Annotated in this window: 37 protein-coding genes (1 of these 37 running past the window's edge); 19 read left to right on the forward strand and 18 right to left on the reverse strand. The window is 49.4% G+C overall.

Annotated features, from left to right (window positions below):
- Positions 1-395 (forward strand): transposase (locus KWJ01_RS04630; protein ID WP_224995255.1); only part of this gene is annotated, 395 nt, incomplete at its 5' end.
- A gap of 396 nt (positions 396-791) precedes the next feature.
- On the opposite strand, the gene KWJ01_RS04635 is transcribed toward KWJ01_RS04630, so the two are convergent.
- The 4 genes from KWJ01_RS04635 to KWJ01_RS04650 all read right to left on the reverse strand — a co-directional run bounded on the left by KWJ01_RS04635 (position 792) and on the right by KWJ01_RS04650 (position 15,117).
- On the reverse strand, positions 792-8,156 hold the full coding sequence (locus KWJ01_RS04635) for an MBG domain-containing protein (protein WP_224995256.1): 7,365 nt from the start codon (positions 8,154-8,156) through the stop codon (positions 792-794).
- Between the two features lie 604 nt (positions 8,157-8,760).
- A complete protein-coding gene (gene ggt, locus KWJ01_RS04640; RefSeq protein ID WP_224995257.1) occupies positions 8,761-10,452 on the reverse strand; it encodes a gamma-glutamyltransferase in 1,692 nt (563 codons plus the stop codon).
- A gap of 259 nt (positions 10,453-10,711) precedes the next feature.
- Positions 10,712-14,047 (reverse strand): UTP--glucose-1-phosphate uridylyltransferase, encoded by a 3,336-nt coding sequence (locus KWJ01_RS04645; RefSeq protein WP_224995258.1) that lies wholly within the window; start codon positions 14,045-14,047, stop codon positions 10,712-10,714.
- Positions 14,048-14,166: 119 nt separating this feature from the next.
- The gene (locus KWJ01_RS04650) at positions 14,167-15,117 is read right to left on the reverse strand and encodes a UTP--glucose-1-phosphate uridylyltransferase (RefSeq protein ID WP_224995259.1); all 951 of its coding nucleotides are present in this window, start codon (positions 15,115-15,117) and stop codon (positions 14,167-14,169) included.
- A gap of 371 nt (positions 15,118-15,488) precedes the next feature.
- On the opposite strand from KWJ01_RS04650, the gene KWJ01_RS04655 reads away from it, so the two are divergent.
- From KWJ01_RS04655 to KWJ01_RS04675, 5 genes are all read left to right on the forward strand, one after another.
- Positions 15,489-16,073 carry a TetR/AcrR family transcriptional regulator gene (locus KWJ01_RS04655; protein WP_224995260.1) on the forward strand — a complete coding sequence of 195 codons (585 nt, stop codon included), beginning with the start codon at positions 15,489-15,491 and terminating at the stop codon, positions 16,071-16,073.
- A gap of 119 nt (positions 16,074-16,192) precedes the next feature.
- Positions 16,193-17,530: a TolC family protein gene (locus tag KWJ01_RS04660; protein ID WP_224995261.1), complete on the forward strand. Its 1,338-nt coding sequence runs from the start codon at positions 16,193-16,195 to the stop codon at positions 17,528-17,530.
- 20 nt (positions 17,531-17,550) lie between these two features.
- A complete protein-coding gene (locus KWJ01_RS04665; protein WP_224995262.1) occupies positions 17,551-18,705 on the forward strand; it encodes an efflux RND transporter periplasmic adaptor subunit in 1,155 nt (384 codons plus the stop codon).
- 28 nt (positions 18,706-18,733) lie between these two features.
- A complete protein-coding gene (locus KWJ01_RS04670) occupies positions 18,734-21,937 on the forward strand; it encodes an efflux RND transporter permease subunit (RefSeq protein ID WP_224995263.1) in 3,204 nt (1,067 codons plus the stop codon).
- A gap of 108 nt (positions 21,938-22,045) precedes the next feature.
- A complete protein-coding gene (locus tag KWJ01_RS04675; RefSeq protein ID WP_224995264.1) occupies positions 22,046-22,507 on the forward strand; it encodes a hypothetical protein in 462 nt (153 codons plus the stop codon).
- A gap of 203 nt (positions 22,508-22,710) precedes the next feature.
- On the opposite strand, the gene KWJ01_RS04680 is transcribed toward KWJ01_RS04675, so the two are convergent.
- From KWJ01_RS04680 to KWJ01_RS04720, 9 genes are all read right to left on the reverse strand, one after another.
- The gene (locus tag KWJ01_RS04680; protein ID WP_224995265.1) at positions 22,711-23,277 is read right to left on the reverse strand and encodes a transposase; all 567 of its coding nucleotides are present in this window, start codon (positions 23,275-23,277) and stop codon (positions 22,711-22,713) included.
- Between the two features lie 215 nt (positions 23,278-23,492).
- A complete protein-coding gene (locus KWJ01_RS04685; RefSeq protein ID WP_224995266.1) occupies positions 23,493-26,579 on the reverse strand; it encodes an efflux RND transporter permease subunit in 3,087 nt (1,028 codons plus the stop codon).
- A gap of 8 nt (positions 26,580-26,587) precedes the next feature.
- Complete coding sequence (locus KWJ01_RS04690) at positions 26,588-27,646, reverse strand: efflux RND transporter periplasmic adaptor subunit (RefSeq protein WP_224995267.1); 1,059 nt, start codon at positions 27,644-27,646, stop codon at positions 26,588-26,590.
- Between the two features lie 11 nt (positions 27,647-27,657).
- A complete protein-coding gene (locus KWJ01_RS04695) occupies positions 27,658-29,052 on the reverse strand; it encodes a TolC family protein (protein ID WP_224995268.1) in 1,395 nt (464 codons plus the stop codon).
- A gap of 131 nt (positions 29,053-29,183) precedes the next feature.
- A complete protein-coding gene (locus KWJ01_RS04700; protein ID WP_224995269.1) occupies positions 29,184-29,795 on the reverse strand; it encodes a TetR/AcrR family transcriptional regulator in 612 nt (203 codons plus the stop codon).
- A 416-nt stretch (positions 29,796-30,211) separates the two neighbouring features.
- The gene (locus tag KWJ01_RS04705) at positions 30,212-30,841 is read right to left on the reverse strand and encodes a hypothetical protein (protein WP_224995270.1); all 630 of its coding nucleotides are present in this window, start codon (positions 30,839-30,841) and stop codon (positions 30,212-30,214) included.
- Between the two features lie 98 nt (positions 30,842-30,939).
- The gene (locus KWJ01_RS04710) at positions 30,940-31,728 is read right to left on the reverse strand and encodes an ABC transporter permease (protein WP_224995271.1); all 789 of its coding nucleotides are present in this window, start codon (positions 31,726-31,728) and stop codon (positions 30,940-30,942) included.
- A gap of 5 nt (positions 31,729-31,733) precedes the next feature.
- Complete coding sequence (locus KWJ01_RS04715) at positions 31,734-32,633, reverse strand: ABC transporter ATP-binding protein (protein ID WP_224995272.1); 900 nt, start codon at positions 32,631-32,633, stop codon at positions 31,734-31,736.
- A gap of 142 nt (positions 32,634-32,775) precedes the next feature.
- Positions 32,776-33,366: a TetR/AcrR family transcriptional regulator gene (locus KWJ01_RS04720; RefSeq protein WP_224995273.1), complete on the reverse strand. Its 591-nt coding sequence runs from the start codon at positions 33,364-33,366 to the stop codon at positions 32,776-32,778.
- Between the two features lie 380 nt (positions 33,367-33,746).
- On the opposite strand from KWJ01_RS04720, the gene KWJ01_RS04725 reads away from it, so the two are divergent.
- The 5 genes from KWJ01_RS04725 to treY all read left to right on the forward strand — a co-directional run bounded on the left by KWJ01_RS04725 (position 33,747) and on the right by treY (position 43,407).
- Positions 33,747-34,403 (forward strand): DUF2238 domain-containing protein, encoded by a 657-nt coding sequence (locus KWJ01_RS04725; protein ID WP_224995274.1) that lies wholly within the window; start codon positions 33,747-33,749, stop codon positions 34,401-34,403.
- A 51-nt stretch (positions 34,404-34,454) separates the two neighbouring features.
- A complete protein-coding gene (locus KWJ01_RS04730; protein WP_224995275.1) occupies positions 34,455-35,003 on the forward strand; it encodes an RNA 2'-phosphotransferase in 549 nt (182 codons plus the stop codon).
- A 148-nt stretch (positions 35,004-35,151) separates the two neighbouring features.
- The gene (gene glgX / locus KWJ01_RS04735; RefSeq protein ID WP_224995276.1) at positions 35,152-37,278 is read left to right on the forward strand and encodes a glycogen debranching protein GlgX; all 2,127 of its coding nucleotides are present in this window, start codon (positions 35,152-35,154) and stop codon (positions 37,276-37,278) included.
- Positions 37,279-37,292: 14 nt separating this feature from the next.
- On the forward strand, positions 37,293-39,182 hold the full coding sequence (gene treZ, locus KWJ01_RS04740; protein ID WP_224995277.1) for a malto-oligosyltrehalose trehalohydrolase: 1,890 nt from the start codon (positions 37,293-37,295) through the stop codon (positions 39,180-39,182).
- Positions 39,175-43,407, forward strand: coding sequence for a malto-oligosyltrehalose synthase (gene treY / locus KWJ01_RS04745; protein ID WP_224995278.1), 4,233 nt, complete (start codon positions 39,175-39,177; stop codon positions 43,405-43,407). The genes treZ and treY overlap by 8 nt, the downstream gene beginning before the upstream one ends.
- Before the next feature lie 123 nt (positions 43,408-43,530).
- Here treY and KWJ01_RS04750 read toward each other — a convergent pair whose 3' ends face one another.
- The 3 genes from KWJ01_RS04750 to KWJ01_RS04760 all read right to left on the reverse strand — a co-directional run bounded on the left by KWJ01_RS04750 (position 43,531) and on the right by KWJ01_RS04760 (position 46,477).
- Positions 43,531-44,199, reverse strand: a complete 669-nt coding sequence (locus KWJ01_RS04750) for a hypothetical protein (RefSeq protein WP_224995279.1) — start codon at positions 44,197-44,199, stop codon at positions 43,531-43,533.
- 231 nt (positions 44,200-44,430) lie between these two features.
- Positions 44,431-45,765, reverse strand: coding sequence for a beta-lactamase family protein (locus tag KWJ01_RS04755; RefSeq protein WP_224995280.1), 1,335 nt, complete (start codon positions 45,763-45,765; stop codon positions 44,431-44,433).
- Positions 45,766-45,871: 106 nt separating this feature from the next.
- Positions 45,872-46,477, reverse strand: a complete 606-nt coding sequence (locus tag KWJ01_RS04760; protein WP_224995281.1) for a helix-turn-helix domain-containing protein — start codon at positions 46,475-46,477, stop codon at positions 45,872-45,874.
- 268 nt (positions 46,478-46,745) lie between these two features.
- Between KWJ01_RS04760 and KWJ01_RS04765 the strand changes: the two genes are divergently transcribed.
- The 7 genes from KWJ01_RS04765 (at position 46,746) to KWJ01_RS04795 (ending at position 54,554) form a co-directional block, all read left to right on the forward strand.
- A complete protein-coding gene (locus tag KWJ01_RS04765) occupies positions 46,746-47,114 on the forward strand; it encodes a BlaI/MecI/CopY family transcriptional regulator (protein WP_224995282.1) in 369 nt (122 codons plus the stop codon).
- Positions 47,115-47,125: 11 nt separating this feature from the next.
- Positions 47,126-48,610: a M56 family metallopeptidase gene (locus KWJ01_RS04770; protein ID WP_224995283.1), complete on the forward strand. Its 1,485-nt coding sequence runs from the start codon at positions 47,126-47,128 to the stop codon at positions 48,608-48,610.
- Positions 48,611-49,208: 598 nt separating this feature from the next.
- On the forward strand, positions 49,209-49,574 hold the full coding sequence (locus KWJ01_RS04775; protein ID WP_224995284.1) for a hypothetical protein: 366 nt from the start codon (positions 49,209-49,211) through the stop codon (positions 49,572-49,574).
- 314 nt (positions 49,575-49,888) lie between these two features.
- On the forward strand, positions 49,889-52,294 hold the full coding sequence (locus KWJ01_RS04780) for a TonB-dependent receptor (RefSeq protein WP_224995285.1): 2,406 nt from the start codon (positions 49,889-49,891) through the stop codon (positions 52,292-52,294).
- Between the two features lie 4 nt (positions 52,295-52,298).
- Positions 52,299-53,258 carry a DUF4625 domain-containing protein gene (locus KWJ01_RS04785; protein ID WP_224995286.1) on the forward strand — a complete coding sequence of 320 codons (960 nt, stop codon included), beginning with the start codon at positions 52,299-52,301 and terminating at the stop codon, positions 53,256-53,258.
- Positions 53,259-53,308: 50 nt separating this feature from the next.
- A complete protein-coding gene (locus tag KWJ01_RS04790) occupies positions 53,309-53,782 on the forward strand; it encodes a DUF4625 domain-containing protein (RefSeq protein ID WP_224995287.1) in 474 nt (157 codons plus the stop codon).
- Positions 53,783-53,834: 52 nt separating this feature from the next.
- Positions 53,835-54,554 carry a DUF4625 domain-containing protein gene (locus KWJ01_RS04795; RefSeq protein ID WP_224995288.1) on the forward strand — a complete coding sequence of 240 codons (720 nt, stop codon included), beginning with the start codon at positions 53,835-53,837 and terminating at the stop codon, positions 54,552-54,554.
- A 129-nt stretch (positions 54,555-54,683) separates the two neighbouring features.
- Here the strand turns inward: KWJ01_RS04795 and KWJ01_RS04800 are convergent, their stop codons facing one another.
- Both KWJ01_RS04800 and KWJ01_RS04805 read right to left on the reverse strand, forming a co-directional pair.
- Complete coding sequence (locus KWJ01_RS04800; protein ID WP_224995289.1) at positions 54,684-54,953, reverse strand: hypothetical protein; 270 nt, start codon at positions 54,951-54,953, stop codon at positions 54,684-54,686.
- Positions 54,954-55,067: 114 nt separating this feature from the next.
- Entirely contained in the window at positions 55,068-56,750 is a 1,683-nt protein-coding gene (locus KWJ01_RS04805; protein ID WP_224995290.1) for a DUF2339 domain-containing protein, read from the reverse strand.
- 248 nt (positions 56,751-56,998) lie between these two features.
- On the opposite strand from KWJ01_RS04805, the gene KWJ01_RS04810 reads away from it, so the two are divergent.
- Positions 56,999-57,671, forward strand: the start of a protein-coding gene (locus KWJ01_RS04810; RefSeq protein ID WP_224995291.1) for a hypothetical protein. Its footprint extends 833 nt past the window's final position; 673 of the gene's 1,506 nt are visible here — the first part of the coding sequence; its start codon is at positions 56,999-57,001; its stop codon lies beyond the right edge, outside the window.

The raw sequence follows: 57,671 nt of genomic DNA on the forward strand, positions 1-57,671 counted from the left end.
AGCCTTTAGCAGGAGATCATTTCTTTGTCACTGCCCCCCAGGTAAACACTCTTTACTTCGAGTATATGCTTCAGGAGTTCAGCCAGCATGAGCCAGAGGTATTCAAGATCATCTTCTTAGACAAAGCAGGCTACCACAGAGCAAAAGAGCTAAAGGTGCCAGAGAACATCCGTCTTGTCTACTTACCTTCTTCTAACCCAGAACTGAATCCGGTGGAAAGGCTCTGGGGTGACATGAAATACAAAGTAGCTTTTCACAACTTCAAAGATGAACAAGACCTGGAAGAATGGATCAAAACCACTGCTAATAGTTATCAAAAGCAGCACATAGCGTCTCTTACCGGATTCCCCTATATCAAGCATGCTGTCAAAAAAGCTTTAGCTGCTATTGAATGAGCTTCATACTAATTGGTATAACATGAAAAACAATACTGCTATTGCTTGAGGATAAGCTCAAGCTTAGAAAAGATCTGTTGTTGAATCAGTCAATGATAGCTTAACATCTGTCTTTGATCGGAACACAACCGTCACAAAAGTGCAGTCAATGCCATGGCTCATATGCTTGCAGCTTTAACTGCTTATTGTTTCTATGACAGCAAACCTTCTTTTTTTACCTGTAAATCAGCGCTTAATGACTAAAAACAAGCTTTTACTCGCTGCATAATCCATAATTCACGTTAGTTTAAGCTACCAATAGATTTAAAAAGAATCCAGTTTTTCTTATGACACAACAAAAAGGCCCGGAATTACTAACCGGGCCTTTGAAGATAGCTTTCAAGGTAATCAATTTTCTTACAGCTTTTGAAGCTTAAGGGTAACTGCTGCTTTACCCTGCTGCTGTATTCTGATAAAATACAAGCCTGCTGGTTGCTCCTCAAGATTTACCTGATAGCTGTCCGCTGCCATGGCTTGTCTGATGATACGTCCAGTGAGATCCATGACTGTAATCTGGGCACTGGCACCTCTCTCCAGTTCAAGCATAGTGCTGTTTGTAGTTGGGTTTGGATACAGCAGGATGTTATGTGCTTCCGGGTCAGAAATACCCGTCACAGCACTGATGATAAGCATTGCACTGGTCTCTCCTGTATAGTTATCATCCACAATTACGGCCCTTACGGCATATTCTCCGACCGCGGCGGGGACTGTAACAACACCGTTATAACTAACGCTTATATCCAAACCAGCCGGGTTGGTAGATACTGACACAGGTCTCTGCTCTCCATTAAACTCCTGATTTAGTCCGGAGATGGTTACCGTGGCTGCCGCTTTATTGATGGTTAATTCCATTTCTGCAGACGCTGCAGCATAATACTCATCAGCTGCTACACTGGCTCTTAACCTTACCTTTCCTGACTTCAATACTGATACGACACTATTACCTGTTCCTGAAAGCGTTACATCACCCGGATAAGCTGCAGTCAGCTCTTCCGCAACCTGGTAGGTGATGGATCCTACAGTACTGCTGCTGGCATTCAGTGTAAAGTTTTCGGTGCTGTATGTTCTGTTTTCATTGTGGAAGCTAAGCTGTGGTGTTGCTTTGGTAGCCACAATACTAACAGAAACTGCGGGTCCTTCACCACAGGCACTGATGGCTTTTACCGTAATGTTGCCACTGGCGGAACCACTGGTAGCCTTCAGGCTGATCTGTGGCGTATTCTGTCCTGACACTATCTCAAAGCCCCCAGGAACTGTCCAGATATAGCCTGAAGCAGCGGGGATCTCATTGATAGCAAAACTGGCAATGGAGTTGTATGCGATGCTGCTGGTCCAGTTACCGGAAGCTACAGGAGTCAGCACATTCACTACGTTTACCGTAGCAGTAGCCGTTGAGCTGTTGCCAGAGGCATCTGTTACAGTTAGCGTAACAGGGTTAGCACCTATGTTCTGGCAGCTAAAGCTGGTTTTATCCAGGCGCATAGAAGCAATGCGGCAGTTATCGGCAGAGCCATTATTTACCGCTTCGGGTGTAAGCATGGCAAGACCAAAGACATCAAGGGCTAGCGTGATGTTTTTGGCGATGGCTACCGGGGCTACTTTTTCTTCTACGGTTACAGTGCCTGTTGCCGTGCTACTGTTGCCAGCGGCATCGGTCACCCTTAGGGTAACTACATTTGCTCCAACATCTGCACAACTAAAGCTGGTTTTATCCAGGCTATACAGTAGCGAAGCTGCCGGGGTACAGTTATCAGCCGATCCGCCGTTTAGCTGGGCTGCAGTAAGAGTGGTAAACTCGGCGGGGCCAAGAACAAGTACTATATTCTTTGCTACGGCTATAGGTGCCAGCTGGTCGGCAATGGTCACGCTTACATCCTGCGTCGTAACATTACCACTGGCATCGGTTGCCAGCAACTTTACTGTTGTGTCGCCCACATCGGCACAGCCAAAGCTGGTCTTGCTCAGGCTGACATTAACCGCTCCGCATTGGTCAGTCACTGATTCAACAGCATCTGCCTCTGTTAAAGTGGCTGTACCATTCGCATTCAGGAGCAAGGTCACCTTCTTTACACTGATTGCAGGTGCGATTTTATCCTCTACGGTAACAGTAGCCAAAGCGGTGGAGGTATTGCCGGCTTCATCGGTAACGGTGAGGGTAACAGTATTGGCTCCCAGGTCTGTACAGCCGAAGTTTGTGCGACTTAGAGAGAATACAAGACTGCCTGCTGCGGTTGTATTGTCACTGCTTCCATTTTCAATATCGGCCACTTTTAGCACAGCCATTCCCGAAGACTGCAGCCCGAGAGTGTAGTTCTTGGTTCTGGCTACAGGACTGGTAACGTCTTTAAGACGGATGCTGAAAGACTGTGGCTGGCTTGCATTGCCCTTCATGTCTGATGCAGTAAAGCTAAAGCTATCAAACCCCTGAACGTTGCTGGTGCTTACATAGCGAACCTCTCCCCTGATCAGCTGTTGCTGTGTAAAACTGGTGATGGCAGCACCTGCATTGCTAAGCAGCTCCAGTCGGCCGTAGGCAGGCGATTTGGTAATGCTGTACGATACATCCGGGCTGCACTGATCTGCGTAGGTAAGTATGTTTGCAGTAAGCAGGCTGCTATCCAACTGGTCAAGCTCCATGCCCCTATTGGAAACTGCCGTAGGAGCCAGTTCATCGACCACATATACGTATGTAAAACCTATGGATTTATTGCCTGCCTCATCTTCAACAGTAAAAGTAACTCTATTTGTTGGCGCAAACGCTTTGACGGTAGTTCTGTATTGTTTGACCGCCTCACTAAATGCTACATAAATCACTCCATCTTCGGAAATAGCCAGTTGGGCATTATCGGCATAATCATTCGAAACGTTCTCTCCACCAACCGTTTGCCAGCTGCTGCCATCCCATTGCTGCAGCTTTACCGCATAATTACTGGCGGCATCAGTATAGGCCACATAGATCACACCATCAGCAGAAAATGCAAGGTTAGGCGTAAAGGCAGCACCTTGAGAAACATTTTCACCGCCTACGGATTGCCAGCTGCTGCCGTTCCATCGCTTCACTTTCAGCTTAGTCCCATAAGCTTCATCCGTATAGGCCACATAAGGCACACCAGCGGGGGAAATTGCCAGGTTTATACCTTCTGCTGCACCATCGGAAAGGTTTTCTCCTCCAAGTGTTTGCCAGCTGCTGCCACTCCATTTTACCACTGTGGCCACACTGTTCCTTTCGGGATTGCTATAGATTATGTACGGCGTACCATCAGGAGCCACTTTCATGATATATGAGGAGACATATCCCGTAGGGATACCCTCCTGACCTAAAGACTGCCAACTGCTGCCATTCCATTTCTGCACCATCATAACTTCTCCATTGACCGACCAGGTAATAAAGGAGACGAACATGATACCATCTGCCGAAAACGTAAGGCCATGTCCAAAGCTACCTTCATCCGGTATGCCTTCTCCTCCAAAAAACTCCCAGTTGCTCCCATTCCATTGCAGCACCTTCAGCATAGATGCCTGTTCGTCCCGATACACAATATAAGGAGTACCATCAGGAGAAAGTGCTAGATGATGGATATTGGTCCACCCGACAGGAACACCGGCTCCTCCCAGTAATTCCCAGCTACTCCCGTTCCACTTCACTAACTTAGTAGTACCATCCAAATCATTGTAATAAAGATAGGGAGTGCCGTCCGGTGCAATACTCATGCCCTGATTAGTCGCATACGACTGAGAAACACCGGCTGGGCCCAGCCTCTTCCAGGTGTTGGTCACCTCGAGGTCAGCACAGTTAAAACTGGTTTTACTCAGGCTGTATTTCAGATTAGCGGTGCTGCTGTAGTTATCGCTGCTGCCATCATTTACGTCATCCGGACTAAGTGTGGCTGTACCACTGGCATCCAGCACAACTTCAACTGCCTGCATAAACCGGGCAGCTGGCGCTACACCCTCTACTACCATTACTTGGGCCGTGCCGCTGTTGATGTTGCCATACATATCTTCCACCCAAAGGGTAACTGTATGCTGTTGCCCCAAATCGGCCACGGTGTAGCTTGTTTTTCCCTCCAGGCTGTAGCGCAGGCCGTCCCCCAAATAGTAGCAGTTATCGTACGTACCAATATCGAGCATTTCAGGTGTCAGTGTTGCTTCTCCCCTGGCATTCAGGCGTACGACTACATCCTTTACCGCTACCACAGGTGCTTTGGTATCTCTAATGTAAACTAAGGTACTGGCAGTGGCTTTATTTCCAGCCTCATCCTCTACGGTAACTGTAATACGGTTGCTCTGGTAAACTTTTTGTACAGAAGCTCTGTAGTCAGAACTCCAGCCTGGAACAGCAATGTGCGGAATTCCATCCGGGGCTATTGCTAAACTTTGCGTGTATAGCTGTCCGCTATAAAGAGGACTCCCGCCACCAACTATCTGCCAGCCGCTACCGTTCCATTTTTGAATAAGAGCAGCAGATGCCAAGTGAGGTGTACCATCCGGAGACACGGCCAGGCTATGCCCCCACCCTCCTTCCAGAACTCCATCTCCCAGCATATTCCAGCTGCTACTATTCCATTTCACCACGGTAACATTGCCGTTTGTGTCCTCGAAAGAGAGGTAAAGGGTGCCATTTGAGGCAATAGCCAGGGCTGCATTTGACGACTCATGAGAGGAAGCTCCCGCTCCGCTTATAACTGCCCAACTGCTGCCATTCCATTTTAGTACCGATACTCTATTTCCATTGTTGTAATCTACAAATGCTAAATAAGGTATGCCATCAGGGGCCACCGCCAGAGACCTTAAGCCAAGGTTACCGGCATACGGGCTCATGTTACCCACCGCTACCCAATTGCTACCATTCCAACTCTTTACACTTATGCTACCATTATTATCTGATTGGGCTATATAGGGTGTGCCATCAGGTGCAAATGCTAAGCTGGTTATACTGCCTGAGCCTGCGTTATTTATTAAATATTGCCAGCTGCTGCCATTCCATCTGGCCACACCCCACTCAGCCGCATAATGAAGCGTACCATCAGGGGAAAATACAATGCTATGATTGTAACCTGATAACTCTGATCCTCCCAGGGGTTCCCAGCTGCTACCATTCCATTTCGCTATGGATGGCACATAATTATTCACCTCATCCAGATAAGCCAGGTAAGGAGTTCCTTCAGGAGAGATAGCCAAACTCAGGTTATGGGTATAACCTCCACTTGGAACACCTTCTTCGCCCACTTCTTGCCATCGTTCATATACATACGAATTGTAACATTCAAATCTTGACTGGCTGAGGGTTATGCGAAGGTTATTGCTGCCGGTTACATTATCTGTGCTACCATTATCAACCTGTTCAGGCCTTAACATTACCATTCCATCATCATCTAAATCCAGGGTGATGCTGGGCACTACCCTGGCTCCAGGAGCAATCTGGTCATAATCTAATGCCGTAGCACCTGTAACTTTTCTGATCCTGTGGTTAGAGGCATCGGCGATAAATATGTTATCCGATGCATCTGCCTCCACGCCAAAAGGAAGGTTTAGTAGGGCCTTAGTGGCAGTGCCACCATCGCCGCCAAAACCCTTTTCTCCTGTACCTGCCACGGTTGTAATCCTTCCGGAGACAGCTACCTTTCTGATTCTGTTATTGTAAGTGTCGGCCACGTAAAGAATCCCTGAAGCATTTACCGTCACTCCGCATGGCTCATTAAGTCTTGCATGTACTGCAGCACCACTATCGCCACCATAGCCCTTTTCTCCCGTACCAGCTACAGTTGTGATAGTACCTGCAGTACTGATCTTCCGGATCCGGTTGTTTAAACGGTCTGCCAGATAAATGTTGCCCGATGCATCGATGGCAATGTTATATGGATGATTTAACTGGGCATTTACAGCAGCCCCTCCATCGCCACTAAAACCTGCCATACCTGTACCGGCAATGGTAGTGATTGTTTCGTTAGTGGCTACTTTTCTGATTCTATGGTTAAGCCGATCCGCAATATATATGTTGCCGGCTGCATCGGCAGCTACACCGTAAGGCTGGTTTAAATGAGCCTGAACAGCAGCCACGCCGTCACCGCCAAATCCTGCTACCCCCGTACCCGCTATAGTGGTAATGGTACCTGCAGTATTGATTTTTCTGATCCGGTGATTTGAACGATCGGCAATGTAAATATTGCCCGCTCCATCGATCGTTACATCTACCGGGTAATTCAATTGTGCTCTGATAGCTGCACCACCGTCGCCGCTAAAGCCCGCTACTCCCGTACCTGCAATGGTAGTAATGGTACCATTAGGGCTAATTTTTCTAATCCTGTGGTTGGCAAAATCTGCCACATACATATTACCGTAAACATCTTTTGCAAGACTACCCGGATTGTACATCTGGGCGGTGATTGCCGGCCCATTATCTCCGCTGTACCCTCTGGCACTACTTCCGGCTACAGTAGTAATGATTCCGTCAGTATGTATCTTACGGATTCTGTCATTTTGAAAATCTGCTACATAGATACTACCAGCCGCATCAACTGAAACACTAGCTGTATAGCCAACGGTAGCATTTGTAGCCAGTCCGCCATCGCCACTAAAACCTGCTACGCCAGTACCGGCAATGGTGGTAATGATGCCGGCTTTATTTAACTTCCTTATCCTGTAGTTACTTCTGTCACTTATATAAAGGTTGCCTGCAGCATCTGTTGCAAGGTCATCAGCATAGTTTAGCTGTGCCTTGGTAGCGGCACCCCCATCGCCGCTAAAGCCTGCTACGCCAGTACCGGCAATGGTAGTAATGGTACCGTTGGTGCTTATTTTTCTGATACGGTGATTCCCATAATCTGCTACATAAAGGTTTCCTGTAGCATCCAATGCCAGGCCACCGGGATAGTAGAATTCCGCCTCTAGCGCAGCACCACCATCTCCAGAAAAACCAATATCTCCTGTGCCGGCAATGGTAGTAATCCTGCCACTGGTATCTACTTTCCTGATTCGGTGGTTGCCTTCATCAGAGACATATAGGTTACCAGATCCATCCACTGCTATGCTGTAGGGGGTATTTAACTGTGCATCAACAGCGGCACCGCCATCACCACTAAAACCGGCCACTCCCTTGCCCGCAACTGTAGTGATTGTCCCATCGGTGCTTAGCTTCCGGATACGGTGGTTGCGATATTCAGCAATGTACAGGTTACCGGTACCATCAAGTGTAAGACTGATTGGTCCATTTAACATGGCATCGCTCCCCCGACCTCCGTCTCCGGAATAACCTGCTTCACCTGTACCTGCTATGGTGGTGATCTTACCGGCCACGTCGACCTTCCTGATCCTGTGGTTGTAATAATCTGCAATGTACAGGTTACCAGAAGCATCAGTTGCAATCCCATAGGGATTATATAATTGCGCATTCACGGCTGCACCTCCATCGCCTCCAGTACCACTATATCCCATAACCCCTGTACCAGCAATGGTGGTGATTGTTTGTGCCCATGACTCCTGGATTAAGGGCAACAACAGGCATAGCAAGATTAATAAGCTATGCTTGTGCAGATTATGTGCGTGCTGTTTTGGTAATCTTTCAGCTAATTCTCCCGAGCTAATAGTCTCAGTGGGCAGAGAAGAATCTACATTCACAAGACTTATACCCTTTGTCTGGTAACTAGCATTTACCAAAGCAGCATGAGCAAGTATATTGCCTGCATCTGCCTCATCAAATTGTTTGCTGTAAATATGTTTCATAGAAGAGAAAATTCAGATACATATAGATAATCCTTCCAATTGACCGATCATCTGTTAATAGTGCTGAATAGTTATTCTGAGCGAACAACTATTCAGGAAGTTCACTTAATATCGATTAAATGTATCTGTATTTTTCTTCATATTAGGAGGTAGAGATAAGTCTAAGATGCTGCTAAGGTCGTAGATAATGTAATATATGGTGTTTAACCTTTAACCATATCTATGTATTGTTTAGCTGCTAGCAACAATTCCTCCGCTTAAGCACAATAATCTCCTTCTACTAGGATAATACACATTAGCATCAACTTAGCAGTCAGATAATTGGCCATCTTGATACTATTCCCCCTTAAAGGAAAGGCTCCTTCCCAAAACCTGCAGTTTCAGCCGCATGGTTTTATTACAACGTCAGTTTTTGTTACTTATTCACGCAACTTTGCGTAATAAAGGTGTACAGTTCTGGTAGGTACATGAGGAGTAGACCCCGGGGAAAATTCAGAGACCTATCAAGGCTGAATATGGCACTGAAAAAAATTATCATTAATTTACTTGAACAAGAATACGGAGCACTTGGATGGATATTGTTTTCAAGACTCCCGTACATAAGCTAAAAACCAGCCGAAGCATCGTCGCCACGGGGGTCGGCACCGCCCTCCAGCCTGCCATCAGGCAGCACCAGGATGCCTGCAGCCCTGCCAATGCCCCCGCCTGTTTTAGGCGCAATTTTATGCCCCCTAAACCAAAGTTTGGCGCCTGTGCCCGGGCCCAGTGCCCCCCATTCCGAGAGTACCCAGTCGGGCTGCCACTGGTGGTGAAACCTGCCGGCATTTACCGCACCCTGCATGGGCAGGTTATGGGCTATTACATTGGTGATGATCTGGTAAACGGTGGTGATAATGGTTGAACCGCCCATGCTGCCCACTACCATATAGAGCTTTCCCTCCTTTTCCAGGATGGTGGGGGTCATGGAGCTAAGCATACGCTTGCCTGGCTGTATGGCATTGGCTTCGCCACCAATCACCCTGTAGCTGTTAGGGTACCCTGGTTTTACACTGAAGTCGTCCATTTCGTTATTCAGCAAAAAGCCAGAACCCGCTACAAATACCTTTGAGCCAAAGCTGCTGTTTAGGGTAGTGGTAACAGAAACGGCATTGCCCATGGGGTCAACAATGGAGTAATGGGTGGTATTCGGACTTTCGTAAGCCACTGGCTCACCGGCAGAAACCTCATCGCTGTCGCTGGCCCAGTCCAGGTCAATATTTGCCATGCGCTGCATAATGTAGGCACTGTCCAGCAAGCCTTCTACAGGTACCTCCCAAAAATCAGGATCGCCCAGGTGTTCCGCACGGTCGGCATACACCCGCCGCTCGGCCTCTACCATAAAGTGGGCAGTTTGTGCCGTGTTCCAGCCCCACTCCCCCAGCGGAAACTGGCTTGATATTGTGAGCAACTGCACCAGCGCAATGCCCCCACTGGAAGGCGGCGGCATGGAGATCACTTTATAGGCACCAATGTTGGCTGTAATAGGGTCGCGCCAGACTGATTTATACTGCTGCAGGTCTTCCTTGCTGATGATCCCCCCACCTCTTTCCATCTCGGCCACTATGTTATTGGCGGTGGGGCCCTCATAAAAGCCAGCCCGCCCTTGGTCGCGGATCAGGCGCAGGGCATAGGCAAGGTCCTGCAGGCGAAGAGTATCTCCTTCGCTCCAGTGGTCTTTCAAAATAAAATTGGGTTTGAAGGTATTGTACCGGATGAAATCATTCCGCTCCTCGTTCAGCTTTACTGCTTCTTTTTCCGTGAGGGGAAATCCCCTGGCAGCCAGCTCTACCGCCGGCTGTACCAGTTCTGCCCAGGGCATGCTGCCGTACTTTTCGTGTGCCCGCACCATGCCATCTACCGTACCGGGAACGCCCGCAGCGAGGTGCCCTTTCAGGCTTAAGCCTTCAATGACCTCTCCTGCCTCATTCAGGTACATATCTTTATGTGCAGCTAATGGAGCCTTTTCCCGATAGTCGAGGGCGTCGATGCTGCCATCCTGCTGCCGCAGCACTAAAAAACCGCCGCCCCCGATATTCCCGGCATCGGGGTAAACCACCGCCAGGGCAAACTGCACGGCAATGGCTGCATCTACTGCATTGCCTCCGCGCTTTAAAATATCTGCACCAACTGCCGATGCAAGCGGGTGGGCCGATACAACCATGGCATTTTCCGTAACCAGGCCTACTTCATCAATATCCCCGCCACTACAGCCTACAATAGAAAAAAATATAAACAGGATCAGTATACTTCTACTCATCAATAACTCTTATCTTCTTTAAAAAAACAGGTCTCAACTACCATACTCCTAACTCGTGATCCGCCACTAAGGTTGAGCCTCTTTGTTCTTTGGTTGGTGTATGTGTGTAGACTGGAATTGATTCACACACGCCTATGCCCTTATCCTTCAATAACTTTTTAGAAATGCTGAAGATAAAATGTATCTGTTAGTACACATAGTACACAAAACAAAAACCCCGATGCAGTGCACCGGGGCTACTTAAGTTCAAAAGTCACAACTAATCAAATCTGGAGAGCGAAGCAACATAATCCTTGCTGCCGTCGGTTACCCAGGCATCGAGCTGGGCAGGGTCTTTCATTTGCTGCCCGCGCTGCCGGGGTACAGCTATGTAGCCTGTTTTTACATCCGGCAGGGCCGACATGTCACTCCAGAGCTTTTCTATCTGGGCTACCGGGTAAATATCTTCCTGCCCGTGTCCCCAGCGGTACTTTACCTCTTTAATGGTTACATAGCTTGGTATGCGATGTGCTACACTTCTTACGGCCTTGGCAAGTCTGGCTTCATCGCCCTGCTGCAGTTCCCGGCGTGTTAAGCCAAAGAGTTTCAGCAGCGGATCTATCTGTATCCAGGTAGTCATGGAGTTGTAATAGCTCAATTTCAGCTCATCTTCTTCCCTGGGCTGTGCCAGGCCTTCCAGCAGGCGCATTTGTCCGTTTACACGGGCAAGCCCCCCTCCCCTGTCCTCAAACCGGCGCGGCACAACCTCAAAGGTCAGCACATTGCCCGATTCCAGGTGGTACCCCAGGGCAGCCGGGTCTACATCGGCACCAAGGGTATCGATGTTGTGCAGCATGATGGTATCCAGCTGCGGGTGCTTCTCCAGCAGCCTGGCCAGGGTACCGTTGCGCAGCAGATTCGATACCTCGTACCAGTGCCCCAGCGGCGAAAAGCGTTGCCCGGCAATGTTATCAACATAATCGGTGCCTTCTCCTTTGCCCTTTGCCCAGCCAATCAGGCTGCGGCGGCCGGCTTCGCGCACTTTCTGCTTGTTCTCGTCCAGCATCTCCTGGGGCATTTCCTCCCACATAAAGCGCAGGTCGCGCTCCATGGGCACAAAGCGCTGACCAATGGAGCGGCCGGGTGAGAGCAGCACATCGCCTCCATAGCCAAAGTTGCCGGTTTGCTCCAGCGTACGCCTGATGGGCTCATGGGTAAGGTAGCTGGTGGCTACCAGGTGCGGAATATTGGCACCGTAGGCCTGGGCTACCTTGTGTGTCTTCGACATGTGGATCTCCAGGAAGCTGCGGTGCACGCCATCGATCTCCACAAATGGATTCAGGGCCTTGATCACGCCTGCTCCTTTGGTCCAGCGGCTGCCAACACCTGCTGCCAGGCTTAGCACAGCTACTTTACCAGCTTTGATGGCTGCTTCGCCTGTGCCAACACTAGCTTCCAGCTCAGGGAGCTGGGCAATGTCCTGCGGACCTACATCTTCTATGGTAGTGGCGGCTGCAAGCCTGTTGCGCGATAAGCCAATACGGCCCTTCTGCAGCTGCTCCCTTATTTCTTCGTGCTGAATATAATCGAAGCCATTCTCGCGCTTGATCTTTTCTGCTTTTTCGTCTTCGGCACTGCGGTTGCCCTGTGTAGAGGGGTCTGAAACTTTAAACAGGTTGCTGACAATGGTGCGCAGCAACGGGTAGGCCAGGTTATTCTTTTCGCAATAAGTGGTAAAGAAATCAATCTCTGCCCTGCGGATATAGGAGATGGAAGAAGGCTCCTGCCGCACCAGCTCCGATACGTGAATGGCATAATACTGCTCCGGCATCAGGGCCTCGTTGCCCTCATGCAGCGTTGCCCAGCTGCCCTTGTTGTTGATGCTCCAGTTGTACACCACCGGCTCCATGGCAAAAGGCAGGGAGGCAGAAAGCTCCTGCTTGGTGTTTCGCAAAATATCCAGCACCTCTGCCTTACGCTCCTGGTATCTGTCAGGGTTTACGAACATACCCATGCCCCCGCCCGACATACCGCCCAGCATCAGGAATCCATAGTAATCATCACCAAATGCCTTTTTAGCCTTTTTAATGATTTGTTCGGTAAAATGGGTAGAGGCCCATGGAATAATGGTTTTGATAGGATAGCCCCAGTTCAGGGCAGTATTCGCTGCCAGCTTTTTGATATCACCTTCCCGGATAGAAGCAAGGATGTTATCAAAGATCTGGTTGGTCTGCTGGCGTGCCGCCCATTCCTTTTCGCCCCTTAGCAGGTATTTTTCGGTTACCATTTCCAGGATAGGGCCTACATTAGAGGCCATGCCGCCGTGCATCAGCACCAGCGAGTTCATAAGTTTTTCGGCCATCTCGGGATGCACCTCATCACCCTGCAGTACCCGGTGGCGCGGCAGGAGTGTACCCCGGCTGATGCCCCATTCCGGATCGCCCTCCTGTGCCATGGTGCCCTGTATGGCTTTGATGCCAGGCCATACACCGCCAGAGTCCTGCCAGCCGCCACCGGAGCCGCCAATCCACTCACCCAGGATAGCCCGCGAAGCGACCAGCCGCCTTTCGCTTTCCTGCAGCCCGTCTACCAGGCTGCTGGTTTGCCCCGTAGCCCGCATCAGCAGGCTTATGATTGAGCCTAACAGGTTAGTGGAAACTGCAAAGCGGGAGCCTTTGGGTATATCGTTTACCTTGGTAACCAGCTCCAGGCCCATGCCCGGCGCTACAATACGGCTAAGAATGTCGGGCAGCGACTGGTTGGTACCCTCAAAAGAAGGGGGTATAAGACCAGAGGCAATAACACCCGCCTTTACCAGGCTAAGGTAGTCGTTACCAAAGTTGAACAGGTCCGACAGGTCGTGAATATCTTTGGTGGTGTTCAGGTCGATGCTCGTTAGCCGCAGCACCGGCTCCGGTATTACACGCACATAGCTGTGCAGGGGCGGACGTATATCTTTATCGCGACCGTATACCCCCAGGTCTATCGACACATTGATTACCCTTGCACCTTCGGGATAATCCATGCCCAGGAAAAAAATATCGGACCAGCCGCTGTGGGTAAGGTCCATGCGCACAGAGGTATGCTCGTGCAGCAGCGGGTAAAAGAGTGAATCTTCCTGGCGCTGCAGCAGCCTTGGGTGAATGCGTATAGGATGTTCCTCCTGGTGGCCTACCCGGAACATCCACTGGTTGCCCTTGCTGGAGCGCACACTCTTCCGCACCTGGTCGGCCAGGATCTGGAAAGAGAGGTGGTGGTAACTTTCTGCCAGGGCACTAAAAAGGGTGGCATTGGGTCCCTTTGTATCAAGCTCTTTCAGGAAGGTGGCAATGGCATGCTCAAAGCGGCGTGCCAGCAGGTCTTCAAAACCTGCATAAGATATTTTTCCGGTGGCAGGTATTTCAGGGGCTTCCATCAGGAAAAAGCGAAAGCCTGCATACAGAAAAAGAATGGCCCGCACCTTATCGTAAAGGCTGGGTGTGGCTTTCCTGAAATTATCCAACTCCCGCAGCTGGTTCAATAGCTCCTTTGCCGAAAGCTGCCTGCTTATTTCAAAAAAAGACCTGTTGCGCGTGGCTGTATCGGCAGAGGTAATGGTTTCTATAAATGGATTCATGCTAGCGTTTCTTTGGAATTAGAACTATAACAGGCGCTCATCAGCAATACTTAGTTGTAGTAAGTCTTCTGCAAGCACTGCTTCCGTTCTGTTACTCAATACCTAATACTCAACACCGATCATTTCCTGTTGCGTCCGTTGGCTTCGGCTAGTAGTTCTACCATGGTGGTGAGGGTCTCATCGTGGGCCTCGCCGGCAAGTCCCAAGGCAATTTGTGCCTGCAGCAGGCCATGGCGTTTGCTAAGGTCGTAGCGGCTGCCTTTCACCTCCAGGGCCAGGTATTTATCTGTTTTGGCCAGCTCCTGCAGCGCAGGGGTAAGCAGTACATTGGTGCTGCCTGCTGAAATATCTTGCTGGAGCAGCTCAAAAACTGCCGGCGTGAGTACGTGCATACCAAAAAAGCAGAGATAATACCCTACCCGCAGGCCCGGGGTTTGCAGCTCCAGTTCGGCCAGGCTCAGGGAAGGTTTTTCAATCAGCTTTTCGATCTGGTAAATGCCTGATGTTCCCGGCAGCTGCTTACCGGTAAGGGTACCATAACGGGTAATCTGGTGCTCAGGGGTAGGGTTTACTGCCGATACGGAGCAGTTCTCCTGCTGGGCAAGGTCTATAAGCTGGGCAGCACAGCGCCTGTCGCGCAAATCGGAAACATAGAGGTAATCTCCCAGCAGCAGCAGAAAAGGCTCTTCCCCTACAAAATCTTTTGCACAATGTACTGCATGACCATAACCCAGCGGCTCCTGTTGCTCAGCAAACTGCAGGCGGTTTAGCAGCTGATCTATTTTTTCTGCTTCTTTCCTGGCCCAGTCTACACTTTTAAAAGACTTCACCAGGTTGTCGCGCAGCGAGTGAAAGGCACTGATGTAGCGATCTCCGTCGCCGGGCGCGCACACCACACAAATTTCTTCAATACCACTTGCAAAGGCCTCTTCGGCAATAATCTGGATAACCGGCTTGTGCAGGCCATCTATGTCTATGGCAGGCAGCATAGCTTTTTGTACCGTATCAGCAACCGGGTATAAGCGTTCCCCACGGGCTGCGGCCGTAATCACTGCTTTTCTAATTTTCATGTTCTATGTTATGAGTGCTTCTTCTACAGGCTAAAAAAATGAAAGATGCTGTACATCTCTCCTTCGGGGAAAGAAACAGCACAGACAGGCTGAAAACCAAAAATAGTAAACCTGGCAGGATTAAAAATATTTTAAGCGAATCATTTCACTTGAACGGGAGCCTGCATTGATGGGATGCCAGGGCTGTAAAAATATTTTATTAGGGCAAATCAGGCGAAGCAACTGCCCAAGCCTTTCCCCACCAATCACTTGTAAATGCCACACATATAATACAATGATATAGGTCAGATAAAAAAAAGAATTACTGTTTGCCGCAAGACTAAAAGCTACTACATTTGCAGACCGAACGAGCGTCCGGTACAATTAGAGAAATGACAGACAATTTTACAGAAAAGAAGATAGCAATTCTGGAAACAACCCTGGAATTGATTAAGGAGAATGGTTTTCATGGCACCCCCATCAGCATGGTAGTGAAGAAGTCCGGGGTAGCTGCGGGCACTATTTACCACCACTTTGAAAACAAAGACAGGCTGATCTGTGAGCTGTTTTCGTATGTAACAGAAAAAATGCTGGCGGCCGCGAAAGAAGGAGATGACGAAGCTGCACCCTACGAAGAGCGCTTTCTGAATCTCTGGAAGAACCTTTATAACTTTCACACCAAGAACCCTAACGTACCCTTATTTTTTGATCAGTACATAAACTCACCTTATTTCGAGAAAAAGCCAAAAGAAGAAATAAACTGCTTCCACCGGTATATTTTTAGTTTTATCCGGGAAGGCATCAACCAGGGACACCTGAAACCGGTTAACCCGGAAATTTTAGGTGTTTTACTAAGCACCACAGCCATTACCAGTTTTAAAATTCAATCGCACGGAAAGATTAAGGCAGGAGCCACTGAACTGGAGCAGATCATCCAGATTATCTGGGATGGCGTTGCCAGAGAAAAAACATCCTAGCAATTTATTATAAGTCTATAGCACCCACACAAAGCCCTCTGCACCAGTCATACATCTTCTGGCAGAAGGGCGAATATTCATAAAAAGTCTATACAACCTAAAGCACTACCCTATACTTCATGATGAAAAAGAAAAATGCCATCTGGCTGTTGGTGCTGGCGTACCTCTTGTACCCATCACTTTTAATGGCCCAGCAAACCGGGGGCGGCGCTTCCGGCGGCGGTAATTTTACCCTGGAAGAATGCATTGCCTACGCCTTTGAAAACCAGCCTGCCCTTAGGCAATCGGAAATCGACGAAGCCATTGGCGAGCGGGAGATCAATGCAGCCCTTTCTGCTTGGCTACCACAGGTAGCTTTGGGCTTTGGCTATACCTATAACATTCAGCGACAGGTAGCCGCTTTCGGTGATCAGCCGATTCAGATTGGCACCAAAAATAATTCGAATGTGCAGCTCCAGGCTTCGCAGGTGATCTACAACAATGATTTGCTGCTTGCCAGCAGGGGCGCCCGCTTTACCAGGCGCAGCCTGGATCAAACCACCACCTTTACCAAAATAAATACAGTGGTTGAGGTGAGCAAGGCCTTTTACGACCTGCTGCTCACCCAGGAACAGCTGAAGATCCTGGACGAAAATATTGCTCGCCTGGAGAAACAGTACCGCGATGCACTCAGCCAGTACGAAAGCGGTATTGTAGATAAAACCGACTATCAGCGGGCTAGCATTACCCTGGCCAACACTCGCAGCGACCGCAAAAGAACGCAGGAGGCCATCAAAGCACAGTTTGCATATTTAAAGCAGCTCATGGGGTATCCGCCCAACCAGGAGCTGCATATTGTGCACGACTACGAAAGCATGCAGGCCCGCATTCAGGCCGACACCCTTCAGCCTGTAGTTCTGGAAAACAGGATTGAGTACCAGCTCCTACAGACTCAGCAGCAGTTGCTTGGCCTCAACACCAGCTACTACCGCTGGGGATTCCTGCCAACGCTTTCTGCTAACTACAACAATAGCAGGCTGTTTCTGAATGATCAGTTCAGCCAGCTTTACAATACCGCCTACCCTACTTCAGCGGTTGGTTTGCAGCTTAGCATTCCTATTTTTCAGGGCACCCGCAGAATACAGAACCTAAGGCGGGCACAGTTGCTGGAACAACGCCTGCAGCAGGACCTGATAGAAACGCAGAATGCCATTAATACAGAATACCAGCGTGCGCTTGCCAACTACAAAAGTGATTATAACGAGTGGCTTACCCTGCAGCAGAATGTAGAAATAGCCGAAGAGGTCTACGACATTATTAAGCTGCAGTACGACGAAGGCATCAAAACCTACCTGGAGCTGATCATAGCCGAAACAGACCTGCGTTCGGCCCAGCTGAATTATTATAACGCCCTGTACCAGGTGCTGGCCAGCAAGCTGGATCTGCAAAGGGCCCTTGGAGAAATAAGAGTCAACTAATGAAAAGCAATAACCTAAACATGAAGCATAACCTAACATGGCTGTTTACAGCCATTGTATGTTCCGCAGCACTAAGCTCCTGCGGAAATAACGAAGGAGGAGCACAGCAGGGCCCGCCGGCACCCGCAGCCGTACAAGTAAGTACCTATACCGTACAGCCGGAAGCTGTAACCGGCACCGACTCCTATCCCGGCACAGTAGTACCCCTGAACGAGGTAGAACTGCGCCCGCAGGTGGCAGGCTATATTACCAATATTTATGTGCAGGATGGCCAAACGGTTAAGCGTGGCCAGAAGCTTTACGAAATTGACCAGAGTAAATACCAGGCTGCCCAGCAGCAGGCGCAGGCTAACCTGCAAAGTGCCCGGGCTAACCTGGAAAAAGTAAGGAAAGACCTGGAGCGCTACGAAAGACTCGCAGAGCAGGATGCAATTGCCCAGCAAAGGGTAGATTATGCCCGCACCGATCTGGCCACGGCACAGGCACAGGTAGCTACCGCACAGGCACAGGTAAGAAGCGTTTCCACAGACCTGGGTTACTCCGTGATCAATGCTCCTTTCGATGGTGTGATTGGCATTTCGCAGGTACGCGTTGGCACCCAGGTTTCTCCCGGGCAGCCCCTGCTGAATACCATCTCTACGGTAAATCCCATGGCAGTTGATTTTGTAATAAACGAACAGGAGATCCCGCGCTTTAACAGCTACCTGCAAAATCCACAACAGCAGCCAGACTCTCTGTTTACCATTACACTCAGTGGTGGTATCGATTACCCCTACCCGGGTAAAATGAGTGCCATTGATCGTGCCGTTGGCCGCCAGACTGGTACCATCACTGTGCGCGTTCAGTTCCCTAACCCGGAGCAGCAGCTTATTCCGGGCATGACGGTAAGTGTTCAGGTACTCAACCAGGACATTGGCCGCCAGCTGGTTATTCCGTTCAAGGCAGTAAGCGAGCAGCTGGGCGAGTTCTATGTGTACAAGATTCAGGGCGATTCCGTAGTACAGCAGAATGTAGACCTGGGTACCCGCTTTGGCCGCAACATAGTGATTCGCGAAGGACTGCAGGCAGGCGATAACATTGTAACAGAAGGCATACAACGCCTGCGCCAGGGTGCCAAAGTACAAACAGGCCAGCCACAGGCAGCGGCACAGCAGCAACCTTCAGCACGACAATAATTCTTAAGAAAGACTCTCTGTAAAGAACATGATATCAGATGTATTTATAAGACGGCCGGTTACCTCCATGGTAATCTCGATCGTAATTGTGCTGGTGGGCCTCTTGGCCATGATGAACCTGCCGGTTACGCAGTATCCGGATATTTCGCCGCCGGTGGTATCTGTATCGGCTAACTATACCGGTGCCGATGCGCAAACAGTAGAGCAGTCGGTGGCTACCCCGGTTGAGACCCAGATCAATGGTACGCCGGGCATGGCCTACATTACCTCTACCAACACCAGCACCGGCCAGATGAACATGAGTGTTACCTTTGAGGTAGGCACCGACATTGAAATTGCCACACTCGATGTTCAAAACCGCGCCAGTATTGCAGAGCCCAGCCTGCCAGAGGAGGTAAGGCGCCTGGGCGTAACCGTACGGAAAAGGAACCCGAGTATCATGATGGTAATCGGTATTTACTCTCCAAACGGCACCCACGATACCAAGTACCTCGACAACTATACCAACATCTTTGTGCGTGATGCGCTGCTTCGCGTGCAGGGCGTGGGTGATATCAATGCCCTGGGGCAGGACTTCAGTATGCGTATCTGGCTTAAGCCCGACAGGCTGGCGCAGTACGGCATAAGTGCCGCCGAAATTACAGGGGCTATTCAGGAGCAAAACCTGCAGGTAGCCGCCGGTACGGTAGGCGCTACACCCCAAAGCCCTGATCAGACGTTTCAGTACCCCATTACGGTAACCGGACGCCTGCAAACGCAGGATCAGTTTGGAGACATCATTGTACGGACAAACCCTGCGGATGGCTCTATTGTGTACCTGCGCGATGTGGCCAGGATTGAGTTTGGACAGTTCGACTACGGCCGCTCCTCTACCATCAACGGTAATCCTTCAGCCATTCTGCTCCTGTACCAGGCACCAGGCTCTAACGCACTGGAAACTGCAGAAGGCGTGTATGCCGCGCTGGAAGAAATGAAGAGGGGATTCCCGGCCGATGTGGATTACATTGTTTCCTTCGAAACCGTTTCGGTGGTGCAGGTATCTATCAACGAGGTGGTGCAAACGCTTATAGAAGCGCTTGTACTGGTAATCCTGGTGGTATTCCTGTTCCTGCAAAGCTGGCGGGCAACGCTGGTGCCTATCCTGGCCATTCCGGTATCCATTATCGGTACCTTTATCTTCTTTATTCCGCTTGGCTTTACCATTAACACGCTTACCCTGTTCGGTTTTGTACTGGCCATTGGTATTGTGGTGGATGACGCCATTGTGGTGGTAGAAGCCGTGCAGCACTATATAGATCATGAAGGGTTGTCGGCCAAAGAAGCTACCCGCAAGGCCATGAAGGATATAACCGCACCGGTAATTGCCATTGCCCTTATTCTGGCTGCGGTATTTATCCCGGTAGGTTTCATCCCGGGCATTGTAGGCCGTTTGTACCAGCAGTTCGCCATCACCATTGCTATTTCAGTACTTATTTCTGCCTTTGTGGCCCTTACACTTACGCCAGCCCTTTGCTCGCTGATGTTAAAGCCTATGAAGGTGGATAAAAACTCCAAAGGACTGAATAAGTTCTTCTATAAGTTCAATGGCTGGTTTGGCAGAACCACACAGTCATACTCGCGTGGCGTACGCAAAAGCATCAGCGCCACACCGCTTGTACTGGTGCTGCTGGCCTGTATCTATGCCGGTACGGTTGGCCTTTTTGCAACCAAGCCAACAGGTTTTATTCCTACCGAAGACGAAGGCCGTATGTTTGTTGCCGCCGAGCTGCCAGAAGGTGCCTCTGCCACCAGAACCCGCGCCTTACTGGCAGAAATGGGCCAGATTCTGGCCGATCATCCGGCTGTGAGGACCTATACCGCTATTGGAGGGCTTAATGCCATTAACTTCTCCTTTAAATCAAACAGTGGTACTATTTTCCTTCAGCTAAAGCCATGGAGTGAGCGCAAGGACCCGGAACTGCAGCTACAGGGCGTAATGGCCTCCCTCAATCAGCGTTTTGCGGCCATCAAAGAAGCCAATATTCGCGTAGTGGCACCGCCGGCCATTCCGGGTCTGGGGCAGTCGGGTGGTTTCAGCTTTATGCTGGAGCAGCGTGCCTCCGGCGATATCCGGGAGCTGGAGCAGGTAATGGGGCAGTTTTTGGGTGCGGCCAACCAACGGCCTGAGATTGCCATGGCTTACAGCTTCTTTAACACCCGCACTCCTGGTTACCACCTGGAGGTAGACCGTGAAAAAGCAAAAAGGCTGGGTGTTGCCGTTTCCGATGTTTATGCCACCATGGCCACCTATATGGGTAGCCGTTATGTAAACGACTTTACGCGCTACGGCCGTAACTTTAGGGTAGTGGCCCAGGCCGATACCTCCTACCGGATGGATATTGAAAGCCTGCGCCAGTACTATGTCATGAACAGGCAAGGCGAATCGGTTCCCCTTAGTGCGCTGGTAACACACAGGGTGGTAGAAAACCCTGCGGTGATATCGCACTACAACCTGTTCCGCGCAGTAGAGATCATGGGTGCCGCTGCACCAGGCTATAGTAGCGGCCAGGCACTGCAGGCGCTGCAGGAGGTTGCAACACAGGTGCTACCTGCCGGTTATGGCTACGACTTCTCCGGCCTGAGCCGCGAAGAATTGTCAGCAGGTAACAGCACCATCTATATTTTCTCGCTGTCGATTATCCTGGTACTGCTGCTGTTAGCTGCATTGTATGAAAGCTGGTCGGTGCCGTTCTCCATCCTGTTTGCCATTCCGCTGGGTATGTTCGGTGCCATTCTGGCGCTTACCTTCCTGCCCAGGCTGGATAATAACGTATACGCCCAGATTGGTATGATCACCCTGATTGGTTTGGCCGCCAAAAACGCCATCCTGATCGTGGAGTTTGCCAAAGAGCGTGTTGATCGCGGCATGGAGCTGATCGAAGCAACCATTGAAGCCGTAATCCTGCGCTTGCGCCCTATTATCATGACCTCGCTGGCATTCATCCTGGGTGTAGTACCGCTGGTACTTGCTTCAGGTGCAGGTGCTGTATCGCGGCAGACCATTGGCTGGGTAGTAATTGGTGGTATGCTTGCCGCTACGTTTCTGGCCATCTTTATAGTACCGGTGCTGTTTGTGGTGATTACCCGCCTGGCCTACGGCAAAAAAGGGCTGGCAGAACTGCAGGCAAAAGGCAGTAGAGGACCTGATGCAGACGAAGGCGGCGATCCTTACTATGTAAACGAGCACAGATAGTAGTGTACCGAACACAACTGTTTGTTTTTAACAAATCAATCAGACCTGGCTTTTATAGCCAGGTCTTTTAATAGCTAGTGGTTGTATTATCCAGCCATTCACATCAGCATGAAAAAGAACCTTATCAACATCATCAGGGGGCTGGCCCTTTACCAGATCTTTGGCGGCATCTTAGGCATCGGTTTAGCCATACGTATTATTCAGCAGCTGCAGCACCTCAATGCCCTTAGCTACCCGCTCATTTTCCTGACAGCTGCTTTCTATGTGTTTTCTATAGTTGCTGGTGCAGTTCTGCTACAGCACCCAAAGCGTGGCCTTACCTTATCGCTGGTAAACCAGGCCCTGCAGGTGCTTAGCATTGCTGTTAGCAGCTTTGCCTACAATTATGTGGCAGGTTTCAAGCTTGGCTTAGGCATCGATTTTGTACCTGCCTGGCAATTCAATTTAAACCTCTCCCTCTCCTCCTTTCAGCTAATCCTGAACGAAGCAACAGGCAGAGTGTTCATCGGCATCAATTTCCTGGCACTGGTGCTGGTATATGTGATAGAAAGGTTAAGGGAGGAGATTTAGGCGGTAGGGGTTAGATGATTTGTAAGGGCCCCTTTTACCAACATGTCTTTATGAAATAAAGACGTGTTGTCGGAATCGGCTACGGATTTAAATTATTGCGGAAGATTTCCAGAGCATAATAACCTTAGTTGAAAATAATAAGGGCCGCTGCCTCCTTCTACCACGTCGTTATGCTATAACGACGCTACAGCAGGGGACCACCTTTAGAGGTGAAATTTATCATCTGCCCATTTTGCTGGATTTGAGACAATATAATTCTCAATCTTTTCCAGTTCCTGCTGATTTCTGATTATATGGTCGTGAAATCTGGATTGCCAGGAAAAATCCTTTACACCAACCTCTTTTACCCTGATAGTACAGGATCTTTTATAAGATCCTACAATACGTGAAATAGAACCTGCTTTAGAGGATAGATCTGCCATGTAATGATTTTTCTCACCAGCGGCCTCTGTCGTAGCGTCGTTATAGCATAACGACGTGGCAGAAGTAGGCAGCGGCCCCACCCTCTCTAGTTCCAGTATCCCATGCACATGGTTAGGCATCACAACAAATTCACCTAGTAATACCTCAGGGTGGTAGTGAGGTATTTGTAACCAGCAATCCCGAACAATCACCCCTGCATCAGATAAAATCATTTCACCAGAACGTACCTCTCCGAAAAATGGCCATCGGTCTTTGGTACAGATGGTAATGAAATACAATCCTTCTGATCCATAATCATAGCCCTGCAATCTACGCGGATTTCGGCTATACTTGTCGTACCTACCCATAACAACCAAATGCCTTACAGCAAAGATTGTTCACTACTGCCTTCTGTAAATACACCGCTTCCGTAGCGAGGTTATAGTATAACGACGTGGTGGAGGGTAGCATCAACTTGATAAATCTCTGACAACAAAATCAGAAAACCACTACCTCCACCTCACAAAAAAAGCCCAATCCCAATCAGGAGAGGGCTTTCTATGTACATACAAAAGGAAAAATATCAGGCCAGTGCAGGTACCAGTTCTTGAGCAGACTTTTCCTCTTGCTGCTCTACCATGGGTGGGATTAGTTTGTACACCACCGGCGTTACAATACGGGAGAGCAGCGTGGAGCTGATGAGGCCGCCAATCAGCACAATGGCCAGGGGCGAGATGAGTGGGTTGCTGGAAATAGCAATCGGGATCAGGCCGCCAATGGCTGTCATGGAGGTAAGGATAATGGGCAGGAAGCGCACCTCGCCGGCTTCGCGGATGGCCTCTTCCAGACCTCTACCCTCCTGCCGCAGCTGGTTGGTAAAATCTACCAGCAGAATGGAATTCTTTACCTCTATGCCCGCCAGGGCTATCAGCCCGATAATGGCAACAAACGAGAGGGTGTTGCCGGTGATCCACAGGGCCAATACGGCACCCACAATGCCCAGGGGAATTACCGACAGCACAATAAGCGTGCTTTTAAAGGTTTTGAACTCCAGCACCAGCACGGCAATAAACAAAAACACCGTTACCAGCACCACGCTGCCAAAGCCGCCGAAAGACTCCTGCCGCGACTCAATCTCACCACCCATGCTGTAGCCGTAGCCTTCCGGCAGCGGCATGGCATCCATTTGGTCTATCACGTTATCCAGCACATTGTCGAGCAGAAAATCTTTCTGCACAAAAGCCGATACGGTTACCATGCGGTTTTTATCCTGGTGATCGATGGTGACCGGCGAGGACTCCAGCTTCAGGTCTGCAATTTGTCTGATGGGAATGGCAGTGCCCTGCTGGTTGTTTACAAACAGGTGATCAAAAGCCGAAAGCGTTGCCCGCTCCTCTTTCGGAGTGGTAATCAGCACGGTGCGGTCTTCACCATCTGCATCAGAATAAGTACCCATGGGAATGCCTGCAACAGCCAGCCTTACGGTACGGGCCACCTCTGCCGAATTTACACCCAGCATGCGTGCTTTTTCCTTGTTGATGTCCACCTTCAGGTCAGATTTGAGGTTGGTTACCGGGTTTTTCACATACATGGTGCCGGGGGTGTTCTTGAGCATTTGTTCTACCCGGGCGGCCTGGTTGCGCAACGTATCCAGGTTGTTGCCCAGCAGGCGCACTTCTATGGGAGCGGTCATGGGCGGACCCTGCTCAAAGTTTTTCACCTCTATGCGGGCTCCGGTGTAGTTGTTAAGCTTCTGGCGCAGGGCTTCGGTAATCTCCAGTTTGCGGGGTAGTGATACATCCTCCTGCAGCTGCACAAAAATCTGGGCAAAGTCAGTACGTTCGTTTTCCTGAATTACATTGTAGTAAATGCGTGGGTTACCCTTGCCTACATTGGTGGCATAGTACTTTACCTCCGGAATCTTTGCCAGCTCTTTTTCTACTTCTTTTGCCACCTCGTTGGTGTAAACCAGATTGGTTTGCAGCGGTGTTACCACATCTACCAGGAACTGCGGCTTCTCTGAAGTAGGGAAAAGGCTGAAGCCAATCACAGGAAACAGCATGAGCGACCCACCAAATACAGCAGCTGCAATCAGCACTGTTAGCACCGGCCGCCTAAGGGCACGATCCAGGATCGGAGCGTAGCTACCCTGGATCAGCCGCTGCATGGCACGCAGAAACATATTGCCCTCCGGGTGACCAGCATGCTCTTTGAGGATGCGGCTGGAGAGGAACGGAATAATGGTAAGCGACACCAGCATGGAAGCAAACACGGCACTGATCACCGCCATGGGCAGGCTGCGGATAAAATCGCCGGCACCCTCGGGCATAAACACCAGTGGCATAAATGCAATGATAAGCGTAGCGGTGCAGCCTACCACAGCCAGGCCAATTTGCTTGGTAGCCAGGATGGCAGCATCCAATCGGCTGTGCCCTTCACGCAACCAGCGTTCTATGTTTTCCACTACCACAATGCTGTCGTCTACCAGCAGACCCAGGGCCACCACAAGCCCTACAATGCTTAGCTGGTTAAGGTTAAACCCCATTACATTCAGCATCACCAGGCCTATGGCCAGCGAGAGTGGAATGGAGATCATCACAATCAGCGCAGCCCTGCCGCCCAGGGGCAGCAGCGTAATGGACACCAGTAAAATAGCAATAACAAAGTCGATACCCAGGCTGCCCAGGCGGCGGTTTACATTTTCGGCCTGATCGAAATTCTGCACCAGCTCAATATTGCCCGGCAGCGTTTTGGCAAAGTCCTCCAACACCGGCTTATACTGCTCCTGTACCTGCGAGATGTTGTTGCCAGACTTCTGCGCAGCTGTTACAAACACTGCCCGGTGTCCGTTGAGGCGCGTAATGTGCTTATCCTCCTCATGGTCGTAGTGCACATCGGCAACATCTTTCAGAAGTATGTTCTTGCCCGCTACAGAGTACACAATGGTGTTGGCGATCTGCTCCAGCGATTTGTAGTTGCCCCCGGTTTTAATATTGAATGATTTGCTGCCAGCCTCTACGCTACCGCCGGGAATGTTGGTCATTTCGCTTTGCACACTGCCCAGCACGGCATTCAGTGGTATGTGCAGGCTGGCCAGTTTTTCCAGGCGCAGGTCAACCCGCACTATTTCTTCGGGCAGGCCCCAAATCTCCACATCCTTCAGGGCCTGTACTTTCTCAAGCTCCTTTTGCAGGGCTTCGGCATACACCCTCATGCGCTGGCGGGAAGCGTTTTCAGAGATCAGCCCAAGCTGAATAATGTTTACATCAGCAGGTCTTACCTTGTTTACATCAATGCTGTAGATGTCTTTTGGCAGCTCCTGCCGCATGCTGTTTACCTCGCGGATCAGCTCCTGGTACTTCTCATCTACATTGCTTTCGTATTTATAGAATACCGAAATAACGGCTACCCCATCGTTAATGGTGCTTTTAACTTTTTTGATATCTTCCAGCTCGGTAATGCGCTTCTCCAGCGGATCTACCACCAGCTCTTCCATATCCTGCGGACTGGTGCCCGGGTAGATCACCACCACCGGGAACTGGGGTGCTTCCATTTCAGGATCCTCACTCCGCGACATGGTGAGCAGCGTAGTAAGCCCCAGCGCTACAATCATCAGGAAGATGACGAGCGTAAACTGGTAATTCTTAACGGCGTATTCTGATATTTTCATGACTGAGCTTATTTCGGAACTGTAATGGTAGAATTATCGGTAAGGTAGGCACTCCCTTTGGTGATGAGTGAGCCGCCCCCTTCCAGTCCGCTGCTGATGTACACCCGCTCATTATCGAGCGAGGCAATGGTTACGGGTACCTTTCTGGCCGTTTTGTTATCTTTAGTGATAAATACAAAACCTTTGTTGGCGTTGCCATCCAGCAGGGCCTCGTGGGGTATGCTCCATACTTTTGCTTTTCTGGAAGGGATAATGGTGGCTGTACCAAACAAGCCGGATGCCAGTGCACTACCTGCTGTTTCTTCTACCTGCAGCTCAATGGTAAAGGCACCAGTCTGGGGGTCTGCTCCCTCCGATTTGCGCACCACTCTCGCCTGCAGCGGCTTTTGGGGCGAGGCATCTGTTAAAATGCTGGCTTTATCGCCCAACTCCAGGCCTGCCCACTCCTTATCGCTCACACCCACTTTAAACACCCACTGTGCTTTGCCGGCGCCGTTAGTACGAAGCACTGCAGCACCAGCGCCTACCACCTGGCCATCGTTTACCCATTTCTTCAGCACATAACCATTGCTGCCAGCGCGTATTTCGGCAGAACCCTGGTTAAAACGTGCTGCAGTAAGCTGCTGCCGCGCAATAGAAAGAGCTGTTTGTGCATTCTGATACTGTTCCAGTGTTGCTACGCTGTCTTTGTAAAGGTTTTCTGCCCTGGCGAAGTCCCGCTCGGCTTTTTCAAGTCCTAACTCTGCCTGCTTCACGCCGGCATTTATTTCGGTAAGATCGAGGGTAGCCAGCAGTTGTCCCTTCTTCACAAAATCGCCTTCTTTTACCAGCACCCGGCTTACCACACCACCGGTTTTAAAGGAGAGGGTGGTTTCATCGTCGGTTGTAAACTGGCCCGAAACTACAATGGGTTGCACGATCTCCTCCTGCTGAATAGCTGTAACAGCAACAGGAATGGGTGCATTGGCAGCCGGAATAGGTGTGCTGCTCTCGGCACTGCCACAAGCCTGCAGGAGCACCACGGCTGCTGCAAATGCTAAAAGTTGTTTCATGGGGTGTATGGTCATGGCTAGAAATTTTAATGGTTGATTGGTTGTGCACTGGTTTCACGTTCGTATTGTGCCAGGGCACTTAATACTTTATAGGTAGTAAGGGTTAGCTGTAGCTGCGAGGTGGTAAGCTGGTTTCGGGCATCGATAAACTCAATAAGCGAATTAGTACCCTCTTTATAGCCCCGCTCCAGCAGCTTAAAATAGCCTTGGGCTGCCTGCAGGCGCTGTTGGGCTGCTGTGTAATTCCGGTAGGCTGTTGCCAGGTTGTTTTGCGCCACTGCTGCTGCCATCTGCATCTGCTGGCTGGCCTGTTCAAAGCTTAGCTGCGATGCTTTTACATCCAGCAGGGCCTGGCGTGTTTCGTAGCGGTTCCTGAAGCCACTGAACAGGGGCACATCCAGCGAAACGCCCAGGAGGTAATAGCGGGCCTGGCTGTTGTAATTCATGTTATCGGCCTGCGCGCCCAGGTCCAGGAAGGCATTCACCTTAGGCACCCAGTTTTGCTGCTTCATCTGCACAGCCGTCTGGTTAAGCCGCTCCCCGGCCTGTATTATCTGCAGCTCTTCCCGATGGGCAACTGTTGCTTCTGTCTGCGACAGCAGGAGGGGCACTGTTCCTACAGCTTCTTCAACATTTTGTACAACTTCAATGGCACTGGTCTGCGGCTTGTTAAGCAAAAAGTTAAAGTAGCGCTGTGCATTCTGAATATTACTCTCTGCCTCCTGCAGCTGTGCTTTTACACCCTCCAGCTCGCTTTGGGCCCGCAGTACTGCGGCTGGCAAACCCTTGCCATTGCGCAGCAGCGACTCGTTTACCTCCAGGTTTTGCTCCACCAGCGCCAGGGCACTCTGCCAGATCTTTACCGCCTCCAGTGCGCTTAGATAATTGTAGTAAGCCAGCTTAATATCCTTTACCAGCTCCCGCTCATAGGCTTTCACCTCCCACTCCTGCAGCAGTACTTTATCGTGCTGCAGGCGCCTGTTGTTGTAAAGGTCGGTATTCAGCAGCGGAACAGCCGTGCGCAGGTGGGCATCGTAGTAGTTTTGCGGAAAGAAGCTTTGCTTTACATTTTCGACCTGCGGAAAATTATTGGTTTCCGTGAGCTGGTTAAGGGTGCTGTATACGGGGTTTAGCATATCGCCAATGGGCAGATCGATGGCACGGCCGCCACTGCCATGGGTGTAACCGGCATTGAAAGAAACAGCTGGTATAAAGTAGCTGCCGGCAATTTTAAGCGCATGGGTAGCTTTTTCAAGCCCAATATGCTTTTGCTGCAGGGTAATGTTGCTCTGCAGGCCCTCCCTGATGTACTGCCGCAGGGGCTCTTCACGGGCAGCAGCAGTCTGGCTTTGGGCGATAAAGGTGATTGCGCTAAAAAAAAGCAACAGCAATCCCCTGATGAGTGCGGAAAAGGTACTCATATACATTGTATTTAAAATGAACAGTGTTTAGTAATAGGGTAAAAAAATAGCAGACCCATTTCTGCTGCATTCAGCAGATGCCTACCTACTGTAGGCAACAGATGCCTGCCTGCTTCGTGCTTAGTGAAGCACTAAATACAGTTTAACATTTGTACAAAAGTCTCGTACCCTAATATTTCAATGGTTTCACGTTTTTCATCACTGATCACGCGACAGCGGCCACGGATACTAAGGGTGGCCATTCCGTGCATGGTAGACCAGATCACATAAGCCATTTCCTCTGCATCGTGCCCTTTAAAATGCCCCTGCTGCACACACTCCTGTACCACATTCACCAGCACATTAAAGGCAGTTTGCCCTTCGTCCCAGCAGGCTTCTTCTTCCAGCACATTCATTGGCGCCCTGATTACGAACATCAGGTCATAATACTCCGGATTCTCCATGGCAAATTTCAGATAGAGTCTGCCCATCGCTTTCAGGCGCTCAAAAGGATCTGCCACCACCTGCAGTACACCAAACTGCTGCCGAAGCAGCTTAAAACCCTCCTGCTGCAGTGCATGAAAAATAGAATCCTTATCCTTATAATGCAGGTAAATGGTACCCGGGCTGTACTCTATACGGTCTGCAATATTGCGTATACTCGTCTGGGCGTAGCCTTTTTCAAAAAATATATCCTTAGCAGCCCTTAAAATGAGCTCCCGCAGTTCCTCCTTCTCCCGTTCTTTCCTGTCTTTGGTTCCCATATCCGAAGTATACAATGCAAACTTAATGAACAGTGTTCAGTAAATCAACATATTTATGAAAATTATATTTGATGGGTATTTTAATGTGCGTTATGGACCAAAGCTACTGATAACCTACTCGTTATCTTCTACAGCTAAATACAAGCCTTCATTCCCCTGTGGAGGGAGATCTGTTTGCCTTTACAGGTAAAATAACTGTTAGTGATTTATCTGACAGATCCCCGCCTGCGCGGGGATGATGATCAAGGAGCAATTGACGCTGATACTAAACCAATAATTCACGTTGTTTTAGTTAATACGGAGGCACTGATAAAACGGCACACTGCTTCAGCCCTACTTCATCCAGAACACTATCATAACAAAGTAGATGAAAGGCGCTGATGACTGGTAATTTCAGGTTCACTGGGTACCAGGGCTTAGAAAACAAATTCGTTCTGTAGAATCGAAAGAAAAGAATTTACCTTGGCGTACTCGCTCACTTCCAGTCCCAGCTGTGTATAATAATGCTGATGACCTTTGGGATTGGCATAGCTGATGCTTCGCTGCTCGTTAGGGGTGAGCAGTTCTATTGTGTAACTGTGGTCATCTTCCAGCAGAAATAACTCTTCGCCAGAGGCGAGTATCCTGGCGTTCAGCTCCTGCTGGCTGGGTAAATCAAGATATCCCTTTTCCACAATCTCTGTCCATTTATGGCTCCAGTCCTGCTGCAGCGGAGTCCGGAACTGCTCGCCATAAAAGTTGTAGCGTTCATCGTCTATGTAGTAGAAATCCCTTGTGGCAGCTCCCCAGCTGCCATCTTTAAACTTTTGCACCTGGATCAGCCGCTGGCTGCCATCGTTCCACTTAAAGCTCCAGATCCTTAACTCAAGCTCCAGCTTAGTAAAATCAGGTGCGGCTACCTTTAAAGAATCGCAAAGGGACTGGTATGCATTATGAAAAGGCTTTGTGTTGGCTGCTGAAGCGGCTTGCTGGGCAGAGGCCCCCAGCGCCAGCAGCAGGGGCATCAACAGACATAAAAGCCTGGTGCAAAGAAAATTGAAGACCATAGGAAAAATTCTGCCAGAAATTGCACTAGCAAAATTATAACAAATAATAGGAATATACAGACGCCCTGCCTCACATTTTATCGGCAGCAGCCTTTCTGCTATTTTGTGTGATCTGCATATTTCCAGTAAGATATGGCTGCAACATATCCTGCAACACTAACCAGGAGCAGCATTACGTAGCTTAATGCATCCAGTTGCTCCCTGTACTCCCCACCGGCACCGCTGAAAAGTCCGGGTACAGCCCAGGGAAAATAGTACCCCCAGCCGGTTGCAGCTATAATCTGGGAAAACACCAGCGCCAGGGCTACAAAACCCAAAGGTGCAAGGTACCCCCTGCCCCACATGGCAAAAAATGCAATGGGCGTACCCAGTAAAATAGTTAGTAGGGTGGTAACAAAATAAGCTTCCAGGCTTGCTGCAACAGAAAAGGTTTCAGCAACAGAAATCTGTAACACAGTGCCAATAATATAACCTAGCAGCAGGTTAGAAGCGACCAGGGCCAGGCACCAGGTGGCATATACTACAAATTTTGCATTAAGAATCCTGGTTCTGGAGGTAGGGAGGGCCAGGAGATCTTTTGTAGTACCTTCGGAATACTCCCTGCCAAAAACCCAGCTTGCTACAAACCCAAACACCAGCACCCCGCCAACACCAATTGCCTGGGTTAGTATGGCAAAATAAGAATTCCAGTCTGCAGAAAAATCCATCATTTGTACCTTTGCACTTAAGGTTCCTGCTTTTGCAAGTGCATCAGGGCTACGCATGATCAGCATAAAAATGCCTCCCATCAGTGGCGCAAGCGCAAAGGCAATAAACGTTACCCAAAAGATGGTGGAGTACCTGTTTTTAATCAGCTCGGCTTTTAATGCCGCTACCTGGCTTTTCATCTTGTTTATTCTCTAATGGTGCGTAAAAAATACATCTCCAGATCTTCGGTATACAAATACACCTGTTTTGGTGGAATGCCTTTTTCAGCCAGCAACTTTGTTAAATTTTCCGGGTATGCAACTGCCCGCTGATCTGCCACTGCTATGCTGTTGTTTTCATCCATAACTGCCCCATAACCCTCGCTGATCAAATATTTTATGGCACTGCTGTTATCTCCGGTATGTATCAGCACCTTCCTGATCAGCTGCTCACCCAGTTCTGAAATGCTTAGCTCACGAACCAGCCTGCCTGTGTGAATGATCCCTACCCTGCTGGCTATCTTTGCAATTTCCCCAAGAATGTGGCTCGATAAAAAGATTGTCGATCCCCTATCGGCAAGCTCCTTCAGCAGGCTTCGTACCTCTACAATTCCCTCGGGATCTAATCCATTAATGGGCTCATCCAGGATCAGCAGCCGGGGCTGGTGCATAAGCGCTTTTGCCAGGCCTAACCTTTGCTGATTTCCCAGTGAAAGATGCCCCGCTTTTACATCCTGGTAGCGGCCCAACTTAAGTTTCTCTATGATTTCAGGAATCAGCTTTGGGTTTTTCAGCTGCCTTAGCTGGTAATAGACTTTAAGGTTTTCGGTAACGGAAAGATTAGGATAGGAATAGGGCGTTTCCACCAGGTATCCTACCTCATTCCATAAATCAAACTTTGTATCCAGCCTTTTCCCAAACAGTGCAACACTGCCACTATCTGGCCTGATCATGCCCAGCAACATGCGGATGAGACTGGTTTTACCTGCACCATTCAGGCCAAGAAAACCATAGATATCTCCACTGTTTACCTGAAAGGAGATACTGTTAACTGCCTTCGTTACTCCGAAAGATTTGGTAAGCCCGTTTGTGCTAATTACTTCCACTGTACTTGATATTTAAGAATACTCGCCCCTCCCCTACACCTGTTGCCACTGGTTCTGCTGGCCCTGTAGCCGGCTTTAACGGCAGGCTGTTTTCACCACCCTGCTGCCGCCCCTGTTTTGGCAAAGGCTCAATATTGCTGTTTCAGAGCCTGCTTTTATCCTGATAGGTTTCTACCAGGTAATCAATCATGGCATCCAGCGGATAGTGTTCCGTCATGGCTACATAATCGGAGGTTATGCCATCAATAATGGCACTCAACTTAAAGGTCTCCAGCTCCGGATTACGGAACCCCAGCTTTGCCATCAGCTCGTTCATGCGCAGCACCCACTCCTGCATATCCTGAAACACCTTGTCCATGAGCTGCTTTTTATCGCTAAGCTGGCTGCCGAACCGCTTGTAGAACTTCCAGAAGGTAAGGTCCCTTTTCAGGGAATCCCTGACCAGGCAGAGAGCCTCTTTGATTACTTCTTTAGGATCGCCCTCTTTCCTGATGGTCTGGAACAAACCGGCCATTTTTTCCATGGCCAGGTATATGATCTGCTCCATCAGCTCTTCTTTGCTGGCGAAGTAGTTGTACAGCAGCCCCTTGGCTACACCTGCTTCCCGGGCTATTTTACTGATGCTGGTGGCCTCGTAGCCTTCTTCAGCAAAAAGCTTAAGGGCGGTGTTCAGCAGCTGTTCCCTGCGTTCCTGCCTTATTTCCTCGTTTTGCGCTACAGTTCTGGGCGACATCTCTTCTTAATTTTGTGGCAGCAGTCTTTTTTTTGGTTGACCGGTCAGTCATTATTAAAACAAAGGTATTTGCTCTGCACAGATTAGTCAAGTATGGAGAATGAATTATTTTTGAGTAGCCAGTAAAGCTCTGGAACACCAGAAGCACCGCGCTCTTACAGGTTCATAAATAGTTACTGAAGCGAGTTAAAAACGGCAGAAGGTAACCCCAGGGAGGTTATACCCTATACCTGTTTCCTGCGCCTGTGCTTATATGCATCCGGTGCAAAACCTAAAACCGGCCTCTATTGCTTTTAAAGCTGCTTTTCAGTAAGTTGTAGGTTAGAACAATAAACCGGCACTTTCCCTGTGACAATCCAATTGTTCTTTTTTCCAGCAACATGAAAAACCACCGGCTAAAAATCTTTCTGTTAAGCTTGTACATAGCTGCTTTTATCTGGTCTGTTGTTGAACCAAAGGACTTCTTTATTTGGCTGCTGGAAGTTGCACCTGCGCTGATCGGGCTTGCCGTGGTAATGCTTACCTACAAAAGCTTTCCCCTTACGCCTCTTGCCTGCATCCTTATTACGCTGCATGCCTGTATTCTTTTTATTGGTGGCCATTATACCCATGCCGAAGTACCCCTGTTCGACTGGATCCGCGATAATTTCTATGGTACCAGAAACAACTATGATAAGCTGGTCCATTTTGTACAGGGCCTGATGCCTGCCATTATTGCAAGGGAAATTTTTATACGCAAGGGGATAGTTGAAAACAGAAAATGGCTTTCATACTTTGTCATCACCACCTGCATGAGCCTCAGCGCAGGCTATGAGGTGCTGGAGTGGACGCTGGCTGCTATCACTGGCGCTGCGGCCGATGCGTTTTTAGGTACCCAGGGATATGCCTGGGATACGCAGTCAGATATGCTTTATACCACCATAGGTGCAGCGTTCGCGCTTTGGATGTTCTCTCCCCTACACGACAGGCAAATATTGTATCTTCAGGCGCAGCCGGGCATCTTGTACGTTTCCAAAAGGCTGAATGTAACTACCTGATCTGCCCTGCCGGGAGAACAAGGCTACTGTCCATGCGTTTAAACATTAACTATGGACAACAAACGCATCAGTAAATTTTTAAGCCTGGTACTGCGCCACAAGCCCGAGGCACTGGGCATTACGCTGGATCGTGCAGGATGGACCTCTGTTGATGAACTGTTAATGAAGATGCAGCAGCAGGGCATGCCCGTAGACCTGCCTAAGCTGCAGGAGGTTGTAGCCACCAATGATAAGCAGCGCTTTGCTTTCAATGCCGATAGCACCCTTATCAGGGCCAGCCAGGGACATTCCATAGCTGTTGAACTCGGGCTGCAGCCCCTTGCACCCCCGCCAGTATTATACCACGGAACAGCCACACAACATATAGCATCCATCTTAAAGGAAGGCTTGCAGGCGGGGTCCCGGCAATACGTACACCTTTCTGCTGATATAACTACAGCCAGAACAGTGGGGCAGCGGCACGGGCAGCCAGTTATTCTACAGGTAAATACTGCTTCAATGCATACAAGTGGCCATACCTTTTATCAGGCTGCCAATGGGGTGTGGTTAACTGCCAGCGTTCCACCTCTGTTTCTGGAGATTATCTCCCAAAACCGGTAACCTTTCCTATAAATTTTCGTGTATCTGCAACGATCTGTTACACATTTTTTTCAGAATCAAATTAACAGAAGACTCTCTCCTGCTTGTGCCTGCTTTAAAAAATAGAGGCCTTTAAAACATTACACCACTTTTACAGGGTTAAAAAAGAATGAATACTACAGTATATCCTGGCAACCCCTACCCCCTGGGTGCCACCTGGGATGGAAAGGGAGTTAATTTTGCACTATTTGCCGACAATGCAACCGGGGTTGACCTCTGTCTTTTCAACTCTACTGAAGATGATGTTGAGTCGATAAAAATACGCCTGACCGAGCGTACACACCAGATCTGGCATGCATACCTGCCGGAAGTCAAGCCCGGGCAATTGTACGGCTACCGTGTGTATGGACCGTATGAGCCGCACAACGGGCACAGGTTTAACCCGCACAAACTACTGGTAGATCCTTATGCCAAGGCTATAGCCGGCACCATTGAATGGCACGATGCCATGTTTGGTTATGAGATTGGAAACCCGGAAGAAGACCTGAATCCAAGCGAGGTAGACAGCGCTCCCTATGTACCCAAGTCGGTGGTGATTGATCATGCTTTTGACTGGGAGGGAGATACAATGCCGAAGATCCCCTATCACCAGACCATTATATACGAAACACATGTAAAGGGCTTTACCAAAATGCATCCTGATATTCCCGAAGAAATCAGGGGTACTTATGCAGGCCTGGCACACCCTGTTACCATTAACTACCTGAAGCAGCTGGGCATAACAGCCGTAGAGCTGCTGCCCATACACCATTTTATTACCGACAGGCACCTGAAGGAAAGAAATCTTACCAACTACTGGGGCTACAACACCATTGGATTTTTTGCACCAGACGTACGCTACTCCAGCAGCGGGGTATTGGGCGGCCAGGTAGTAGAGTTCAAAAATATGGTGAAAGAGCTGCACAAGGCTGGTATTGAAGTTATACTGGATGTGGTATATAACCACACCGGCGAAGGAAACCACCTGGGGCCCACCATTTCGTTCCGGGGTATCGATAACGCCTCTTATTACCGCCTCACAGAGGATAATCGCTATTACATGGACTATACCGGTACGGGCAATACCCTCAATGCCATGATGCCCAATGTACTGCGCCTGATCATGGACAGCCTTCGTTACTGGATTACCGAAATGCATGTAGATGGTTTCCGCTTTGACCTTGCCTCCGCCCTTGCCCGCGAGCTCCACGATGTAGACCGCCTCGGCTCTTTCTTCGATATTATTCACCAGGACCCGGTAATCTCGCAGGTTAAGCTCATTGCCGAGCCCTGGGATATTGGCGAAGGTGGTTACCAGGTAGGTAAGTTCCCTCCGGGCTGGGCCGAATGGAACGGCAAGTACCGCGATACCATGCGCGACTACTGGCGCGGCGAAGAAAGTATTCTGGGTGAGTTTGCAGAGCGCCTAACCGGTAGCTCCGACCTGTACCGGGATGATTACCGCAGCCCTACTGCCAGTATTAATTTTATTACCGCACACGATGGCTTTACACTGAACGACCTGGTGTCGTACAACGAAAAGCACAACATGGCCAACGGAGAAAATAACAACGATGGCGAGAGTCATAACCGTTCGTGGAACTGCGGCACTGAAGGCCCTACCGACGACCCAAAGATTGTGGATTGCAGGGAGCGGCAGAAACGTAATTTCCTCACTACCCTCTTCCTGTCGCAGGGGGTGCCTATGATGCTGGCCGGCGATGAAATAAGCCGCACCCAGGGGGGCAACAACAATGCCTACTGCCAGGACAATGAAATATCTTGGGTCAATTGGCACGAGGCCGATACTGAGCTGCTACAGTTCACACGTAAACTCATACACCTGCGCAAAAGCCATCCAACCTTTACCCGCCGCCGCTGGTTTCAGGGCCAGCCCATTAAGGGAATAGGGCTTGAGGATATTGCCTGGTTTGCCCCCAACGGTAAAGAAATGACAGATGAAAAGTGGAATCAGGACTTTGCAAAAGCGCTCGGTGTATTCATGAACGGACGTGGTATTCACTCCCGCGGAACCAGGGGTGAGCATATTATTGACGACAGCTTCTATGTTATCTTCAATGCACACCACGAGCCTGTTACCTTTAAGCTGCCGCCCAAAAAGTATGGTCAGCAGTGGAACAAAGTATTGGATACCAGCGAGAACCGGGTAGATGAAGAAAGTGACAGCTATTTAGCAGGTGAATCTGTAAAGATCAACGGCCGCTCTATTGTACTGCTGGAACATCCCATTTTTTAAGCTTAATCAAACGCATGAATAGCATAGATGTTGGTAAACGCACACTGGGTGTAAACTTTAACAAACAGGGCAAGGCAGAGGTACGGGTTTGGGCCCCGCTGCTGGAGCAGGTAAGCATTCAGATAAAAGACAAAGGCACGCTGCCACTCGAAAAGCAGGAACTCGGCTACTGGCAGGCTACAACAGATAAGATCAAAGCCGGCGACCTGTACAAGTTTGTACTGAAGCGCAGCGAAAGTGAGGGGGAAAATACTCCCCTGGAAAGGCCAGATCCTGCATCACTCTCCCAGCCCGAAGGTCCGCATGGCTATTCGCAGGCACTGGACCCCTCCCAGTTCCAGTGGAGCGACAAGCAGTGGAATAACCTGCCACTGGAGGATTACATTCTTTACGAACTGCATACCGGCACCTTTTCACCAGATGGCACTTTTGAGGGCATCACTCAAAAGCTCGACTACCTGAAAGAACTGGGCATTACTGCCATTGAAATTATGCCGGTGGCACAGTTTCCCGGCAACCGCAACTGGGGTTACGATGGCGTATATCCTTATGCCGTGCAAAACTCCTATGGCGGTGCGGCTGGTCTGCACCACCTGGTAGATGCCTGCCACCAGCGAGGCATTGCCGTGGTGCTCGATGTGGTGTACAACCACATGGGTCCCGAAGGTAACTACCTGAACGACTACGGCCCCTATTTTACCGATAAATACAATACTCCCTGGGGCAAAGCCATCAACTTTGATGATGCCTGGAGCGACGGCGTTCGCCGCTACTTTATCGAAAATGTGCTGATGTGGTTCCGCGACTTCCACATAGATGCCCTGCGCATGGATGCCGTGCATGCCATTAAAGATTTTGGCCCTAACCACATCTTGCGGGAAATCAAGCAGCACGTTAACCGCCTGATGGAAGAAACCGGCCGCCGGCACTACCTGATTGCCGAAGTAGACCTGAACGACACCCGCTTCATCAACCCACTTGAGGAAGGAGGATATGGCTTTGATGCACAATGGATCGATGAGTTTCACCATGCCCTGCGCGTAACGGCAGGCGAGGAAAAAACGGGGTACTACTCCGATTTTGACGGACTGACCCACCTGGCAAAGTCTTATGAAGATGCCTATGTGTATGATGGCCAGTACTCGCCGCACCGCAATAAGTTCTTTGGCACCAAGGCCGAAAATAACCCGGGCAAGCAGTTTGTGGTGTTCTCCCAAAACCACGACCAGGTAGGCAACCGCATGCTGGGCGAACGTACCAGCCAGCTGGTAAGCTTTGAGATGCAGAAGCTCCTGGCAGGCGCCGTGCTCCTGAGCCCCTACCTGCCCATGCTCTGGATGGGCGAAGAATGGAGCGAAACCAATCCATTCCTCTACTTCATCAGCCATACAGATCCCGACCTGGTAGAAGCTGTACGCAAAGGTCGTAAGGCAGAGTTTGCCCATTTCCATGCCAAAGGCGAAGCGCCTGATCCGCAGTCAGAAGAAACCTTTCTACAATCGAAGCTGCAATGGCAGCTACCGGAGCAGGAGCCGCACCAGACAATACTGCGCTGGTATAAAACACTTATTAAGTTGCGTAAAGAGCAGCCAGCCCTGCGCCACCTGAACCGAAAGCAGCTGGATGTAGAACACAACAGCAAGAATGGCACCCTGCTGCTGCACCGCTGGCATGATGGTGCCCATGTGCTCTGCTGCATGAATTTTTCCGGGCAGGAACAACACATCAAACTGCCTACCTACAGGCAGGAGTGGTACAAACTGCTCGACTCTGCAGCAGCTGAGTGGAGAGGCTCCCGGGAGCCGGCACAATCAAGCACTGGCAGCGACTCAATTGCTGCCGCAGAAACCATTAGCCTGAAACCAGAATCCTTAGTTATTTACGCCAGTAGTCGCCATGCTTAATCCGGTTAGCACTTATCGCATCCAGTTTCATAAAGATTTCTCTTTAAAAGACTTTGAGAATATTATTCCCTACCTGCAGCAGCTGGGGGTAAGCACCCTTTATGCCTCTCCAATTTTTGAGGCCACACCCGGCAGCACCCATGGCTACGATGTGGTAAATCCGCACCAGATCAATCCCGAAATCGGCACTGAGCGCAAGCTTAGGGCCATCAGCAAAAAGCTGCAGGAGGCCAATATTGGCTGGCTGCAGGATATTGTACCCAACCACATGGCCTACAACCAGCACAATGGCTGGCTGATGGATGTACTTGAAAAAGGGCAGCTCTCTAAATATGCCTCTTTCTTTGATGTAGCCTGGAACAGCAAGCTTTACCATGGCCGCATCATGGTGCCTTTTTTAGGCTCTCCCCTGGAGGAGGTGCTGAAGAATAACGAACTGCAGGTGGATTATGCAGAACCGCGCCTGGTGCTCAAGTACTACGACAATGCCTATCCGCTGCACCTGCGCTCCTACGCCAGCATTCTGAATGCTGCAGACAAAAAAGCACCTGAGTCCATACAGCAGTTACTGGACCGCATACCAGAGATACAAAGGGTAGAAGAAGCCGTAGCACTGGGGGAGCGTATGCACGAATTTCAGCTCCAGCTGGCAGCGCTAATGAAAGATGCCGGCACAAAAGATTACCTGAAAGCCTGCCTCAAAGCAGTGAACGGCAATGCAGAACTGCTCCAGCAGATAGCAGAGGAGCAGGCTTACCGCCTGTGCTACTGGCAGGAAACTGAAAAGCAAATCAACTTCCGCCGCTTTTTTACTGTTAACAGCCTTATTTGTCTGAACGTACAGGACCAGGAGGTATTTGAGCACTATCATCAGTATATCAAAAAGCTGCTGGACGATGGCGTGATCAGCGGCCTGCGTGTGGATCACGTAGACGGGCTCTACGACCCCAGCGGTTATATGGAACAGCTACGGGCGCTGGTAGGTGAAGATACCCACATCACCATCGAAAAAATTCTGGAACCCGGCGAGGAGCTTCCAAAGGAGTGGCCCATACAGGGCAATACCGGCTACGATTTCCTTTCCCTGGTAAACAACCTGTTTACCAACAAACGCAGCAAACAAGCCTTCACCAGCTTTTACGAAAAAATGGTGGGAGATACCACCTCTGTCCATGAACAGATACACCAGAAGAAGGAGTTTATCCTCTACCAGCGCATGGGCGGCGAGCTGGATAACCTGCACCATCTTTTTCTGGAGCTGGAGCTGGCAGATAAAAAAACACTGGATGCCCTAAGTCCTGAAGTGCTAAAGGCAGCCATTGGCGAGTTCCTGATCCAGTGCCCCGTATACCGCTACTACGGCAATCAGTTTCCGCTGAACAAAACCGAAGCCGCTGCCGTAGCCGATATCCTCAGGCGCTGCCGGAAGGAAAAAAAAGAGCTGGCACCTGCCCTGGCCCTGCTGGAGGAGGTGCTGCTGCGCAGGCCACAGGAGGGCAAGGAAGAATACAACCAGCGTGCCCTGCGGTTCTACCAGCGCTGCATGCAGTTTACAGGCCCCCTGATGGCCAAAGGCGTGGAAGACACCCTCATGTATACCTACAACCGCTTTGTGGCACACAACGAAGTAGGCGATGCACCAGAGGCTTTTGGCATGTCGGCAGAAGAGTTTCATCAGAAGATGGTAGAAAGGCAGCAGAAGTGGCCTCTATCCATCAATGCCACCTCCACCCACGACACCAAGCGCGGCGAAGATGTGCGCGCACGCCTGAACGTGCTTACCGACCTGCCCGACGAATGGCTGGAGCAGGTGCAGGAATGGCAGCAGACCAACTGGGGACTTAAGCAAAACGGAGCCCCTGATGCCAATGATGAATACCTCATCTACCAGACCCTGGTTGGAGCTTATCCTATGCCGGAGCAGGATGAGGATAACTTCCCGGAACGTGTTCAGGAGTACCTGCAAAAGGCTTTGCGTGAGGCCAAGCGCCACTCCAACTGGAGTACCCCTAACGAGGAGTACGAAGGAGCTACCAAAGATTTCGCCCTCCGCCTGCTCGACAGGGAGAGGCCCTTTTGGAAAGGCTTTCAGAAGTTTCATAAAAAAGTAGCCGACTTTGGCATTGTAAACTCACTCGTCCAGCTGCTTTTAAAATTCACCTGTCCCGGCGTACCCGATGTATACCAGGGCACAGAGCTCTGGGACTTTAGCCTGGTAGATCCCGACAACCGCCGGGCTGTAGACTACGAACAGCGCCAGCAATGGCTGGAAGAATTTACCAAAGCCAAGGGGGAAGAAAAAGAAAGCCTGCCAAAGACCCTCTGGAGCAATCGCTACAGTGCAAAGATTAAGCTCTGGCTGGTACACCAACTTTTACAGGAGCGCAAGCAGCAGGCGGAATTATTTGAAAAAGGTCAATACGTTCCTGTACAGGTAGAGGGTAAGTACAAGGAGCATGTGCTGGCATTTGCCCGCCGCTACCAGCAAAACTGGTGCCTGGTGGCTGTGCCGCTGCACCTGGCTGCTTTAAGCAAACAGCAGAAAAAAGATGTGCTGGCCCTCGACTGGAAGGATACCTACATTGTGCCTCCTCCGGAGGCTCCTGCCGAATGGCAGCACCAGCTGAACAATACCAAAGGCAAAGCAGGCGCTAAAGGCATAGCTGTAAAAGAGCTCTTTAAAAACCTGCCCCTTGCTTTACTTACCCTTCAGCAGCCTCTTACTGATCGCAGTGCAGGTACGCTCATGCACATTAGCTCACTGCCCTCAGCTTTTGGTGTTGGCGATTTTGGTCCTGAAGCAAAAGCATTCGCTCATTTCTTAAGCCGCAGCCGCCAGAAATACTGGCAGATCCTGCCGCTCAATCCAACGGAAGCAGGCACAGGCCACTCGCCCTACAGCTCCTACTCAAGCATGGCCGGCAACACCCTACTGCTAAGCCCGGTGCTGTTGGCTGCAGATGGCTTGCTGGATGCCGAAGAGCTGCTCCATTACCACCTGACGGTGAAGGACAAAGCAGAATTTGAGCAGGCCGAGAAAAATAAAAATGAGCTTTTTGAGAAGGCCTACCAAAACTACAAAAGCGGCAAATTTAAAAACCTTGAGCGGCAGTTCCAGCAGTTTAGCCAGCAGGAGGCCGAATGGCTCGATAGCTTTGCCCTTTACCTGGTGCTTAAGCAGGAGCATGGTGGCAAGCCCTGGTACCAGTGGCCGGAGCAGTATAAGCTACGCCAGGAGAATGCGCTGAAAGAGTTTGCAGGGCAACAGGCCGATGCCATTCAAAAGGTAAAATGGCTGCAGTTCCTCTTCAGCAAGCAGTGGCAGGAGCTTAAAGGCTACTGCAACAACCTGGGCATCCGCTTCTTTGGCGACCTGCCCTTTTACGTAAGCTACGATTCGGTAGATGTATGGGCAAATCCACACATCTTTAGCCTGGATGAGGAAGGAAACATGACTGGCGTAGCCGGCGTGCCCCCCGATTACTTCAATGAAGATGGCCAGCTCTGGGGCATGCCCGTGTTTAAATGGGATGTGCTGAAGAAAGAGGGCTACACCTGGTGGGTGAACCGCATCCGAAAGAACATGGAGCTGTACGACCTGCTGCGGCTGGATCATTTCCGTGCCTTTGCCGATTACTGGGATGTACCCGCCGGCGAAGAAACTGCCAAGAATGGTGAGTGGAAGCCCGGCCCTGGTGCAGATTTCTTTAAAGCACTGAACAGGGCGCTTGGTGATCTTCCTTTTATTGCCGAAGATCTGGGTGACATCAACGATGCCGTCTATAGCCTGCGTGATGATTTTGGCCTGCCGGGCATGCGTGTGCTGCAGTTTGCCTTTGGCGACGAGATGCCTAAATCAACCTACATTCCGCACAACTATACGCCCAACTCGGTAGCTTATACCGGCACCCACGACAACAACACCACCCGTGGCTGGTACCGCAAAGACCTGCCGAAAGAGGATCGCCAGCGGATGGAAGAGTATGTTGGCCAGATTGTGCTGGAGAAAGAGGTGCATAAGGTATTGGGCCGTCTGGCGTATGCCTCCGTGGCTAAAATTGCCGTGCTCCCCATCCAGGACATCCTGGGGCTGGACGAAACCGCCCGCATGAACATGCCTGCTTCTACAGAAGGAAACTGGCTCTGGCGCCTCCAGCACGAGCAGCTTACCCCCAGGCACGAAGCCATGCTAAGGGAGTGGTGCCGGGTGTACCATCGGGGGTGATGGATAACCGCCGCCTCTTCGCTACAAGGATTCGTACTGGACCCCTTTAGCTTTTTATGAGGCGGCGGCTACTCAAATGCAGAATAGATAAACTGCAATCCAGGCACCTAAACGAACTTGTTATTAAAGCTTCACCTTAATACCTATTTCTCCACCTATGCCATAAGGGCGATAGCTCTCATAAATTTCCGGGTTATACTTAATCAATGAGGTTTTGAAGAGGCCATTGCCAATAAGGGAGATCTTGTTGCTTATAGGAATCTCTGCGCCTATTCTTCCGCTGTAACTAAAGCCTATATCTTCAAAAGCTTTATAGTCATCATATCTAATTTCATCATCGAATGGTGTTTCTACTCTAAGTCCATTGCCTAACAAGAACTTTACTTTACCCACCTGATATAAACGCAATACATGCTCAAGCTCTAATCCCCAATAGGTCCAAATTACGTCTCCTTCATAGGGATGAACCGGACGTCCTCCTATAGAATACCGCCCCTTAACATGGTACCCAAATTCAGAATATCCAACTAAAACAGCAATGTGATTTCTCTCATTTAATTGATATATCAATCCGATATTTAAAGATTTACTAAGAGTACTAGACTCCTCATCAACAGGGCATCCTTCAATGCACTTTGTTCTAGCTATCGGTAAACTGTAATAATAGGTATCTAAAACTCCCGCCCTTATGATGGCAGAATATTTTACAATCTTTTCATCAGCTTCTATCTGAGCATAAGCATTTTGTAAAACCAAGGTTAAAGTCAATAAGATTAGTAGAATCTTTTTCATAAATTATAATTAGGATATCAGATGATCCATGTTTGATAATTATGCAATTAAGCAGAAAATTATAGCGCGGCCTATATTACAACACTACCACTAATTAAGAAGCCTTTGATTATATGACAATTGTTACAAATGAAGGGTTGGGTCATGTAGTTTAATTTATCTATAAATTATTTTACACAAAGACAAGCAGAAGTTTCAAGAGCGCACTCCTAGGCAGCTAAAGATAATAGATTAGTTAATTCCCAACATTAACGAAATCTTAGGCTCCAGTTTCATCTGGCAATGCGGGCATTTTCCTGGAGCTGTAAAAGTGAGGCTATCGCAGGCCTGATTACAGGGGCTGCACTGGTAGCCATAGAGGGAATCTGCGATGGGGGCCTTCTCCTGGTAGGGCACGTAATTATTCCACTCGGTGGGTGTGTAGGTATCGGCAATGGTAAGCGCCAGCAGCTCTTTGAAGATGCCTGTGCCGTTATCGCTATTGGTCATGATCAGCACGCCAATGCCTGCGTCGGGATAGAGGATGGAATAGTGATGAAATCCACTTCCTCCTCCTTCTTTGAAAGCCCCCACTCCGTAAGGCGATTGCAAAACACCCCAACCCAAACCATACCCCAGGGCAATGGCATCGTTTAAGGTAGAATCCTTCAGGGACAAAGGACCAAACTGCCGTAAGGAATGAATTCTTATGTGAGTAGCAAAAAGCTCACGGTAAGAAGCAGGGCTAAGGAGCTTTTGCTGCAGCACTGCTTCCATAAATTTGCTGTAATCCTCCAGTGTAGTTTCCAGGGTGCTGGCTCCTCTTGCCTCATTGTCTTTGTCTTTACCGAAAATGGCTCCCGTGGCCGCATGGCCGTAGGCAAAGTCATCTTCGAAATGGGGTTGCCAGGTATAGCTGGTGTTGTGCATGCCCAGCGGCTGAAAGATTTTCTCCTGCGCCAGCGCTTCCAGGCCCTTCCCCAGCATACGCTCCAGCACCACCTGCAGGTAGGTCATGCCCTCTCCGGAGTAGCGGTAGCGCGTACCGGGAGTATCTAACACTTTCAGCTTTTGATCTGGTTCGAACCAGCGCCAATTGGGGAATCCGGAGGTGTGGCTTAGGCACATGCGCGCAGTAATTTTATGGTAGAGAGAGTCGGAGGCCAGGTCGGCAAAGTTATCGTGCCAGCGCGTGCGGGGCTCATACTCCCAGATCTTCTTAGGCAAGTAGCTTTGCAGGGGTGTATCCAGGTCAATTACGCCTTCTTCCACCAGCTGCATCACCAGCACGCCAAACACTGCCTTGCTAAGAGAGGCTCCGTAAAGGTTGGTGGAATCTGTCAGGGGTGTTTTTGTATCGAAGCGCCCGTAGCCGAAAGTATTTTGGTAAACAAGCCTATTATTATTGAAAACAGCCAGCGCCAGGCCATGTACCTGGGCCTGCTCCACCAGCCTTTGTACGCGCTTCGTTAATGCTGCAGCATCTGTGCCGCTGTTGTCTAACCTTTTGATTTCGCTGGTATGCGAGGCACAGGCATTCAGGAGTAAAAGAACAAAAATGTATAGGGTGTATGATAGTGTTTTCATAGTGGTAGGAAAAAAATTAGATGAAAAAAATCGGTACAGGGAGGGGAGCAGATCTAAAATCTGAAGTATTAATTCTGAAGAACCAGGGGCTAGCACGGTTAATCGCCTATACTTTGGCAACTACAGGCTTCCGGAGGAAAGGAATAGCAATAGGGTAAAACATGCGCCTGCTCCTAAGCACCAGGAAGATGTTCAGCACGATAAAGACAACATTGAAAATGATAGCACCAAAGTAAATCCCGACGATAGAAAAGAAAACGCCGGCACCCTCCCCCATGAGTGGAAAAATAAAGAAGCCCATCAGTCCCAGTAAAAACAGCAGCGTAATAGTGAGCTGAAAATTGATAACGGCGCGGCCGTGCCGGTCGTAGATGGGGTTGTCTTCCCGCTTGTGTATCCAGATAAAGATTGGAATCAGGATATTGACCAGGGGAATAAGCGAGCCGAGCAGGGGCACACTGTGCAGTAAAAGCAGCCACTTGGTTTGGATGGCCTCTTCTTTAGGGTTCTCCAGCGGCAGCAGCGCTTGTATATCTACCTCAAGTGCATCGGCTAATAACTTAAGGGTATTCATGTGAGAATTTACGTCGCCACGCTCAATCCGCTGAATGGTTCTGACGGTAACACCCGATAGTTCAGCCAGTTTTTCCTGGCTGTAACCTTTAAGCTTTCGCTGGTATATCAGGTTTTTTGATAATGATTGCTTTTCCATTTTTTGGGGCTTAAGTGTAGCACAAACCTAGCCTAAATCAGCGGTCATCACCACGACATCCAGGTGTCACCTACCTGTCATATAGCCTAAATAAAGCTTTTAAAGCCCTTTTTCCTAATTTTTCAACCCTAAAGCTTAAACTACTGCTGTACTGATGCTCGCTTGTCTGCCCCACTTACCGCCTGCTCAATCTGGCTAAAACTGAACATTCAGTTTAATAACTGATATATAAGTTGTATAACTGAAAAATAAGTTATACGTTTGATCTATGGAGACTTTAACAAAGACTGAAGAAAAAGTCATGCAAATCCTGTGGGACATCAAAAAGGGATTTGTGAAAGATGTAATCGAGCGGATGCCTCCCCCGGAGCCTCCCTATAACACCATCTCCTCGCTGATTCGCCTGCTGGAGAAAAAAGGTTTTGTAGGCCATACCGCCTACGGAAAAACGCATGAGTACTACCCGCTTATTTCCAAAGCAGCCTACCGGAGGTTTACCTTCAGGCAATATGTTGCCAACTATTTCGAAGGATCTCCGGATAAGGTGGTTTCCTTTATGGTGAAGGAAGAAAATCTTAGCCCTGAAGAAATCCGCAGGATGCTTGACCTCCTGGAGAAAGATAACGAACACTCTTAACAATACTCCCTATGCCTGGTAGTTTCGCTGTTTATCTGGCAGAAGCAAGTGTGGCCTTGGCTGCTTTTGCACTGGCCTATCAGCTGTTTTTTCGTAAGCTTACCCACTTTCAGTGGAACAGGTGGTACCTGGTGGGGAGCCTGTTGATCAGCACTATTATTCCGTTGCTTCCGCTGCCCCAGTTGCTTTTTGCCGATGGCTGGAATAATGCGCCTGTAACAGATGCTTTTGAGCTAAACCTTGATAAGTTAGCTTTAACTGCAGCACAGCAAGGCAGCTTCTCACTTGGTGGAGCACCTACAGCCGGCGCTCCCCTACCCTATGCTGCCCTTGGCTTTCTGCTGCTGGGGATATACTGCTTAGGCTGCACATATAAAGCCTGGCGTTTGGGGGCAAATTTGCATTCCGTCTACCTGCTTATCCGCAAAAATCATCAGGTCAGGAGAGATAATTATATCCTGATCCAGCCCTGGAACAGCGCGGCACCTTTTTCTTTTCTGCATTACATTTTCCTGCCAGGCAGCACTAACCTACTTAGCGACGAAGAGCAGGCACAGGTGCTGCAGCATGAGCAGGCTCATGTAGCCCAACAACATACCCTGGACTTGCTCCTGTTTGAAGTGGCTGGCATTCTTTTCTGGTTCCACCCTGCTGTTCACTATCTCAAAAGGCAAATTCGGGAGGTGCACGAATACCTGGTAGATGCAGCCGTTACCGGCAGCACTGGCGGGGTAAAGCAGTACGGCAAGTTGCTCATTAAGCTGGCTACCACACAGCAGCCGGCCCTTCCCATCCTGAATACTTTTTCATCAAAACAGATACTGAACAGGATCAGCATGCTTACGCAACCAAAATCAAGCCCTATGCAAAAGCTAAAATTTCTTCTAGCCCTGCCCGTACTGGCCCTCACTCTTTTCCTGTGTTCCTTTTCAGGAAACAGTGACCAGGCAGCTGCTACTGCAGCCACCAACACCAACCCTGCTACAGCTGCTCCCTTAGCACCCGGAGATGTACCCATCCGTAAAATTACCTGGACCGGAAACAAGGCTTACACAGCCACTCAACTCAATAAAGCCCTGGGAATCCGCAAAGGGGATCTGTACAACAAAGAAACTTTCAACAACCGCCTGAATTATCATCCTGATGGTACAGATGTTTCCTCTCTGTACATGGATAATGGATACATGTTTTTCAGTATTACACCCAAAGAAGTGTTTGTAGACAATGGTATTGAGCTGGAATTAACAGTACAAGAAGGCCCACAGGCAAGAATTGGCCAGGTAACAGTAATCGGAAATACAAAAATCAGTACCGCTGAACTGCTGAAGAAGATCAACATCAGGCCCGGAGAGCTCTTCAGCCGCTCAAAAATCATCAAAGCACAAAAGGCCATTATAGAAACAGGGCATTTCAATCCGGAAACCATAGGCATCAATCCTGTTCCCAACCTGGAAGCTGGTACGGTTGATATTGAGTTTTCGGTGGAGGAGATTTAAAAATAGCACAATCGATAAAACTTGAGCCCCGGTCTTTTCAGGCCGGGGCTCATTGTTTTTAAGCAGTTTGGCTATACTGGCAGCTGATTCAATTATTAAACGTGAGTTAAATATATTGAATCAGCGTCAACTGCTCCTTAATCGTCATCCCCGCGCAGGCGGGGGATCTGTCAGATTCTGTCAGATAAAAACAGGAATGCTGATTCTACTGTAAAAGCAAACAGATCTCCCTCCTCAGGGGAATGACGACTTGTATTTAGCTGTAGAAGATGATAACAAGTAGATGATCAGCAGCTTAAATCCATAATTTACGTTATTTATAGATTTAGCATTAGTATGATTGTAGCTGCGGTCATCACTAACAAGCCTGTATCAAAAGATTACTGGTCCTGAACTGCTGGTAGAACTGGTTCATCACAAACATACAATGGCCTTCCGTCTGGAATGTCAGAAGAGCAAAGTAATCAATGGCACCAGACAAGCCATCTGATTAACAACTATGAGATAGTTTCCATCTCAACACCTCTAAACCTGCTCGCTTTTATTAAAAATAACGCCACATGTATATACTTTGATTAATTTATTGCATCTTTGTTGCATGAGTAACAAAGTTGCAAACATAATGCCTCTGGTCAGACGCGCGTATAGCATCTGGGCTTTGCTTATGCTGTGCAGCTATCTCTTTATCTTTACCGTCCGGTGTGTCCACACCCACGGTGCATCGTACACTGCACCCCGGGAAGCTGATCAGGAGATTGGCAAGTCCTCTATTTTGGAACTTGCCTTATCCTGCGATATCTGCGAATACTTCCTGCACAAGCAGAGCCAGCAGTGCCTGCCGGAGCAACAGTTAGAAATTGTACGCGATAAGACTCCGGGCATCCAGACTATACCACCTTTTCATGCCGGTATTTCCACGTTATCCTTTTTTGCCTGGACCAATAAAGGCCCTCCCCAGGCTTAACACTTCCTGGTATCAACACAAAGCTCTTTAAGACATCGTAATTTCCATTACTGGTAAGTACAAGCAGTAGCAGGGCAGATTTTCTTCTGACTGTCTGTTCAGTAGCATGCCTGTGTCTGCCATTGCTTTCCTCATGGAGAAACTGTGCTTATCCACCAGGCCCCTTCTAAAAGGAGCATTTATGTAGAACCACAGCTTCCCTTTGCAAGGGATGAAGCATCTCTGTTGTAGCAATACACAGGTGGAAGTACTGGTGCCTTTCCAGGACTTATCCATTTTCAAATTTTTTCAATAAGTAGCTTACTTCTGATATAATGAAGCATACGCTTATCTTGTTTTTCATTGCTCTCTCAACAAGCAGCTTAGCTCAGACAGCGCACCTAAGCGGGCTGGTAGTAGACGAGAATAAAAGTCCGCTGCCAGGAGCAACCATACGGCTACAACCGGGCAAGCTGGCCATGCAGAGCAACAGAATCGGTCGCTTCTCATTCACAGACTTAGCGGAAGAAACCTATACTTTGATTGTCTCTTATGTGGGGTACGAGACGCAAAACATATCGCTTACGTTACCTTTAAAAGAGCATGAGCTCTCTATTGTGCTGAAGCCAGCACTTCAGCAGCTCGATGTAGCAGTTATTGAAGGCGATCGCCTAGCGCTGCGAAAGCAGGAGGAGGCACTGAATATTGAGGTGGTAGGGCGCAGCTTTATCCAAAGAAATCTGGGCGGTAGTTTGATGAAATCCATGGAGCGCCTGCCGGGGATCAGCACGATAGGCATCGGCTCCGGTCAGTCCAAACCCCTGATCCGCGGGCTGGGCTTTAACCGCGTGGTTGTTATGGACAAAGGCGTGAAGCACGAGGGGCAGCAATGGGGTGCCGATCATGGCCTGGAGATAGATCAGTTTGCGGCAGACGAGGTAGAACTGATCAAGGGAGCAGCTTCCTTTGCCTTTGGATCAGACGCCATCGGAGGCGCTATCAACATAAAGCCTGCTCCTACACCTGGCAAGAACGAAGTGGGGGGTTCGGTTAATATAATTGGCAAAAGTAACAACAGCCTTTACGGCACTTCGGTAAACTTGTTTGGCCGGAAAGAGGCGTGGTTCTTTGATGCGCGCTTTACGCACCAGGACTATGGCGACTACCGGACACCAACAGACAGGGTGTATGTATATGACTATGCAGTTAACCTGGATGAAAACTACCTGCGCAATACCGCAGGAAGGGAAACCAGCCTGCACCTCAACACAGGCTATATACACGATCGTTTCCGCTCAACCTTCTACCTGAGCAACATTCACAGCAAAAGCGGTTTTTTTGCCAATGCCCATGGCCTGGAGCCCCGTAGGGTAGATACGGACCAGCACGACCGCTCGAACCGTGATATGCTGCTCCCAAACCAGCAGGTGAACCATTTGAAACTTATTAACCGCAGCGAATACCAGTTTCAGGGGCATAGGCTGGCTATGGAATTGGGATACCAGCGCAATTACAGGCAGGAGTTCAGCCAGTATGTCAACCACGGCTACATGCCTCCTGTTTACCCCGAAGCGCTGAGCATCCCGGCCGATCTGGAAAGAGCATTTGACAAGCATGTTTACTCGCTTAACCTGCGTGACGAGCTGATACTGGGGAGGCACGAACTCACCACAGGCACTAACGTTGAACAACAAAGCAATAAGATAGGAGGCTGGGGTTTTCTGGTACCTTCCTTTAGGCAAACAACCGCAGGAGCCTTTGTGTACGATAAGCTGAGGTTAAGTAATCTGGTGCTGCTACATGGTGCAGTGCGGTACGATTATGGACATATCAGCATAGACCCGTACGTAGACTGGTTTACCTCCGAAGTAACAACGGATAGAGGACCCATTTCTGAGCGGCTGCCGAGAGCAAATAGTCTTTCCCGTACATTTAACAGCTTTGTTTGGTCTGCCGGCATAAACTACAACCGCAATCGCTGGATGCTGAAAGGAAATATCGGCAAAAGCTTCCGCATGCCTATTGCCAAAGAGCTGAGTGCCAACGGCGTGAACTATCACTATTTTAGCTACGAACGAGGCGATCCTGAACTATCGCCGGAACAATCCTACCAGGCGGATTTAAGTATGACCTGGAAGGAAAAAAAATGGTCTGTTCAGCTCAGTCCGTTTTACAACTATTTCCCCAACTATATCTATCTCAACCCCACTGCCGAGCATGATTATTATTATGGAGCAGGCAATCAGGTATTTGAATACACCCAGAGCAAAGTAGTACGCTTTGGCGGTGAAATTCAACTGGAGTATCAGCTTCTGAAAAGCCTGCGTGCCCAACTGCTGGGAGAGTATGTGCATGCCAGGCAGCGCTCGGGCCAAAAGCTGGGATATACCCTTCCGTTTTCGCCTCCACCTTCTGCACTCCTTAACCTTAGCTGGTCGCCGGAACTGGGGGAGAGGCTTCAGGATAGCTATTTTTCCCTAGACTACCGCATTACCGCTGCGCAAAACCGGATTGTGCCACCCGAAAAGAAAACACCCGGCTACCAGGTATTCCATGTGCAGGCCGGAACAACCATCCATATCTACCACCAGCCGGTAACCTTTAGCCTGCAGGTTCAGAACCTCTTAAACACCCGCTATCTGGAGCATACCAGTTTTTACAGGCTCATTGAACTGCCGGAGGCTGGCAGAAACATCATTTTGTCTTTGAAAATACCTGTCACTTTTAAAAAAACAACCTAAAGCCATGAAACAAAGCGTAACTCAAGCAAAAAACCCGTACCTGAGGCACATCAATAGCCTGCTGGCATTGCTGCTGGCCTTCACCCTCTTTGCCTGTAATAACGATGAACCGGCACCTGCCTTACCGCAACCTGCCATGGATAAGATAGAGGTTGGGCTGGGGAATAACGAGATAGGCGTAATCGGAGAAGATTTCCATCTCAATGCCGAGATTCTGGCGGGCGACAAAATAGAGAATGTGCAGGTAAAGATTCAGCAGCGAAGTGACGAGACTTACGCCAAAGAATGGAGCCACGAAATTATCTGGGAACAATACAAAGGCGCTAAAAATGCTACCATACACAAGCACTTCAACATTCCTGCCGATGCGGCCGAGGGTAAGTATGATTTCCTTATTATCGTGAACGACCAGAACGGCACCAAGTTCGAAGAGAAGAGAACGCTGAACATCTATGCTGAGGAAAATCTTCCCGTGAATCCGCAGCTATCCATCTTTAACATTCTTACAAAGGAAGGATTTTTTTACCGGAGAGGTAATTTTATCGAACCTGGGCAGGCCCTGCAGAAAGACGATACCATTGCCTCCCAGGTCACAATATCCGGGGTTAAAGGGGATGGGAAAATGTACCTGCTGCTCATCAATAAAAAGTTTAACCATCGCCCGGAATCCGTCGAACAGATCGACTTTAACAAGGCAATTGTGTATGATGTATTTGCGCATGAGGGCTGGGAGAATGCAGATCACTTTTCCAATTCTGTTTTTGATGAGGAGACATTTACAACCATCCGCAATTTGCCCGATTTCAAGATAGGTGCTGCAGCCGACAACAACATACCTCCTGCATCCATCGGTGGTGCTAATACATGGGAATCAGGCACCTACTACTTTGGCGTAGTGTACAAGAACACCACCTACAACATGACCTTTTTCCACTACATCGAAATTCCAATAGAGATCAATTAAGCTAAAACCTGCCTTGCCCGGGCTAGGCAGGGTTCTACAAATGTATGCAGATGAATACACTTAAATTATTAGCGCTCCCACTGGTTATGCTCCTGTTGCTGGCTGGTTGTGGCAACGATCAAGAGGAGATTGACGAGGTGTATCCGGAAATTATTCTCACAGCACCTGATGCCTTTCCGGTACAATGCAGCGCCCTTGCGAGTGGCGAGACCTTCACCTTTAGAGCCCTGCTGCAGGACAATATCGAGCTGGGCTCTCTCAGTGTTGACATCCACCACAACTTCGACCACCACACGCACAGCACCGAGCCAACTGACTGCGACATGGAGCCGGTAAAGACACCGGAAAATCCTTTCCTGCTGATCAGGGATTTCCCGATACCTGCGGGGCAACGTGCGTACGAAGTCTCTTTCGATATAGCAGTGCCGGCAGATGTGGATCCCGGTGATTATCATTTTATGATCAGGCTAACCGACAAAACAGGCTGGCAGTCTATCCGGGGGTTGAGCATCAAGATTAACTAACACAATAAGAAAACCAAGATTTTTTTTCACCATTAACTAAATCCAATTTAACATGCTTACCAATTTTAAGCTTTACACTTACGCACTTTTGTTCTCTGTCTTGTTCGTAGCCTGCTCCGAAGATGATGATCCGGTAACGCCCGCAGCCCCTACACTTGCAGATATAGAAATCGGCTCAGACAACAACAAAACTGGTTATGCAGGTGGAGATATTCACCTTGATGTGGCGATAACTGCGCCGGGCACCATTGCCAGTGTGCAGGTAGAAATCCATCCTGAGTCGGCATCGGGATGGGAGTTTGATTCTGTGTACACAGAGGGATTTGCAGGCCTCAGGAACGCAGATTTTCATAAGCACATCGATATAGCTGCCGAAGCGGCCTTGGGGCACTATCACCTGCATATGGTTGTAACTGACAAAAATGGCAAGACTGCCGAGTTTGAGGAGGATATAGAAATAGTAGAAGATGCCACCCTGCCGTCTGTTTCAGGTTTAGCGATTGAAGTAGAAAATGAAGGAGCTGAAATTCATATAGAAACAGTAATTACTGCCCCTAACAAGATTGCCGAGGTGGAAGTAGAGGTGCACGGAAACGAGTGGGAAGAAAGTTTTACCTTTACCGATGCCGCTATGGTAGGCCAGACTACCTACGATTTCCATAAGCATATAGATATCGCTTCGGCTCCTGCAGGGCATTATCATCTGCACCTCAAGGTAACAGATCAGGAAGGAAAAGAGAAGGAGTTCGAAGACCACTTTGACAAGCCATGACATTATAAACTCATAAATGCGCATTTAGAGTCTAAGCTCTACTTTCCCATTTCTTTTTCCTTAATAGAATCCCCGGCCTTTTCTGGCCGGGGATTCTATTTAAAATACTGTTGCAGCTGTTTATCGCAATTAGCAGTTCATCAATAGCATAATACCTGCTACTGTTGCCAGTAATACGCCCGTATCTGCCAGAAGTAAAGCATTGGCTCTGGGCTTCAGCAGCCTTAGCAACAGCTGCTCCAGCACAAACAGTACCCAGGAGCCAACCACCTGTAAGAGAGCAAATACGCCGAGCAAAGCATCCCATCCCGGCAAAGTAAGTCCATAGATTCCTACAGGCAGCCCTACAATAAGTATAATGAGCGAAATATAGAATAAAGGTGTTTTTCTGATTTTCATGGTGTTGGTGTTTAAGCCTGATGTTTAATTTGAGACTAAAGCCTGATAAATAGCGAGGAGATTAACTCCCCTCGCTATGGGGTGCCCTACCAGGAAGCCTGGCCGGGTTATCATCTACCCCTTATCTTCCTCCACAGCGGCTGGCACTTCTTCTGCAGCTGCAAGTCTGTTTTCATTAGCATAGCCTGATACACCCCAGCGCTTGTTTACCCATGCAATCAACAGTGTAAGGCCGCCGGCAACCAGCAGAAATACTACTTTCTGAATAGAAGATGCCTGGCTTAGGTCCCAGAAGAAGATTTTGATACTGGTGGCCAGGAGCACTGCCGTGCCCAGCAGACGAAAGACCATTACTTTGGTGAAGGCACCCCAGAGAAACAGCAGCAGCGCATACACCATCCACACAATAGAGAGTGTAAGATTGAGGCTGATGAAAGCCACCTCGTATGCCTGCCAGATGTTCTGGATCTGCACCGTAAGCAAACCGCCCACCACCACATGACTGGCAACGCCCAGAAACATGCTGGTCTTTTCCAGAAAGTAAGCATCACCTCCTGCATCCTGCTCCTGTGCAGCATAGCGCATCAGCAGTCGCGACATAACAAAACCACTTGCCGCCAGCGCCACCCACACCAGGGCACCAGGATTCAGGAAAGGGATAAAAGGCAGACCAAACCAGCTTACCCACTCCACGTTCCAGGCATGGCTGAACCAGTACAGCATCAGAATACCCCAGGCAGCCATGCTTATTTGTTGAGCAGCACGCGACTTAACCAAATGACCAGCGGCAAAGAAAAGCACAATCAGAAAAAGCCAGATGGCTGTGCTGATTACATAATGCATGCCGGCAACCGTATAATGATGCCCCAGGTCGTTAACCGCAATGGCAATTACCACTACGCCCAGCACAGCATATAAGAGGGGCGCTACCATTTGATGAACCGACATTCGATGAGTAGTAGGCTGCCCACTGGCCGAAAGCCTGTAGATGAATGCTCCTGCAGCAATAAAGGTAAGCCCGATGATAAGCGCAGGTCCGGTATAGGCCAGCGTAAACTGCTCCAGGATAAAGATAGACCAGAACGCAAAGTTGATGGCATTGAGCAGGCTCAGGTAGAGGTTGAGCCCTTCGAAATCTTTATTGCGGCGCCAGCTGGCCAGCAGCAGCCCGGCAAAGTAGGTTACAAAAAAGGCGGTGAGGTAAAAGAAAGGCTCTCCCCAGCTCATGGGGTCGAAGTACAGGTAGTAGAGCGAGTAAATGACCACTGTTACAGCAAACGACATAATGCGCAGCTCTTTCCAGTCCTGGGTGGCACTGAGGTAAATGGCCATGGCATTGAGCGCAAACACATAGAAGAAGAGCAGCCATACCTGCGACTCCGGTGCCTGGATGATCAGCGGCGTAAGCAGGCCACCCAGCACACACATAAAAATAAGGATGCGCATTTTGTATTGCATACCCACCCAGCTAATGGCTAAAGTAGTGGCAACAATGGAGATAAAAAGGGTATTGGGAGACCAGAGAATATCTTTACTAAAGCTGGCATAGGCAAAGGTGGCATAGAGGAGGCTTAAGCCAAACCCCGCAATAGCCTCTGCCTTGCGGCTGGGCTCTTTGCGGTACAGCCAGTAGCCTGCAAAAGCACCCGATACACCCAGCACCAGGCCAATCGCCACCCTTGCCACAGGGGGCACCCAGGCCTCATCAATCGCCAGCTTCAGGAAATACAAAAAGGCCAGAAACACGAACAGAATCCCAAGCCAGGTAATCCAGTTCTTTTTAAATGCTTCCATCATAATGTTCAGATTTTAGGTAGATGATGGAGCAAAACTACAGCGAACGGCAGGGGCAGATCAATCAGGAATTTTCAAAACACGTACTTTTGAAGTTACAAGCCAAAGCAGCTTTTCATGCGCAATAAAAGAGGGCAACATGGCTCATAGCTTATTTATAATGCGCTTTTTGGTGAATTTTTCACTGAAACAAGGGGCGGAAAAAGAAATTAGATGTTTCGCTTATCACCATAAAACACGTACTTTTAATTATGGATAACCTGCAGGAAATTGTAAAGCTGCTGCCCGATGAGGCCTGCCAGGCCTTTGGCCTTTTTGTAAATCATCAGAAGCAAAAAAAGGCCCGTAAAGACCTGCAGCTGTTTGAGTTGTTACGGAAGGAGAAATTGCGCAAGCCTGCAGAATACCTGGAGAAGCTATCAGCAGTACCCAATACCAACGCCTACCATGCCCTGCGGAAACGGCTGTTCAGGCAGCTGCTTCAGTTTCTGGTACTGCAGCGCATGGATGCCGATAGCACCAGCGCCTCGCAGTTGATGGGTATTATTTCACTTTGCCGCTACCTGTACGAGCAGAACAACGAGGCCCTGGCCTGGCACTACCTGAAAAAAGCAGAAGCCCTGGCTACAGAAAACGAACAGTACGAGCTGCTGCACAGCCTCTACACCCTGCAGATAGAGTACTCCGGCAGTGAGTGGGCCGACCCGCTGCAGAGCATTATCCGCAAGCGGGAAAAGAACAAAAAGCTGCTGGAGCTGGAAGAAAATGCGGCCCTGGCCAGTGCCCTGATCCGCCAGCGCCTGAAGGAGGTTCGGCTGGAGAGCAGGCAGATCCCGCTTGACAATATCATTTCTAAAACGCTCTACGAATTTGGCCTGCATGATAGCCTGTACCAGCGGCCTAAGTTTCTCTACAGCATTCTTT

The organism is Cesiribacter sp. SM1 (genome assembly GCF_020178975.1).
Taxonomy (GTDB): Bacteria; Bacteroidota; Bacteroidia; order Cytophagales; family Cyclobacteriaceae; genus Cesiribacter.

Coding starts and splice junctions, on each gene's coding strand:
- KWJ01_RS04800 (WP_224995289.1), bottom strand. CDS start 54,953: ATGAAAATCAGAAAAACACCTTTATTCTATATTTCGCTCATTATACTT.
- KWJ01_RS04705 (WP_224995270.1), bottom strand. CDS start 30,841: ATGGTCTTCAATTTTCTTTGCACCAGGCTTTTATGTCTGTTGATGCCC.
- ggt (WP_224995257.1), bottom strand. CDS start 10,452: ATGAGTAGAAGTATACTGATCCTGTTTATATTTTTTTCTATTGTAGGC.
- KWJ01_RS04770 (WP_224995283.1), top strand. CDS start 47,126: ATGCCTGGTAGTTTCGCTGTTTATCTGGCAGAAGCAAGTGTGGCCTTG.
- KWJ01_RS04650 (WP_224995259.1), bottom strand. CDS start 15,117: ATGAAAATTAGAAAAGCAGTGATTACGGCCGCAGCCCGTGGGGAACGC.
- KWJ01_RS04685 (WP_224995266.1), bottom strand. CDS start 26,579: ATGAAAATATCAGAATACGCCGTTAAGAATTACCAGTTTACGCTCGTC.
- KWJ01_RS04780 (WP_224995285.1), top strand. CDS start 49,889: ATGAAGCATACGCTTATCTTGTTTTTCATTGCTCTCTCAACAAGCAGC.
- KWJ01_RS04795 (WP_224995288.1), top strand. CDS start 53,835: ATGCTTACCAATTTTAAGCTTTACACTTACGCACTTTTGTTCTCTGTC.
- KWJ01_RS04675 (WP_224995264.1), top strand. CDS start 22,046: ATGAAAAAGAACCTTATCAACATCATCAGGGGGCTGGCCCTTTACCAG.
- KWJ01_RS04690 (WP_224995267.1), bottom strand. CDS start 27,646: ATGACCATACACCCCATGAAACAACTTTTAGCATTTGCAGCAGCCGTG.
- KWJ01_RS04670 (WP_224995263.1), top strand. CDS start 18,734: ATGATATCAGATGTATTTATAAGACGGCCGGTTACCTCCATGGTAATC.
- KWJ01_RS04725 (WP_224995274.1), top strand. CDS start 33,747: ATGAAAAACCACCGGCTAAAAATCTTTCTGTTAAGCTTGTACATAGCT.
- KWJ01_RS04635 (WP_224995256.1), bottom strand. CDS start 8,156: ATGAAACATATTTACAGCAAACAATTTGATGAGGCAGATGCAGGCAAT.
- KWJ01_RS04760 (WP_224995281.1), bottom strand. CDS start 46,477: ATGGAAAAGCAATCATTATCAAAAAACCTGATATACCAGCGAAAGCTT.
- KWJ01_RS04655 (WP_224995260.1), top strand. CDS start 15,489: ATGACAGACAATTTTACAGAAAAGAAGATAGCAATTCTGGAAACAACC.
- KWJ01_RS04710 (WP_224995271.1), bottom strand. CDS start 31,728: ATGAAAAGCCAGGTAGCGGCATTAAAAGCCGAGCTGATTAAAAACAGG.
- KWJ01_RS04785 (WP_224995286.1), top strand. CDS start 52,299: ATGAAACAAAGCGTAACTCAAGCAAAAAACCCGTACCTGAGGCACATC.
- KWJ01_RS04730 (WP_224995275.1), top strand. CDS start 34,455: ATGGACAACAAACGCATCAGTAAATTTTTAAGCCTGGTACTGCGCCAC.
- KWJ01_RS04720 (WP_224995273.1), bottom strand. CDS start 33,366: ATGTCGCCCAGAACTGTAGCGCAAAACGAGGAAATAAGGCAGGAACGC.
- KWJ01_RS04765 (WP_224995282.1), top strand. CDS start 46,746: ATGGAGACTTTAACAAAGACTGAAGAAAAAGTCATGCAAATCCTGTGG.
- KWJ01_RS04790 (WP_224995287.1), top strand. CDS start 53,309: ATGAATACACTTAAATTATTAGCGCTCCCACTGGTTATGCTCCTGTTG.
- KWJ01_RS04645 (WP_224995258.1), bottom strand. CDS start 14,047: ATGAATCCATTTATAGAAACCATTACCTCTGCCGATACAGCCACGCGC.
- treY (WP_224995278.1), top strand. CDS start 39,175: ATGCTTAATCCGGTTAGCACTTATCGCATCCAGTTTCATAAAGATTTC.
- KWJ01_RS04680 (WP_224995265.1), bottom strand. CDS start 23,277: ATGGGTAGGTACGACAAGTATAGCCGAAATCCGCGTAGATTGCAGGGC.
- KWJ01_RS04665 (WP_224995262.1), top strand. CDS start 17,551: ATGAAGCATAACCTAACATGGCTGTTTACAGCCATTGTATGTTCCGCA.
- KWJ01_RS04750 (WP_224995279.1), bottom strand. CDS start 44,199: ATGAAAAAGATTCTACTAATCTTATTGACTTTAACCTTGGTTTTACAA.
- KWJ01_RS04660 (WP_224995261.1), top strand. CDS start 16,193: ATGATGAAAAAGAAAAATGCCATCTGGCTGTTGGTGCTGGCGTACCTC.
- treZ (WP_224995277.1), top strand. CDS start 37,293: ATGAATAGCATAGATGTTGGTAAACGCACACTGGGTGTAAACTTTAAC.
- KWJ01_RS04700 (WP_224995269.1), bottom strand. CDS start 29,795: ATGGGAACCAAAGACAGGAAAGAACGGGAGAAGGAGGAACTGCGGGAG.
- KWJ01_RS04805 (WP_224995290.1), bottom strand. CDS start 56,750: ATGATGGAAGCATTTAAAAAGAACTGGATTACCTGGCTTGGGATTCTG.
- glgX (WP_224995276.1), top strand. CDS start 35,152: ATGAATACTACAGTATATCCTGGCAACCCCTACCCCCTGGGTGCCACC.
- KWJ01_RS04755 (WP_224995280.1), bottom strand. CDS start 45,765: ATGAAAACACTATCATACACCCTATACATTTTTGTTCTTTTACTCCTG.
- KWJ01_RS04775 (WP_224995284.1), top strand. CDS start 49,209: ATGAGTAACAAAGTTGCAAACATAATGCCTCTGGTCAGACGCGCGTAT.
- KWJ01_RS04695 (WP_224995268.1), bottom strand. CDS start 29,052: ATGAGTACCTTTTCCGCACTCATCAGGGGATTGCTGTTGCTTTTTTTT.